The sequence below is a fragment of the Bacteroides sp. BFG-606 genome (genome assembly GCF_024788145.1).
Classification (GTDB): Bacteria; Bacteroidota; Bacteroidia; order Bacteroidales; family Bacteroidaceae; genus Bacteroides; species Bacteroides vicugnae.
The window spans coordinates 6,114,130-6,171,800 of the sequence record NZ_JANUIL010000001.1 but is presented as its reverse complement, the minus strand read 5'-3'; the positions used below and the strand labels follow the sequence as shown (position 1 = coordinate 6,171,800).

Below are 57,671 nucleotides of genomic sequence, written 5' to 3'. Positions count from 1 at the left end.
CACCCGTAATATTTCGGTCTCCGGTGTCGATGAAGTCAGTGTCAATATTCCGGTGAAATGTTGTGAAGCGGCCGGAAAAAGACCTTTTGCTGCCGGAAATTCCATTTACAGCAATAAAGTATATGAATTTGTTCCGGCTCCGGGACAATTTGTAAACGAAACGAATACAGCAGGTTTCAATGGGGAAAACACGCACGAAGCAGCCTGTGCTTACGCACAAAAACGTCTTGATAATGAACAATATGTTTCTCTCGGAGGTTGGGGAGGATATATTGTAGTAGGATTCGACCACAGTATCGAAAACAAAGGCGGTTATGATTTTTCCATCAAAGGAAATGCCTTTGATTCGTCAAATGAACCGGGCATTGTATGGGTAATGCAAGATGTCAATGGAGACGGCTTGCCCAACGATGAATGGTATGAACTGAAGGGTTCTGAATATGGAAAACCCGAAACCATTCAGGACTATGCCGTAACTTATTTCCGTCCCGGTCCCAACATGGACACCCAATGGCAAGACAACAAGGGAAATAAAGGGGCGATTGACCGTCTCGGCAACTATCACCCGCAAGAGTTTTATTATCCTTTGTGGATTGAAGAGGATTCCTATACGTTATACGGCACATGCCTGAAAGCACGTACCGAACAAAGCCCGTCGACAGGCATGTGGTCCAATAATCCGTTCGGGTGGGGATATGCCGATAATATTGGTGATGATATGCCCAATAAAGACAATCCTAACGCGGGAGCACTTGGAAACTATTTTAAGATTTCCGATGCGCTCAATATCGACGGCACGTCTGCAAACCTTTCCCATATCGACTTTATCAAGGTGCAGACCGGAGTCAATGTAAAAGCCGGATGGTTAGGGGAAAATTCCACGGAAGTTTTCAAGTTCTGTGATGAAAACAACAATAACGACAAATAAAATTCATTATGAACAAAATATATCATTTCATCCTATTCTGTTTCGCTACGCTCTGCCTTGCTGCATGTAGTGATGACGACCCTGAAGTAAGCGGAATAGACGGCAAGGATCACTTCATCTCCGAGTTTGCTCTAACTGTAGATGGCATTACCTATCAAGCCATGATAGTCGGGGACAAGATTACAGTTGAGATACCTTATAATACCAGTCTGAAAGGGGCTACCGTAGAGTATGCCCTTTGCGAGGGAGCCTCTATTAACCCGAATCCATCGACCATAGAGGATTGGGAGAATGAATGGAAATTCGTAGTTACCTCCAAAATGCAGGATAGCAAAGTATATTCCTATACTTATCAATATACAGACATCGAACAGAGCGGCAGCGTAGTACTTGCCACGCAAGCCGAGGTTGATAATTTTGCAAAGACAGGAATAAACAAAATCGAAGGCAGCCTGACCATCGGAACGGCAGACGGAGAAGAAATCACCAATCTGGACGGACTTGCCAACCTGAAACAAATCAGTAACTCCCTTGTCATCAATCCGTCTTACAAAGGAACGGATTTGACCGGGTTGGATAATCTGGAACAACTCGGAAGTTTCAAATTAGGTTCGACAACTTCTGCCAGTAAAAACATAATGCTCAAAACGGTTAATCTGCCCTCTTTGCTTGGAGTGACCGGTGATTTTGTCGTTAACAGTTCTGTCATTGAAAAAATATCTATACCCAAAGTCGAGTTCATTGGTGAGGATATGTATATAACTTCCGATGCTTTACTTGATTTGGATGCAAATGCCGTTGAATCTGTCGGAGCTTCCTTAATTGTCAAAGGTTCGGTAGCGCAAAAAGAATCAGCGACAACCGAAGCCATTGTTTTCTCAGCACTAAAACAGATCGGGAATGAACTTACAATCCAATATTTTCCCAAACTGCAAGGAATTTATCTACCGGCATTGGAAAGCGTGGTCGGTACTGCTTCATTCTCCGATATGTCCTCCATCGGAAGTCTTGCAATGACCGAATTACATTCGGTTGGAGGACTGACTATAAAAAATTGCAAAGAGATTTCCATTGTTGAACTTCCCGGTCTTATTTCCTGCGGAGAGACCAGTGTGGATGCGAATAAAGTCAATAAACTCAATATAGCTTCTTTGAAAGATGTACTCGGTGATATGACATTAAGTAATCTGCTCATAGAAGAGCTGGATTTGTCCCAGATAAATTTTAACGGAAATACACTTACCCTACAATGTGCCCGACTAAATAAAATAGTAGGACCGGAAACATTTAACGGTAGCCTTCTTCTACTTCCTAAATCCTGTCGATTGACAGAATTTACGTTGGAAGGAATCTCAAATATACAGGGTGACTTCCAATGCAAAGATTATTCTTATGTAAAAGAATTTGTCATGCCATTTATTCGTGTGGCAGGAGATATGACTATTGCATTGAATTCGGGAAGTGTTAATACGGCGGCGGAAATCGAATTTCCTAAATTGCAGGAAATTGGAGGGACCTTAACCTTAGAAAGTAATTCAAATGCCAATAATATTGCATTCCCGTCATTGAAAAAGATTCTCGGTTCATGTTCAGTTACGACTACTGATCTTAAGAATGATATTGAGTTTACCAATCTGGAAAGCATTGGAACGGATGGAGCTGATGAACAAATTAAGTTTGAGATTGAGGCTACTAATATTCTATGTCCCAAATTAAAAACGATAAATGGGAAGTTTGATATTGCAACATCTTCTTTTATGTTTGGTATGGAAGTAGATAAAGTATCTTATCCTAACGTAGAATCAATATCCGAAAATCTTTCAATAACATGCCCGTATTCTGATTTTGGTTCTAATGGTATTTTGTCCATTGATTTTTCAGGTCTCAAATCAGTAAAAGGGATTAGTATAAGCGGGCAAGGAGATGTTACTGATTTCAGTTCTTTCAAATACCTGTTTGAAAACAATGTTCTAACAGGAGAATCTCAATGGTCTGTCAAAGAATGTGGTTACAACCCCACTTTCCAAGAGATGAAAGACGGGAAGTACAAGCTTGCCGAATAGATAACGAAACAATAAATTTTCTGCCAATCCTCGGTATGCTTACCGTAAGGTAAGCTGCCGGGGATTAACTATAAAAATAACGGTATGACCTATCACCAATTGAAATATCTGCTATGGAGCGTAGTTGTCGGAGTGACACTATCCTTGACATCCTGCATGAAGTGGGACTACGGCGATGCCGTGGAAGATTTCAACGCCACGGGAGCCGGACTGTTCATCACCAACGAGGGCAACTTCCAGTACGGCAATGCTACCTTGTCCTATTACGACCCGGCAACCAAACAGGTGCAGAACGAAATCTTCTTCCGTGCCAACGGCATGAAACTCGGCGACGTGGCACAGTCGATGACCATCTACGACAACAAGGGCTGGGTCGTGGTGAACAACTCCCACGTGATTTTCGCCATCGACCTGAACACCTTCAAGGAGGTAGGACGCATCGAGAACCTGACCTCACCGCGCTACATTCATTTCCTAAGCGACGAAAAAGCATACGTCACCCAATTGTGGGACAACCGCATCTTCATCATCAACCCGAAGAAATACGAAATTACCGGCTATATTCAAGTGCCGGACATGACGATGGAAAGCGGCTCGACGGAGCAAATGGTGCAGTACGGCAAATACGTCTATTGCAACTGCTGGAGTTACCAGAACCGCATCATCAAAATCGACACCGAAACCGATCAAGTAGTCGATGAACTGAAGGTCGGCATACAACCGACATCGCTGGTCATGGACAAGTACAACAAAATGTGGACGGTGACCGACGGCGGTTATGAGGGCAGCCCCTACGGTTACGAAGCCCCGTCGCTCTACCGCATCGATGCCGAGACCTTCACCGTGGAGAAGCAGTTCAAGTTCAAGTTGGGCGACTGGCCCTCGGAGGTGCAGCTCAATGGCGACAGGGACAAACTCTACTGGATCAACAAGGCCATTTGGAGCATGGACGTGACAGCCAGCCATGTGCCGGTACGTCCGTTCCTCGAATACAGCGGCACGATTTATTACGGACTGACGGTAAACCCCGCCAACGGAGAAGTGTACATCGCCGATGCCATCGATTACCAGCAGCAGGGCATGATATACCGCTACTCGCCCGAAGGGAAATTGATAGATGAATTTTATGTCGGGATTATCCCCGGTGCATTTTGTTGGAAATGAAGAATAAATTGCGGCATATATACCATATTATTTTCATCACGAAAAGACAGGAGATGACGATTCCAATGACAACCAAAGGAATGATTCTCGATCAGATGGTACAAATTTTCACAAGGAAAGGCTGTCATGTCTATGCCTGCAATGCTTTTCTCAATCATGTTCATATACTTGTAGAGATACCATCTCCCACGGACTTCGCAAAGATTATCAATAAAGTAAAAAGTTCTACAGGCGTTGTCTATCGAAAATATCCGGAATATGCGGATTTTTCAGGATGGGCAGCCGGATTTGATTCGTTTAGCGTGTCATTCAATGATCTGAATCGGGTAAAACACCACATTGAGAAACAAGAGACGGTTCATCAGGAACTTTCATTCGAGGACGAATACGACCAACTGCTTGAAGAAAACGGATTCAATGCCTATCAAGATTTTATGCGGGCATCATTCTCTGCATATGCTGCGGTAAATAACCATATTAAAAACAAAAGGAAATGACATATACAAAATATTTACTTTTCTCAATATTGGTTGTCTGTCCATCCGTGCTGTCTGCGCAGGGAATCACCCGGCGTATTCACCAGATAGACGAGGTGACCGTATGGGGCAAACGGCCGATGAAGGAAATCGGCGTGCAGAAGACGAAGTTCGATTCACTCGCACTGAAAGAAAATATCGCCCTCTCGATGGCGGACATCCTGACGTTCAACTCGTCCGTGTTTGTCAAGAGCTACGGCCGCGCCACGCTCTCGACCGTCGCCTTCCGAGGCACGTCGCCCAGCCATACGCAGGTGACGTGGAACGGGATGCGCATCAACAACCCCATGCTCGGCATGACCGACTTCTCCACCATTCCGTCCTACTTCATCGACCAGGCATCGCTGCTGCACGGTACTTCATCGGTGAACGAAACGGGCGGTGGACTGGGCGGTCTGGTCAAACTCGGCACGGCTCCTGAAGTCGCTGAAGGGTTCAACGCCCAGTACGTGCAGGGCATCGGCTCGTTCAAGACCTTCGATGAGTTCGCCCGCTTCACCTACGGAAGTGAGCGGTGGCACGTCTCCACCCGTGCGGTCTATTCTTCCTCGCCTAACGATTACAAGTACACCAACCACGACAAAAAGATAAACATCTACGACGAGGATAAGAACATCGTCGGACAGTATCACCCGAAAGAGCGCAACCGCTCCGGGGCGTTCAAGGACCTGCATTTGCTTCAGGAAGTGTATTACAATACCGGGAAAGGCGACCGTTTCGGGCTGAACGCCTGGTATATCAACTCCAACCGGGAACTTCCGATGTTGACGACCGACTATGGAGATGCAACCGACTTCGAGAACCGCCAGCGAGAACAGACGTTCCGCAGCGTCTTGTCCTGGGATCACATGAAAAGCAACTGGAAACTCGGCGTGAAAGGCGGTTACATACACACATGGATGGCCTACGACTACAAGCGTGAGGTCGCACCTGACAACTGGGCGTCGATGACCCGCTCCCGCAGCAAGGTAAACACGTTTTACGGTCAGGCGGAGGGAGAGTATTCTTTGGATAAAAAATGGTTTTTCACCGCCAATGTATCGGCACACCAGCATTTGGTACGGAGCGAGGACAAGAACATCATCTTGCAGGACGGTGGCAAGGCCATCGTGGGCTATGACAAGGGGCGCGTGGAACTCTCCGGCTCCGTATCCGCCAAGTGGCAGCCGATAGACCGCTTGGGTATGTCGGTGGTACTGCGGGAAGAGATGTATGGTTCCGATTGGATTCCACTCATTCCGGCTTTCTTCATTGACGGTATCATTTCCCCGAAAGGAAATGTGATGCTGAAAGCATCCATATCGCGTAACTACCGTTTCCCAACTCTGAACGACCTATACTTTTTGCCGGGAGGTAATCCCAACCTGAAAAACGAACAAGGTTTCAGTTATGATGCCGGGGTGAGTTTCGATGTCGGCAAGAAAGGCATTTACAAGTTGAGCGGCGGTGCGAACTGGTTCGACTCCTACATCGACGACTGGATTATCTGGCTGCCCACCACCAAGGGCTTCTTCTCGCCCCGCAACGTAAAGAAGGTCCACGCCTACGGCGTCGAGGTCAAAGCGAACTTCGCCGTGCAGCCGGCGAAAGATTGGCTCATCGACTTGAACGGGTCCTATTCGTGGACACCCTCCATCAATGAAGGTGAGAAGATGTCGCCTGCTGACCAGTCAGTGGGCAAGCAGTTACCCTACGTGCCGAAGCACTCCGCATCGCTGACCGGACGGTTGTCGTGGCGGACTTGGGCGTTCCTTTACAAATGGGCGTTCTACTCGGAACGTTACACCATGTCGAGCAACGACTATACGCTGACAGGACACCTGCCCGAATATTTCATGAGCAATGTCTCGTTGGAGAAAAACCTGTTTTTCAAACCGGTGGACATCCAGTTAAAATTCGCCGTCAACAACCTCTTCAACGAGGACTACCTTTCGGTACTCTCGCGCCCCATGCCCGGCATCAACTTCGAGTTCTTCATCGGCATTACCCCGAAGTTCGGGAAAAACAAGAAAAAGTCCGAAAATACAAATATGTAACGATATGAAAGCATTAAAGAATTTAAGCCTGCTGTTGCTACTTGTATTGGCATTCACAGGCTGCCACAATAAAAGTTCAAAACTCGCCGATTTCAACCGAACGGTCTATACACCTGAATACGCTTCGGGGTTTGACATAAAAGGTGCAGACGGCAAAAAGAGCGTATTGGTTACCGTCACGAACCCTTGGCAGGGCGCCGACAGCATCACTACGAACCTGTTCATTGCCCGTGATGACGAAGAGGTTCCGGCGGATTTCACCGGTCAGATGCTCAAGGGGGATGCCGAGCGCATCGTCTGCATGTCCTCGACCCATATCGCCATGCTCGACGCAATCGGCGAAACGGGACGCGTAGTCGGCGTGTCAGGCATCGACTACATCTCCAATCCCGACATTCAGGCACGGCGGGACAGCGTTGGAGATGTGGGCTACGAAGGGAACATCAATTACGAACTGCTGCTCTCGCTTGACCCCGACCTCGTGTTGCTTTACGGCGTGAACGGGGCAAGCTCGATGGAGGGTAAGCTCAAAGAGTTGGATATCCCGTTCATGTATGTCGGCGATTACCTCGAAGAGTCTCCGCTGGGCAAAGCCGAATGGCTGGTGGCACTTTCGGAGGTTATCGGAAAACGGGCGGAGGGCGAAAAAGTATTCGCGGAAATCCCCGTCAGATACAATGTCCTGAAAAAGAAAGTAGCGGACAATATCCTCGACGCTCCGTCAGTCATGCTCAACACGCCTTACGGCGACAGCTGGTTCATGCCCTCGACCGAAAGCTATGTCGCCCGGTTAATCAAAGATGCCGGAGGCGATTACATCTACAAGAAGAACACAGGAAACGCTTCCGCGCCCATCGACCTCGAAGAGGCGTATCTGCTGGCCTCGCAAGCCGATATGTGGCTGCATGTGGGGATGGCGAACACGCTTGATGAACTGAAAGCCGCATGCCCGAAGTTCATCGACACCCGCTGTTTCCGTGGTGGACAGGTCTATAACAACAACGCCCGCACCAATGCTGCTGGCGGCAACGACTACTATGAGTCGGCGGTCGTAAATCCCGACCTCGTGCTGCGAGACCTCGTGAAGATATTCCACCCCGAACTGGTCGAGGAAGATTTCGTCTATTACAAGCAACTGAAATAGATGCGCTCCCGTTCCGCCATATTGTTTGCCATGCTGGCCGCCCTCACCCTTTTCCTGTTTCTGCTGGATTTGGCGGTGGGGGCAGTCGCCGTACCGCTCGGCGATGTATGGGCGGCTTTGACGGGCGGCGACTGCCCGCGGGCGACGGCGAAAATTATACTGAATATCCGACTGATTAAGGCGGTGGTCGCGTTGCTGGCCGGAGCAGCTCTGTCGGTCAGCGGTCTTCAGATGCAAACCCTCTTCCGCAATCCTCTTGCCGGCCCCTACGTGCTCGGCATCAGTTCGGGCGCGAGCCTCGGCGTGGCACTCGTCGTGCTTGCAGGCTTCGGTTCGTCGATAGGCATTGCCGGGGCGGCTTGGCTCGGAGCGGCGCTCGTGCTGGTCGTCATCGCCGCCGTCGGCCACCGCATCAAGGACATCATGGTGATTCTGATTCTCGGCATGATGTTCTCGTCGGGAGTCGGCGCGATTGTACAGATATTGCAATATCTCAGCAAGGAAGAATCCCTGAAAGCCTTTGTCATTTGGACGATGGGGTCGCTCGGCGACGTGACCTTCGACCAGCTTGCGGTACTCGTCCCGTCGATTATCGCCGGACTGTTGTTGGCGGTGGTGACGATCAAGCCGCTCAACTTACTGCTGTTCGGCGAGGAGTATGCCGTGACGATGGGGCTGAACATCCGACGCTCGCGCGGGCTGCTGTTCCTCTCCACGACGCTGCTTGCTGGTACGGTGACCGCCTTTTGCGGTCCGATAGGCTTCATCGGACTGGCCATGCCCCACGTCACGAGAATGCTGTTCCGCAACAGCGACCATCGGGTACTCGTACCGGGAACCGTTCTTTCGGGTGCGGCGGTGCTGCTTCTTTGCGACCTCGTTTCTAAAATGTTCACCCTGCCGATCAACGCCATCACCGCATTGCTGGGAATCCCCATCGTGGTGTGGGTGGTCTTGCGCAATAAATCCGTCACCGCATGATAAAGTTACACGATTTTTCCATAGGCTACGGCGAGCGCACCTTGCTCTGCGAGGTGGAAACCACCATAGAAAAGGGCAGGCTGACTGCCCTTATCGGGCGCAACGGCACGGGCAAATCGACACTGCTTCGAGCCATCGCCGGACTGAACCGCCGTTATACCGGCCGAATCCTGCTCGACGGGCATAACGCCGCCGATATGCGAGCAGCAGAAATGGCCAGAACGCTGGCATTCGTCACGACCGAGCGCACACGCATCGCCAATCTCAAATGCAAGGATGTCGTGGCTATCGGCCGCGCACCCTATACCAACTGGATTGGAAAGATGCAGGAGGTCGACAAGGAGATCGTCATGCGGTCGCTCGCCTCGGTGGGCATGGAGGCTTATGCGGAGCGCACGATGGACAAGATGTCGGACGGCGAGTGCCAGCGCATCATGATCGCACGGGCGTTGGCGCAGGATACGCCGATTATCCTGCTCGACGAACCCACCTCGTTTCTCGATATGCCCAACCGCTACGAATTGTGTACACTGCTGGCACGGCTGGCGCATGAAGAAAACAAGTGCATCCTTTTTTCCACGCACGAGCTGGATATCGCCCTCTCGCTTGCCGATGCGATAGCCCTTATCGACCCACCCCAGTTGTCGTATATGCCGACCGAAGAGATGCGCCGGAGCGGCTGCATCGAGCGGCTGTTCCGAAATAATTGTGTGACGTTCGATGCCACGACAGGATTCATAAAAGTGGGACAATGACTAAGGAATATATCATAGAGAATTTCACAGCAAATATCAGCGTGGACGAATATATTTCACGCTTCCGGGACGAAAAACGTTTTGTCGAATTTTGCAAACAATGCCCCAACTACGGTAATAGTTGGGGATGCCCGCCGTTCGATTTCGATACCGGAGAATTTCTGCGCCAATATGAATATGCCCACCTGATGGCCACGAAAATAATTCCGGTCGAGAAAAATATTCCGATAGACAGAACGCAGGAATTGATTAAACCGGAACGGCTCAGGATAGAAAGGGAATTGCTGGAAATGGAGCACAGATACGGAGGTCGGGCATTCGCCTATGTAGGAAAATGCCTATACTGTCCCGATTCCGAATGCGCCCGCAAATGCAACCGTCCTTGCCTGCATCCGGACAAAGTACGTCCCTCGCTTGAAGCATTCGGGTTCGATATGACACGAACACTCTCGGAACTTTTCGGGATAGAGCTGCTTTGGGGAAAGAATGATATTTTACCAGAATATCTTGTGCTCGTAAGCGGATTATTTCATAACTCGACAGAAAATATTATCAGTCATACGAAGCGTAATCCGGATTCAGGAAACCTATAATCTTATTACTCTCATTGATAACGTTATGATAGCCATTCACAAAAAAGTCCCTACAATCCGGATTATAGATTGAGGGACTTGATGAAAGTTAATGTAAAAACTAAAAGAATAACTCCACTTTCGTATGCCTGTTGGCTTCGACCGGCACATGGTCAGCTATGCCGCCCCTGCTTACCTTGACGATGCGTTCGATCGGTATGCCACGCTTTTCTAATTCTGCAACGATATGATCCGCTCTCAATGTGCTTAATGAACCATTAAGCACGGGAGTTCCAGTCGAACTGTCGGCCGCGCCGGTCACTTTCACGGATAATCCGTATTTCTTGGCCACGCGAGCCAGTTCATCAAGGTTAAGCATTTGGGAAGCATCCGTCAGGTGCGCCGTATTGAGGTTAAAAAAGAAATAGACAGGCGACCCGATGCAATTTCCGGCTTGTATGAGTTCCGTCTTTTCAGAAACGATTATGCCCGGTTGTTCGGAATCATCTCCGTTGTTGCCATATATAATACTTGCAGAATCAAGTGGCGAGATTCCATCCCAATGCCGGTTTTTCAATCTTGCCCGAAGTGAGTTCAATCCGCTGTAATTATTTCTGGGATAACCTTGACGGCGGTCGGTCTCATCGTCATTAACCAGATGACCGTACTTGTCAAGCAAGCCTTCTATTTCCAGAATTTTCAACAATTCTGCGAGCGTCCGTCGGTTGCGGTCGTACCAGTCTTTATAACGCTTGTTTTCTCCGGACAAGACATTGGCATAATCCACGAGCCACTCATTCTGACGAATGTAAGGTGTTGCATCAACCGCGCGTTTCCAACCGACCTTTCCGAGATGAAACGTGAAACCGGCGGTCAGCGATACCATGTGGTCGCCGAGGCGGTTCGGGCGTCCGTAACCATCGAAGTCCTGAAAGGTGGTCGTGCCGGAGAGTTCCAACATGGCACTTACTCGTTTGGAAATCCGATATTCTCCCTGTACGCCATACGAAACAGCAAAGGGATTATTCCCGTTAGAAGCATTGTGCAACAGGCCGACACCGGCAAAGGGAGCAAGATTCCAGCGTACCTGTTCTTGCCGGGCATATCTGCGGCCAAGGACATTCCACAGCAGATCCGCATGGATATGGTGGTATTCCTGATTGGACAATGTTCCATCTTTGAACTGCACACCGCTGTAATTGATACGTGCACCGACGGACGGAGTGAACCATTTTCCGACTGCGAAACTGTACGAGGGTTTCAAGCGTCCGAAGAGGTCTTCGCAGCCGAGAGGTGTGCCGAGAAAGGCGGACGTACCCCCGGCAATGCTGACAAACCAGTTGCCAGTCCGGGATGCCGGAAGTACCACTCCGTCAAGATAGACGGGCTGTATCGGTTGCAGTTCCTCCGAGACATTATAGTACGGTGTATGTTGTACAGTATCCACCTGTACGGGTTGTATACTTGCCTGCGCCTGCAACGTGCAAAGCACGGCCAATATAAAAAAGATTTGTTTCGTCATATTCCAATGATATTATTCGTTATACTTTTTGATTTGTAATAAGGCGTACGCCACTTACCGTTTGGGTTTCTTGCCAATGGCCGGGCGCATCATGCGGCTCGCCATCCTCATGCTGCGGAGTGCCCATGCACGGTTGTCCTCGTCCTCATCGCGCCCCCATTTCAGGTCGCTGCCGCCACCTCCGCCGCCACGAGTTTCGGCAAAAGTGGTGGCATCATCGACCATACCGAGAAACAGCATCGTCGCGCAGTGCATCACGTCTGTACCTTGTTCCGCTATGGACTGGACGAGCGAGCCGTCGAACAGTTGCCGTTCCGCCACGTCCATCTGTGCCGATACGTTCCTATACTCGCCGACCACATTTTCCAGCAGGACATCCTTGAGCAACGTGTCCACTTTGGAATGTATATCATGGGAGTATTTGTAGGCTTCCTCCTTGAGTTCCCCGGTACGTTCCTCAATGGCATCCATGTTCTCTTTCAGCTCGGCAAGCTGCCGGTCAGCCGTCTGTAACTTCTCCTGCTTATCTGCCAGTTGCCTGTTGATTCCGGCCAGTTCTTTTTCCAGACTTTTAACTTGTGCGGCTAATTGTTCAGCATCACCCTTGTTCGCTTTCAAATCCTGTTCGGCTGCCGATAGCAGGGCCTCTTTTTCGGCTTTCGACTTCTCAAGGTTATCGACCATTGTCGTAAGCCCCTTGACCCTGCGCTCTGCCAGACGGATGTCCGATTGGAGGTCAGCCAGAACTTTTTGATGACGGCTGATATTTTCCTCGATGGTCGTACATTCTTCCGATAGCATACGGCGGTATTCTTCGGTAGTCCTGTGCCGTGCGCCTGTTTCGGATATGCTTGTTCCTCTCGACATTCCCCACCTTGTATTGACTTCGGTGAAAAAGTCGGTATGAAGCTGTTTCATCCTTGCGCTGTATTCAAACTTGTCCTTACCGGCGAATATTTCCTTGTACGCAAAGCGGCCGTCTTTGATTGGCAACAAAGTACAATGCACATGAGGGTTCAATTCGTCAAGGTGTACGATGAATGCGGCGATGTTCTGCTCGCCATATTTGCCACTCACGAATGAATAGACGTCTTTCGCCCAGCGTTCAATATCGCTTTCTCTTTTGATATGGATATTGTCCGCATCTTTCTCGAAATCCACTTTCTGCGTGCCGAATGCGAGTTCGTGCATCCGCTTACGGGAACCGCCGAAAATGAAGTTCACCACCGTGCGGTACTTCGGTTCTGCCAGTCCTTCGTTGGGGTCTTTGATTCCACGCCTCTCCAATATGTCCGCCATCCGTTCGGGAATGTTGCGGCTCGTGTCGATGGGACGTACCTTGCCTCCGGGTGCAATCTCGAAGTTCAGGTGTTTGCGTGTGGGGTCGTAATTCCCCTTATTCATAGCGTACTTTTCCGCCCTTTCACTGCGATCACGCAAGTGTTCGTTACTTTGGGCTGTGGTGATGCCTTTCGACACCTTCACATCAAGTACCTGTTTTTGATCTGCCATACTCTTTTCGTGTTGTTTGGACAATCCGTCCTGTCCCAGCTTGCTGCTTGCCCGGACAGCCTACCGACGGTCGGAGACCTATCGGGGTATTAGGCTCCCCCTTCCCTTTGTTTCGTGGCAGACGGGCAAGCCCGTGTGCCTCCTATAACCGGCAGGATGACCGTTAAGGGATGGAGGCGGATTGTTCGCGTTATACAATCTGTTTTCGACTCCCGGTTCAATCCACCATCGCCTGTGCTTTCGCCAGAAGCGATAAAAAAGGTTTGCGAAGCGATTTGAGGCGTTCTTGGTCTTCGTCCATGTCGAAGTCCGTCACTGATGCCTCGGTGTCGAGAATCAGCCCGGCGAGGTCTTTGGCGGACTCGATGAAAGCTGCCCATTCTTCGCCGAGGTCAAGCCGGAAGAAATCCACAAGCGGCGAACTGTCATCGAATCTCGACTTGTGCAGGATTTTTTGCAGGGCGGCGTGGGCGATGCAGCACAGGGCTGTTTCACGATGTTCCGTGACCAAAGTGCCGGAATGTGCGGAGGTCGTGATGGAATGGGTGTCCGAACAGTGTCCGGCGTCACGGTCGGCAATTTCAGCCTTTGCCAGACTTACGAGTTGTCCACACATTACGCCAGTTTCGGCAGCGGTCGTTTTGCCGATTACCCAATCGGACAATACCTCACGGAGCTGTCCGGCAAAGTCCGGCTGCTCCTGTGCATCGCGGGGCTGTGCTGCCTGACCGGATTGTACGGTCATGGTAATGACCACGCTTTTGGGAAGCTGGATGCGGGTCAGCAAGCCGAATGCCTCCATTGCACTCAAAAAAGAACGGACGGTAGCCCTGTGCCAATGCCACTCCGATGCGAGGTCGGAAACGGTCAGGTAGCACTGGTTGGGTTGCAGCACGTAGTCCTTCTTTCTTAAAAACGGAGAAACGAAACCTGCCAGTGATTTGTCCAACAGGTCACAGTACGCTTCGGTGCGTGTCTTGCGTTCATCCCCTTTCTCCTTGAGATATTCGAATACCTCCCTGTCTGCCAATATGGAAACAGGTATCTTTTGGTTATTTTTCATTTTCATTCGGTTTTAATGATTCATATTGTGCGGATATGTCAGTGTTGCCGCTGTCCGCTTCATGCGGCAGATTTGCGTGATGATTGTCGTGATAGGATTCTGACAGCATTCCGGGATGCTTTGCCCATCCGGAAAGTGTCCCCGTGTCCTTGCATTCGGACATGACCCGAACGGAGGGATAGAACAGGGCTGCCAGAAGAAGATAGGTAATGGTTATCGCCAAGGTGTACAGATGCGGCACAAAGCCGATGACCAGTGCGACCGATGCGAGTGTGACAAATGCACCGGGGCGGTCAAGCAACCTGCGTAACCAGTTGTCCGTCCATCGGAACGAGAACATTGCGGCACAGACACCGGTAGAGAGTAGGATTCCAAACTCACCCATATGTCCACAGGCATATACATAATGGAAAAGAAGCAGGCATATCAGCCATACTTGCACATACAGTTTACGGGCGTTGCCGCTTCGTGCCATAGCCATGTAAAAGGGTGTCATGAACCGCTTGTTGTTCTTGTACAATGACATTGATACCCCGAAAGGTATCGCGCAGAAAATGAGTAGCAGGATATTCAGTAACATAAGTAATAGGGCTTTTCGGGTATGGGAGTGGGGCGCACAATGAGTTCCAACTGGACAATACCGTATGTCGCCAGTCGGATAAGGGTTTCGGCATCCTTGGGCGAAAAGTACATGGCCGCTTTCTTGATGCGCTGCTTGAATGTACTGTCTTGCTTTCGGTAGATGGCCAAAGCCTTGTCCAGTTCGTGTTCGGGAATAGTCCATGTCGTACCCTCGGCGTGTATGCCGTTCGTCTTGAAGGCACGCAGCACCAATGTACGGGAAACGAGGTAATCGGTGCGGTCGGTTCTTGAGATGATATGCTCCTTGTAGAGATTGTCATCGGCAACCTCTATCCACGTCCGGTAGGTGTTGATGCAATAGACCATCTGTCGGTATAAACTTTCTCTCATATGAAATTCATCAGCACGTCGGACTTGTCTTTCTTGTATTTCAGGAACCCGCTTTTGGAGTGAAGTTCCAAATCGAGGCATAGGTCCCCGTACATCTGCTCCAAAGAATCATAGATGGTAACAAGGATGCTGTTTACATTACCCTCCGTATCAGTCTTGGCGTTCATCTTGAACATCTGTCCGAAAGCGGGATTCGAGTATGCACAAGTGCTATGACCGAATTTTTCCGTCCGCATCGGGATATGGTGGTAAAGCGTGATCAACTCCATGTCGTCCTCGAACATATCCATTACTTCGTCCAGTTCGTAAGGGGTGCGCAACGGAAACGTAAGCAGCACATAGTCGCCGTAGAACTGCGGTTCTTCCATCGTCGTCACATCGAGCAACTGCGGAAGTTGCAGGGGGACGAATGCCATGAAGTCATTATAAAAATGTCGTAACATATTCATATATTTTTCTGTTGTCATATTTTACAGCGTGTGTATGAATGCTTCCATCAGCATTCCGGGCAGCTCGTCCAAGCGGTTGTCTCCTGGGTGCAGCATCCTGCCCAACTCTCTGAAAGCGTCGGGTGTCTGCGAGGCAAGCATATCGAGTTGCTCTCTTTCTTCGGCTGAAAGCAACGCCAAGCAGAAACCGTCCAACGACGAATAAGGCTGGAGAAGCATCCAGATGTAGGCTTGTGCCTGTGCCGGTGTCTTGACTTTTTGATTGCAGATGTCGTCGATACAGGTTCGGACATTCTGAATCAGCCTGCGGTTGGTGCGCATGGCCAAATAAATCATGGCATTGCGATAGGTGATGTCGTTCCGTTCGGCGGCAAGAAATACCTGTGCGCAGCATCGTTCCGTGTCATGCGTGATGTCGGAAAGATTCTCGCCGTCGAAATCAGGCAGACGTGAAAGGAATGCCCGGTACACAGCATCCTCCTTTTCGATAAAGGTCGTCAGGTCTGCCATACAATGAATACCGTAATCAATCGTTTCAGCAAGGGTAGCTCGATAAGTGGCAAGAATATGTTGTCGGTTTCTCTGACTGACGGGCTGGTTATCCAATGAGGCAAAGAACGGCCGGATTGTTTCAGCCACACGATGCAACTCTTTGTCTTCAAGATGCGGCGAGATTTGTTCTTTTACCCACAGTATATCCTTATAAGTGCGTGTTTGAGACAGCACCATCCGTGAAAATTCCATGCGGATGGAATCATGTATCTGTTCACACTCTTCTCTTACAGTGGAATGAAGCCGGCCAAGCGTATCACATTCGAGATACAGGAATACGGAATCCCTCAATGTTTGCCATTGCTTGAGGTGTCCGGTCAATTCTTTAATGGAGAGTCTTTTCTGCCTGCGTATGTCAGACAGGTATTCCCTGTATGTTCCGGCAGGGTCATTCTTGGCTTTCGCCAATCGTTTGCCATTGCCGTTGTCGCATGACGCGCATAGGAATACGGCAATCGAAACGGCAATTATTTTGGCAAAGATTATCGGCTGTTTTAAGTTCGATTTTGATGTTTTCATACTATATTATTTCGTACTATTTAGTGCAAAACTATATATTATTTTTGATACTTCGCATCCGAAAAACCGTATTTTGCGCATTTTTTAATATCGTACTTAATAGTATGATTACCAATGAAAACAAGTGAAGATAAAAACATGAAAAATGTACGATTTTCGTTTTTTAATATAGTATGATTCAGATACTCGAATAAAACTTGTATATTTGCACTTGTTATCATGAATATTGTATATTGATATGGCAAAAGTCGGTTATATATTCGAGGCGAATTCCTACGATGCGTTTGATGCGGATAAGGAATGGATGCGCCAGTACGGGTGTGTACAAGTGGTTGAAGAATCGGTCGGACACGAGACGCTCAGACCGAGATGGAAACAACTGATGTCGAATCTTGAAAGAGGCGACGAATTGGTGGTGTCAAAATTCAGCAATGCCGTGCGTGGTTTACGGGAACTATCGGCATTGATCGAGCTATGCCGCATCAAGGTCGTGCGTATTATCTCCATTCACGATAAAATTGACACCGACAACAAATTGTTTCCGGACACGACACCGGCGGAAGTATTGGCCATGTTCGGGGCATTACCGGAGGAAGTGGCTGTTTTGCGGAAGTCGTCAGATAAGATTATACGCCTGCAGCAGAGTATCAGTATTCCGATTACCAAAAAAAGTATGAGTAAAACTGAACGGGACAAAAAAATCGTGGATATGTATAACAATGGGTATTCAATCCGTGATATTTGGAAAGAGAGCGGTGTCCGGAGTAAAAGCACCGTGTACAGCATTCTCAATAAATACAAGGTTCAGCTTAACCGAACACCGGGACGCGTGCCGGGCATCCGGAAATAGAACTTATAAATCAAATATGGATATTGAAAATCAGTAGATTACTTGCGTAATTCATTATTTTTTCGTATCTTTAAGTTGGATATAACTATAAAAAATAAGACCTATGGGAGATATTATAATTTTATTGTTGGTATTTTTGGTAGTGGGCAGGCTCTTGAGGGGCGTCTTCGGCGGATTCAGTAAAAGCAGTTTTCGGGATGACAAATAAGTTTGGATTGTTATAACAGGCGGATATTTGTTAATTTTGCACCGTATTCATTAAAATCAAGAACAATATGACAAAAGCGGAAATTGTCGCTCAGATCTCACGGCAGAGCGGAATAGAGAAAACGGTTGTGATGACTGTGGTGGAATCATTCATGGAAAATGTAAAAGAGTCGATGGTTGCGGGAAACGAGGTGTTCTTGCGCGGCTTCGGCAGCTTTGTTATAAAACGGAGAGCTGAAAAGACGGCCCGGAACATTTCGAAGAATACGACAATTAAAATTCCCGCTCACAACATCCCTGCATTCAAACCTGCCAAAGCATTTCTGAATGCGGTAAAAGAGAACAAGTAGAGTATAAAAGTACAGATGGTGCAACAACACCGTAATGAGTAAAACAAAAGCGACCCAAAGGCCGCTTTTGTCGTGATAAGGCAAGGATTATTTCTTGCCTTTTTTCGCTGGTTTGGCCGGCTTTTCAGGAGTCTCCTCCTTCTCGACGGGCGGATAGAACTTGACGGCGACTATCACGATACGGTTGTGTTTCACACCGCTTTGGTCGCTCCATTCTTCGGGCTTGAAATACCCCTCGACGGTCAGCATCGTACCCTTGGTCAGTTGGTCGAACGACCCGGTGTTCTCGTTTTTACGCCACGCCTCAAAATTCATAAAGGCGGAAACGCGTTTGGATTCCTCGCCATTATTCTCCAGTCGGCTTACTGCCAGAGGGAAACGTGCTACACTTGCGTTGGTGAACTGACGGATTTCTGCATCCTTTCCTACGAAACCGGTTACTACGAAATTGTTTTCAATCTTTTTCATAATGAATTGTTTTTAGAAGTTATTAAATCAATTTTACGCTGCCTCAAAAAGTAGGTGCAGTTAAGGGAATGCACCAAGGCCGGACGCATCAATACTCTTTATTTTTGTCCGTAGGCAAAACCAGAAGGCTCGATAAAGGAAGATTGTACGGCTGTGCCATTGGTCAAGACTTCCAAAGTCGTTCCCGTCTGCATACTATCTTTGCATCGGAAAATGATGATGACTTCGGCGGAAAACTATTCTGAAAATGAGCGGAAAGCCGTAGTTGCAGGGGAAGTGAAAGAGCAATCCGTCCACCGGCACAATGGTGCGCGTTTCGGCTGTAAGTCCGCAGAATCGGCAGGGATTTTCGTGTAATTCGGTCGGACTGAATAGAGGTGGCTACAAACAGAACACTGAACTGACAACAGGTGGCGATACCGCAGAAGGGAATATCAACGAAGTGGCGACAAAAGGCGGAACGGGGTATCGGGGTGCTGCCATGTTCCCGTCCGGCAGAAAGAATAGGGGACAAAAGGGAAAAAGGAAAGAACCCTGCTTTTCGGAAAAGCGGACGGCAGCTTTTCACGAATGGCTGGTTTTTACAAAAGGATATGGCGCAGCCAAAAGAGAGAGATAGATGTAAAAAAGGGAATGCGGCGTGGCAGGAATGGAAGATTATCCCGTTCCTGCCTGTATCATCAAAATTCTGCCATGATTACCCGATGCTCGAAAATCTTTTTTTGATTACTGGGACGTCTTTGGCAGACCCATAGGTGATGCTTGCCATAGCCGAAGACGAAATAATCATCAAGACGTGTTTTTTCTTGTAGGCGTTCCATGCCGGTACGCAGTTCCGTTTCATCGGTTGAGAAAAGAATCGTGTTGATGATACGGAAGTAGAGTTCTGTTACCTCGTCACAATAAGGACAAAAGCTATGCTCAATCGTTGCTTTCATGTTTCTTTGATTTTAATTATACTTCTACTACGTCTTCTATTCGACCATACAAGACAGAGCGCAACGCAGTCTTGTCAATGGCGCAATACTCGGTGATATGTCCGTGCTGTTTCACGAAATATCGTTTGAGAACATCGGAGAAATCAAAGAAGTAGCCCATCAATGCGATACCTCTTTTGAAATGGATGCACTCTTTCACGTTTCGGGTAATCCAGTTCTTGTCTTCACGGCTCAACTTGTCTCCGTTATCAAGTTATTCCCGTAACTGGTAAACCCTGCAGCCTTTCAGCTTTTCTAATTCGGGTACGTCCCATTGGACGAATTTCATTGCTACCTGTTGCATCGCTCTTGGATTTAATCGTAAATAATCACTTCATCACGGTACTCGACCACCTCTTTGCCACTGCTAAGACGTATCACTATTTTATTGCCGAAGTCGCCGACAACTGTTCCCTCGGAGTAGCCTTTATAGGGGGTAAGCAGGGTGCAGTGCGCACCTATAATTTCGCTATCTTTTTCGTATTCGTACATAGTCTTGTCATTTTAGGGTTACAACTTGATATCCCATTTACCCTGTGAGAAGATTCTGAAGCTCACGTATTCGTCTGCAAATTCGTAGGACAGAATTTTGATATAAGTTTTGTCTTTGGCTTCCAACGAAGCTATCAGCCTGTCGATTTCTTCTTCCGGATAAACCCAACGAGAGGTAAACTCCGCATCCACGCTATCGCTGTGTCTATTGACAAAGCCGTCAAAAGTGTCATCCAAGAATGCCTCTATCTTGTCGAGGTCTGCTTTGTTTTCCGTCCTTGCGTAGAAAATGTTTGTTGCATAGTTTGCCATAATCCTAAGTTTTAAGTTTTTTATTTTCCCTCTTTTAGCATTTCAGCTACTTTCGGGCTTGATTGAAAATTATGTCGCCTCAAAAGGTGTTATGGCTCTTTATGCAGGGTTTCACGACCAAATACGACCTCTGCAAAGCGGAGCGTGGAGATTTTGTCGGGAACCGTCAGGCTGTGACCTTGAATACAAGAAAGACATGACAAGTACCTTTGCGACACAATTCTCATCAGGCAGACCGAAAGTTGGGATGCGAGGATAAAATGCCTATGGCAGAAGTTACGATAAAAGGAACTTCCGTAAAATTGGGATGCAGCGAAAAAAGAAAATATCGGTGCGATTATCTTCTCTTTTGACTGTGAATATAAAAGTAAGGGGGAGAACTTCGGTAAAGGTTTAGTTTAGTCTATTAGCTTATATATATGCTAAACTAAAGTAAACTAAATATAGGCAGATATATTGGACTGCCTGTATAGGTGTTTTGAGGGAAATGGTTACCTTTGCAAAAAACAATGTTCCTTGAAAGAAACAGAGATTTGTCCTTTTTTCTTTTGGCTGTGGTTATTCATCCATAGATGACTGCAACAATCACTCTTGGCGAGAGGATGAAAATCGTGTGAAATGACTTGGAAAAATACTCAAAGTACGAACAAGTGAAGAGAAAGAAAGGTAGTGCAAATAAAAAAACAAGAAAATATGATAATTCGTGTTTCTGTTCCTAATTTGTTCCTTGATAAAAACACATCACAATATAAATTGTTAATTTATAAGATATTAAGATGTGAAATTTTGAGATATAACTAAATTTACCAGATTTTACCAAGTCAAATAATTGTCTGCAAGTTATGCAATATGTCTATTTAGAAATAATATCTGTTCTTATACCTCCTTTTTTTAGTTAGTGTACAAAGTAAACAAAAAAGGTGTAAACAGACAAATATGCTTTAGACAAATCACAGACTGCTTATATAATTGTTTCTTAATTTGATTCCCATACCCATTCAGGTTTCATTAACAATTCGCCATAGTACAACCGTTCCGTGAAACTTTGCAAGAAATCATTGAAACGCTTGCCATCTGTTTGTTTACGTGTATTGTATCGGAATACAAACTCCTTGCAATACTTAGAAAGATGTTTCTTGCTCGCAAGGTGATATATCCCTTTGATACCACGCTTAATATGACTCCAAAATCCTTCTATTGAGTTTGTATGAAATCCGTTCAAAGCGTAAATATGTTGCTTGTGTGGAATAGTCTTATGCTCGTAATCTTTACCTAATGCGTTATATACATTTAGTTCATCTGTAATGATTGTAGAACCTTTACGCACACGTTCCTTTATAATCGGGTATAAAGTTGTTTTCTGAACATTAGGCACTACTTGTGCATAAACAAGACCGTCTGAAACCATGCCGAATATAGGTGTTTTTTCCTTGAGGCTACGACCTTGTGTTCCGTTACCATGACTTCTACTTTTACCACCCATATAGGTTTCGTCCATTTGAGTCATATCATCAAAAGTTGCATCATCATCCTTTATGTTATGACGGATGCGGTGCAGCATAAACCATGCTGTCTTTTGGGTAACATGAATATCACGTGCCAATTGGCAGCTACTAATGCCTTTCTTGTGCGAAAGGAACAGAAAGATAGCATAGAACCACTTCTTTAACGGAAGATTAGAATCTTCAAACATTGTACCAATCCGAACCGTAAACCGTTCCCGACAATCTTTACACTTGTATAAACCTTTGAACTCTCCTTTTTGAGTTAGTTTATAGTGGTACTTAGATATAGAGCCGCAATGCGGACAAACAGGCTCACCATGCCACCGTATATCTTCAAGATACTCTCTACAATCCTCTTCGGTATGCAGAGTATCTATCATTTGAAGTAGTGAGTGGAATGGTTTCATGTGTACAATTATTGATTAATAGAGAAATTGTACACGCAATGGGCTGGAAATTTCAGTTTTGAGGAAAAATCTTAAGAAAAAATGAAAAATAATTTGTGAAAGCCCATGAACAGGCGAATTGATACATATTATATCAATTAAAAAGCAAATAACTTATGAAAACTTTAAGCCAGACACTTGAAGAATCGCTGGGTGATACTTTGAAAGAGACATTAGAAGAGTTGTTGAATATAACGATAGAAGTTGCAAAAGAAGAAAATGATTCAGAAAACGACTGATGTGGATTTAACAAGTAAGTGTGTCAAAAGTCAAAAGTAACTAAACTCTCCTCCTTCGGGAAGGAGGAGTATCCGTAGGGGGAGGTGGTAGGTGAATACATAAGCTGTTGATATTCAACTGTGAAAAACACCTACCACCCCGGCTTTCAGCCACCCCTCCTTCCTGAAGGAGGGGAATTTAGTTACTTTTGACACATCTTCCATTAAAGTCCAACCAGTCATTATACACAATCATTGGTACAATAAAGTATATAGTTGAGAAATTATATTCCTCTTATTCTTTGTGTATACTTTCTATTGTTGCGCTCACTAGAAGAAGAATCGCAAAATATCATTGAAGTTAGCCCATATCAACAGACCGAAGAGTAGAATCATACCGGTCATCTGGGCGTATTCCATAAACTTGTCGCTTGGTTTGCGGCGGGCTATCATCTCGTAGAAGAGGAAGAGCACGTGTCCACCGTCTAATGCGGGGATAGGGAGGATGTTCATGAAAGCCAGAATGATGGAAAGGAAGGCTGTCATATACCAGAACTGATGCCAGTCCCAGGTAGCGGGGAAGATGCTGCCGATCGTTCCGAAGCCGCCCAGCTGTTTGGCTCCTTCTTTCGAGAAGAGGTATTTCATGTTTCCTACATAGCCTTTCAGGGTTTTCACACCGAGGGAGACACCTGCGGGGAAGGATTCAAAGAAAGCATATTCTTTTTTTACCATAGGGAGCAGACGGTCTGTGACGAGACAGGCGGTTACACCCATCAGGTAGGCGGAGTCTACACGCATACTTAGTGTGTCTGTTGCGCCGTTACGCACATAAGTCAGCGTGATTAGGCGCGGATCTATGCTGTCTTTGAGCAGGGTTGCTTCGTTTTTCTTACGTTCTGCCATCGCTTCTTTAAAGTCGGAGAAAGAGATGGGGGTTCCGTTCAGGGCGATGATGCTGTCACCTGCCTGGATTCCTGCTTGTGCGGCAGGAGAGTTCACCATTACGCTGTCTATAACGTACGGGAAACGGTAAGAGGCGAAACGGACGCTGTCTGCCAGAAGGCGTTGCATCAGGTCTTCCGGGATATAGACGGAGGCTTTTGCTCCGTTACGGATGACGCTTACTTCGCGTGCATCGGCAATCTGGCTCAACATGTCGCCGTCATAACGTTCGAAAGGAACACCGTCGGCAGAAAGGAGGATATCACCGTCCTGGAAACCTACCGCTTTGGCGGTCTCGTTGAATTCCATACCCAGAGGAGCTTCCTGTACCTTTATATACTGGTCGCCCCATGCAAAAAGAATCATGGAGTAGATGAACAGTGCCAACAGGAAGTTGAACAGTACGCCACCCACCATGATTAGCAGACGTTGCCACGCCGGCTTGGAGCGGAACTCCCACGGTTGTTCGGGTTGTTTCATCTGCTCGGTATCCATTGACTCATCAATCATACCGGCTATCTTGACGTAACCGCCCAATGGCAACCAACCTACTGCATACTCTGTGTCACTTTTCTTGGGTTTGAACTTAAAAAGGGTGAACCAAGGGTCAAAAAATAGGCAGAATTTTTCTACACGCACCTTAAACAAACGGGCAAAAAGAAAATGCCCGCCTTCATGAATGATAACGAGCAAGGATAAGCTCATAATCAATTGCAGGGCACGAATCAAAAATGTTTCCATATAGTCTATTTACAGTTTAAAGCCTTCAACGAATTCTCTACCGAAGAGAGGATATAAAGGCTATTTTCAATTTATATTAATACTAATCAATTTCTTTATTTTCTTTGTTCATCAATGGGATGAAGCGGATTATATCAGACTGGCTGCTATTTTCCTTGCTTCCGCATCCGTAGCTACATAATCATCGTATGTCGGATTGGCGATGAAGGTAGCCCGTTCCATTGTTTTCTCTATCACGTCGCTCATGCCGAGGAAGCTGATGCCGTCTTTCAGGAAAGAGGCTACCACTACTTCATTGGCAGCATTGACGATACAGGGCATATTCCCTCCGCGATACATCGCTTCGTAGGCGAGTGCCAGGTTGCGGAACCGTTTCGTATCGGGTTGCTCAAACGTCAGGTTCGTGCATTGGGAGAAATCGAGCCTGTCGAAAGAAGAACTGATACGGTCGGGATAAGAGAATGCGTACTGGATGGGCAGGCGCATATCTGGCATCCCAAGTTGTGCCTTGACAGCTCCGTCTTCAAACTGCACCATCGAGTGAATGACTGATTGCGGATGTACCACCACTTCGATCTGGCTGGGCTGCACACCGAACAACCATTTAGCTTCGATCACTTCAAAACCTTTATTCATCATGGAAGCGGAGTCGATTGTTATTTTTGCTCCCATTTCCCAGTTGGGGTGTTTCAAGGCTTGCGTCTTTGTGACGGATTTCAGCTGTTCCAAGGTGCAAGTGCGGAACGGACCTCCGGAGGCTGTCAATATCACTTTCTCAATCGGGTTGCCCACTTCTCCTGCTAAACACTGAAAAACAGCAGAGTGTTCAGAGTCTACCGGCAGAATCGGAGTGCGATATTGTTGTGCCAACTGATTAATCAGTTCACCCGCTACTACCAATGTTTCTTTATTGGCCAACGCAATCGCTTTCTTGGCGCGGATGGCGTTGATGGTTGGTTTTAGTCCGGCATAACCGACCATGGCTGTCAACACCATGTCGATGGGGCCTGCTTCTACAATCTGACAGATAGCGTCTGTGCCTGCGTACACTTTGATGGGCAGGTCGCTCAATGCTTCTTTCAGTTCGGAATACTTTTCTTCGTTGGCTATCACTACCACTTCCGGCTGGAACTTCCGTGCCTGGGCAATCAGTAGTTCCACGCGGTTGTTGGCTGTCAGCGCATAGGCTTCGTACAGGTCGGGATGTTCCTCGATGACTTGCAGAGCCTGTGTCCCGATGGAGCCTGTTGAACCTAGGATAGCTATTTGTTTTTTCTTTTTGTTAGTCTCTATATTCATTTTTCTATTATCACTTAAAATACGATGTATTTTTCGGGATTTACCGGATGACCTTTATACCAAAGTTCGAAATGGAGGTGCGGTCCTGTACTAAGTGTGCCGCTGTTTCCTACCAGAGCGATGGCTTCGCCTCCTTTTACGCGTTCACCTTCCTTTTTCAGGAGGGAGCCGCAGTGTTTATAGATTGAAATTAAATCCTGGTTATGTTGTACGCCAATCAGGTAACCCGTTTCGGCGGTGTATGTGCTTAGGATGACGGTTCCGTCCATGGTTGCCAGTACGCTTTCGTTGGGATTGGCGGCGATGTCGGTGCCGTAATGTTTCTTTTCGGCATTGAAGTGGTCGGACACCATGCCTCGTGTCGGACGGTATAAAATAAGTCCGGTCACGTCCGGTTGGGAAGTGATGGAGGTCAGGTTATATTTTTCATTCTCTTCATACTGACGGCGGAATTCTTCTTCACGTTTGGTACGTTCCATCAGTGTGTCTTCGCGGGCAGCGGTCAGCGAATCGAGAGTCTGCACGCTGTCGATGGGTACTTTTCCACTGAAGATATCCTGAATGTTCATAATGTAAAGATTCTGCTTGTTGAGCACTTGTTGCAAAGAGTCTACACGCAGGGCATTGTCCACGATTTGTGTACGGACTTCACTGTTCATGTATCCGGGGAGGTAGTTGCGCAGCGGGGTGAAGGTGATGATGCAGGAAGCAATCAGGAAAAGCACTGCCAGCACGCAAAGTAATACGGAAAGTCCATTGAGCTTGGATACACGAAGTCCGACAATTTCTTCAAGTGTATTTTCATTAACGATCGTTAGTTTATACTTGAACTTGAAATTTTTCCAGAAAGCTTTACTTCGTCTTCTCTTTGGCATCTCGGGTATTTACTGTTTTTACGATTTACTATTTACTATTTTCAGTGGATGAGCGGCTCATCGTTTGATTCGTTCTCACCGGTCATCTTCCAATTCCTCCAGATTGAGCAACCCTTCGGGAAGTTCCACCGTGATGAGTTTCTGTTTCTGGTCTATTCCTACGATAAATTCCTCCTGGGCGGGAACGAGCAGTTCCTCTTCTTCCGCTCCTTCAACCACGAAAAGGGTGTTTACCGTAGTGGTATCTACGTCTATTACTTCTCCCAGAAGTCCGTGATGGATGTCTTCCATCCGGAAACCGATGAAGAAGTTCCAGGACAGTTCGCCGTCTTCCGCTTCTTCTGCGTGTTTCACAGGGAAGTAGACTTCAATGTTGGTGAACATTCGGGCACGTTCGGCACTGTCGACTCCTTCCAGTTTTACCAAGGCGGTGGAGTCTGAACGGAAACGGTATTCTTCGATGAAGAAAGGCACGAAGATGCCATCGAGCAGGCATATCAGGTAATCACAGTCGACACGGTCGAAAATGTCGTCCGTGAAGGTAAACTGCAATTCGCCGTGAATGCCGTGCGGTTTATTGAACAATCCTATCTTGTATACTTCTTCTTTCTTTATCATATCCGGGTGATTCTGGCTCCGATAGCGTTCAGACGTCCTTCGATGTTCTGATAACCACGGTCTATCTGTTCGATGTTACTAATGGTACTGGTTCCTTCGGCGCTCATGGCAGCAATCAGAAGGGCGATACCGGCACGTATATCCGGTGAGGTCAGGCGGGTACCGCGCAGCTTGAAGCCGTGGTTGTGTCCGATGACTACGGCGCGGTGAGGGTCGCAGAGAATGATCTGTGCACCCATGTCGATCAGCTTGTCCACAAAGAACAGGCGGCTTTCGAACATTTTCTGATGAATCAGTACGCTGCCTTTGGCTTGTGTGGCTACAACGAGCATTACACTTAGCAAGTCGGGAGTCAGTCCCGGCCAGGTAGCGTCGGCTATCGTCATGATGGAGCCGTCGATAAATGATTCTATCTGGTATGTTTCCTGTGCGGGAACGTAAATATCGTCTCCTCTCTGTTCGAGCTTGATGCCCAGGCGGCGGAAGCTCTCGGGGATGATTCCAAGATTCTCGTAAGAAACATTCTTGATGGTAATTTCGCTTTTCGTCATTGCCGCCATGCCGATGAAGCTGCCGACTTCAATCATGTCAGGCAGTACGGTGTGTTGCGTGCCGTGCAGCTCTTCCACACCTTCGATGGTGAGCAGGTTGGATGCGATACCGCTGATTTTGGCTCCCATCCGGTTGAGTAACCGGCAGAGTTGTTGCACGTAAGGTTCGCAAGCGGCATTATAAATAGTGGTAGTACCTTTAGCAAGCACGGCAGCCATGACGATGTTGGCTGTTCCGGTGACAGATGCTTCGTCCAGTAACATATAGCTTCCCTGAAGTCTGTCGGCCGTTATTTCGTAGATACCCCGCCCTTCGTCGTAGCGGAAGTCCGCCCCTAAATTCTGAATACCTACAAAGTGAGTGTCCAAACGGCGGCGACCGATTTTATCTCCTCCCGGCTTGGAAATCAATGCCTTGCCGAAACGTGCCACCATGGGACCTATAAGCATCACAGAGCCTCGCAGACTGGAACATTTCTTCAGGAATTCATCGCTTTCCAGATAAGCCAGGTCTACATTTTCTGCTTTAAAACTATAAGAATCAATGCCTTTCTTTGCAACCGTTACTCCCATCTCCCGCAAGAGCTGAATCAGGTTGTTGACATCAAGAATGTCAGGTATATTGTTCACCGTTACTTCCTCTGCAGTCAGCAACGTGGCACAGATTATCTGCAAAACTTCGTTTTTAGCTCCTTGCGGATGAATTTCTCCGCAAAGCCGATGTCCTCCCTCAATCACAAATGAAGCCATTAATTTTAAGTATTAAGTATCAAGTATTAAACACCAATTATCAATTTTAAGTATCAAGTATTAAGTATCAAGTCTCAAACGCCAATAAGCAACCTCGATTAATACTTAATACCTAATACTTATTTTAATATCTTCTCTTATTGTTCTGACGATTGTTGGTATAGTTCGTCTTCGGACGGTAGTTCTGGTTCAGGCGTTCTGCCATCAGCCGGACGATATCGTCGGTCATTTGGAGTTCCCCGTTGGACAGCTCGTACAGGTCTTCGGCAATTTTTTTGTCGTCCACTGTATCTTTGTTCCATGCCAGGTAATCCTTCTTCATGTGGTTGCAGATAAGGGCGATCAGGTTTCTCTTTTCGTTTCCTTCGGGGAATTCGATCGCTTTCTTTATCAGTATTTCCAGCGTATGTCCGTAGTGACGGTAACGCATACGGGCAGTGGAGTAGGGGATATGGTCCGGGCGGGTCACCAGATTGTCCTTGCGGATGATTTCATACGGGTAGTCAATATCCAGCTCAAAACCGGACATGATAGCCAGGTGGTCCCAAAGCTTGTGCTTGAAATCGGGTACATCACGCAAATGGGGGAACATATTTCCCATAATGTTGATGATGGTGTTGGCACAACGCTGACGTTCTGCACGATCCTGAATGGTCAACGCATAATCTACCATGTTCTGGATGCTACGTCCGTATTCGGGAAGCGGCATTCTTTTCTGTTGAGTATTGTATTGCATTTATTAAATAAAAATTGAGAATTAAAAATTAAAAAATTAAAGAAGTTTTTTCGGCATGGAGGCAACGAATTCTTTCAGGTAGAAAGGTTCGAAGTAAGCCACGTCTTTATAGTCTTCATCGGCCACTGCTTTTTCTGCCAGTGGGAACATCATTTTAGCCAACGGATGGATATTGTCGATAAAATGTGCGTTCGGATGCGTAATCTGTCCGCGGCATTTGTCGGCTCCGTTTCCAAAGAAATAAACCGGTTGTTCGTTCAAGTACTCCAGATAAGAGTTCTCATCTACGATGTCGGCGGCAACTGCACGTTTCACTTGTAGACGACGGTCATAAACGGCTGCATATACTTCCATGCGGCGGGCGTCAATCATCGGACAAAGCAAAGCATTTTCGGGCAAGTCGTGATACAACAGCACCGGAACACTCAATACTTCCAGCGTCGGGATACCGATTAAGGGGATATTGCGCCCGTAACAAACTCCTTTCGCCATAGAAACCCCGATTCGGAGTCCGGTGTACGAACCCGGTCCGCAGCTCACTGCAACGGCATCCAAAGGGATGGCATGACTGTCTATGAACGACAATGCTTCATCTACAAAAACTCCTAAAGACACGGCGTGTGAAGGGCCTTTCAAGTCTTCTTTCACAAAAATCGTCTGTCCGTCTTGACTGGCCGCTACCGAGCAAACAGAGGTAGAGGTTTCAATATTCAGTATACACGACATAAAAATCAGCTTATTAAATTGTCGCAAATTTACATGATTATTTCCAATTCTTAAAATATTCGTGTACTTTTGCACAAAACTTTAAGGTTATGATACAGTCTATGACAGGATACGGTAAAGCTACGGCCGAACTTCCTGATAAAAAAATAAATGTAGAAATCAAGTCGCTCAACAGCAAGGCAATGGATTTGTCCACTCGCATCGCTCCGGCGTATCGTGAAAAAGAGATTGAAATCCGTAATGAGATTTCTAAAGTTCTGGAACGTGGAAAAGCTGACTTCAGCCTGTGGATAGAGAAGAAGGAGGGTGCGGATGCTGCTCCCATCAATAAGGAGCTGCTGAAAAGTTATTATAGCCAGTTGGATTCGATAAGCCGCGAACTGGGGATTCCTTGTCCCGCACCGGAAGACTGGCTCCAACTATTACTCCGCATGCCGGACGTGATGACGAAAACGGAAATTCAGGAACTGACGGATGAGGAATGGAGCGTGGTGCACGCTACCATACTTGAAGCCATCAGTCATTTGGTTGATTTCCGCAAACAGGAGGGGGCTGCATTGGAGAAGAAGTTCCGTGAGAAGATTGCCAACATCAACAGCTTGCTCGAACAGATTGCTCCTTATGAGAAAGAACGTGTAGAGAAAGTGAAGGAACGCATCACTGATGCTCTCGAAAAGACGTTAAGCGTAGACTATGACAAGAATCGTCTGGAACAGGAGTTGATTTACTACATCGAAAAGCTGGATGTCAACGAAGAAAAACAACGCCTTAGCAACCATCTGAAATATTTCATCAGTACGATGGAAGGGGGTAGCGGACAAGGTAAAAAGCTTGGTTTTATCGCCCAGGAAATGGGTCGGGAGATCAATACGTTAGGCAGCAAGTCCAATCATGCTGAAATGCAGAAGATCGTAGTTCAGATGAAGGATGAACTGGAACAGATTAAGGAACAGGTGCTGAACGTGATGTAAAACAGTATCTATCATTTTTAATTCTTAATTCTTCATTAAACTTATGACCGGTAAGCTAATTATTTTCTCTGCTCCGTCGGGTTCGGGCAAATCTACTATTATCAATTATCTGCTGACGCAGAACTTGAATTTAGCGTTTTCAATTTCTGCTACCAGCCGTCCTCCGCGTGGAACGGAGCAGCATGGGGTTGAATATTTCTTCCTTACACCGGAAGAATTTCGCCAACGCATTGAGAACAACGAATTTCTGGAGTATGAGGAGGTGTATAAGGACCGTTATTACGGAACGCTGAAAGCGCAGGTAGAAAGGCAATTGGAAGCGGGTCAGAATGTGGTGTTTGACGTAGATGTGGTTGGCGGATGCAATATCAAGAAGTTTTATGGTGATCGTGCGTTGTCGGTGTTTATCCAGCCGCCTTCGGTGGAAGAATTACGCTGTCGGTTGGAAGGACGCGGAACGGATGCGCCGGAAGTGATTGAAAGTCGCATCGCTAAAGCGGAATATGAATTGGGTTTTGCTCCGCAATTCGATTGTGTGATTGTCAATGACGATTTGGAGGCTGCTAAAGCGGAAGCTTTGAAAGTAATCAAAGAGTTTCTGAATTTGTAGGAGAACTACTAGGGCGGGATGATACAAATGAAAAAACAGAAAACCGGAATCTTCAGCGGATCATTCAATCCGATTCACATCGGGCATCTTGCTTTAGCCAATTATCTTTGCGAGTGTGAAGGGTTGGATGAGATCTGGTTTATGGTGAGTCCGCAGAACCCTTTGAAAGCACAGGAGAAGTTATGGAATGATGAATTACGTCTCGAACTGGTAAAGTTGAGCATCAGTGGCTATCCTCGTTTTCAGGCTTCAGATTTTGAGTTTCATTTGCCTCGTCCCTCATATAGCGTATATACGTTGGAGAAACTGCGCGAGGCATTTCCCGACCGCGAGTTTTATTTCATTATCGGTTCCGATAATTGGGAACGTTTTGGATATTGGTATCAATCCGAACGTATCATAAAAGAGAATCAGATTCTTATTTACCCCCGTCCCGGCTTTCCCGTCAAAGAGGAGGAATTGCCGGAAACGGTGCGTCTCGTTCATTCCCCTGTATTTGAAATCAGTTCTACTTTTATTCGAGAAGCACTGGATGCAGGGAAAGATGTTCGATACTTTGTGCATCCAAAGGTCTGGGAGACTATCAGTTTACTCTGTCAATCGATGAAGAGTAATGACGATGATTTCTGCCGGAGCGCCGACGCGAATCGGTAATTTGGAGGTTCCTATTCCGTTTGTTATAATCAAAGGTATTTTTGCAGAATTATATGCCAGTCCCGTGATGAAACGATTGCCATAGTGTGAGTTAAGTGCCGGGGCAACTCCGAATACACGGACTTGTCCGCCGTGGGTGTGTCCTGCCAGGGCAAGGTCGGTGTTAGCTACTGAAACATCTTCGATATAATCCGGGGTGTGAACCAGTAAGATGACAAAATCTTTGGGAGAGAGTGCCAGAGTAGGTGATACTCCGTTGCGCCCCAGATCAAAAGGATTGCGCACTCCGGCGATAATGATTTGCTGCCCGTCTTTACGAAGCGTATCTACTTCATGTTCTAACGGACGCATTCCGTAGTGTTTCATTGTATTCACAATATCATCGTGGCAACGTTCGTAGTCGTTATTGCCCATTACTCCATAAGTTCCCATCGGTGTTTTTACGCGTGCCAGCGCAGAAAACAAAGGTTCCACATATTCACAACCTTCCTGATAGTCACCACCCATCAGAAGCACATCAGCCTTTTGAGCAATCAACAGGCGGACAAGGTCGTTCAGCCCTTTCTCTTTCAGCAGACTTTTGTAGTGTAAGTCGGAAATGAAAGCGATACGGAAACCTTCAAAGGCTTCGGGAACATCGCGGTGGGTAAAGTCATATTTTACTACACGATCCACTCCTGTATAGACAGAAGATACATTTACGTTGGAAGAAGTGATTTTTGTTCCCCGCAGTACCAGGTCTGACGATTCGCGTGTATCGGTAGAAGTCTTTTTCTTTGTATTCTGCTTTTTGTTTTTAGAAATATTCAGCTCTTTGAGTTGTGAGTGGTCGGGGGAGAATACCCCGGCTATGGCATTAGCCGTATCCGGATAAATAGAATCTGAATTTAAAACAGGGCGTGGCAAGGTAGCCACCATATTCTTTTTCGACTTACAGGAAACCAACAAAAGTAATGTCAACAGGATAACAGGGTAGATTGTTTTTATTTTCTTCATCTTCTCTTAGTTTGAAGTTTTTCGGGGTGCAAAGATACGAAAAATCATGTATCTTTGTCCGTCAAAACTATTTATAATATATTAAAGTATGGAAGAAGTAAAGCGTAACTCGCTACAAGCATGGATATTAGCTGCACGTCCCAAAACGCTGACAGGGGCCATAACCCCGGTTATGATCGGTACTGCTCTTGCTGCAATGGACGGACGTTTTCACTGGTTGCCTGCACTGATCTGCTGTCTGTTTGCAAGTCTGATGCAAATTGCCGCTAATTTCATCAATGACCTTTTCGACTTCCTCAAAGGAACAGACCGGGAAGACCGGTTAGGTCCCGAACGTGCTTGTGCGCAAGGATGGATTTCTCCGCAAGCGATGAAAACCGGGATTATTATTACGGTTGCTCTTGCCTGCCTTATCGGCTGTACGTTACTCTTTTTTGCCGGGTGGGAATTGATGATCGTAGGAGTGCTTTGTGTGTTATTTGCCTTTCTTTATACCACCGGTCCTTATCCTCTTTCTTACAACGGTTGGGGCGATGTATTGGTGATTGTCTTCTTCGGCTTTGTACCCGTAGGCGGAACATATTACGTACAGGCGCTAACTTGGACACCGGATGTCACTATCGCCTCTTTAATCTGCGGACTGCTTATCGATACATTGTTGGTAGTCAATAATTATCGTGACCGCGAAGCGGATGCACGCAGTGGAAAAAGGACGGTGATCGTTCGTTTCGGCGAGAAATTCGGTCGCTATTTTTATTTGATGTTGGGGATTACTGCTTCTCTTCTCTGTCTGTGTTTCCTCCGTGAAGGTCATTTCTACGCCGCTTTTCTTCCACAACTTTATCTGATCCCTCATTTCCTTACCTGGAAACGGATGGTGAAAATATACAGCGGTAAAAAATTAAACAGCATATTAGGCGAGACTTCGCGTAATATGCTGCTTATGGGTATTCTTATTGCAATAGGAATGTTGATAAATTGAGAATTGAGAATTAAAAATTGAGAAATGGCTGCGCTTATAATGCTGTGCAATAGTATTATTTTTCAATTCTCAATTTTTAATTCTTAATTCTTAATTTTTCCCGTACATCTTTTCGTAGTAACCTTGATAATCTCCACTGGTAACTTCTTCCACCCAAGCTTGGTTGGCTAAATACCATTCGATTGTCTTTACGATGCCGACTTCGAATTTAGTTTCGGGATACCATCCTAAGGCATTTGTTATCTTGGTAGGGTCGATAGCATAACGTTGGTCGTGTCCCAGACGGTCTTTGACGAAAGTAATCAGATCTTCGTTGATCCAGTCGATTGAAATATCGCCGTTTTCGTCTTTCACTTTCTTTTTGAGAACCTGACGATATTCGGGATTTTCTGCCATCAGACGGTGGATAGTCGAAATTGTCAGTTTCACGATTTCGAGGTTTGTCTTCTCGTTGTGTCCACCAACGTTGTACACTTCTCCGTCTTGACCTTCACGCACAACGAGGTCGATTGCTTTGCAGTGGTCTTCCACATAAAGCCAGTCGCGCACATTGCTACCGTCACCGTAAACGGGAAGATGCTTTCCTTCGAGGATATTCTTGATAATCAACGGAATCAATTTTTCCGGGAAGTGGTACGGACCATAGTTGTTGGAGCAACGGGTAATCGTCACCGGCATTTTATAAGTGTCGTGGTAAGCCATTACCACCATGTCTGCACTTGTCTTAGAAGCACTGTACGGGCTGTGAGGGCAAAGCGGAGTTGTTTCTGTGAAATATCCTTCGGCTCCCAATGAACCATACACCTCATCGGTAGATACTTGATGATAGCGTACACCTTTTCTCCAAGTCGGATATCCTTGTTCGTCTTTCCCCATTACCCATGCACGGCGTGCACAATCCAGTAAGTTCTGTGTTCCGAGAATGTTGGTAATCAGAAACAGCTGCGGATTTTCAATGCTGCGGTCCACGTGGCTCTCGGCAGCGAAATTCACTACATAATCAAAACGATACTCAGCAAAAAGACCGTCTACCACATCGCGGTTGCAAATGTCTCCTTTGATAAAGACACAGCGTTCGTTGTCGATGTCTTTGGCAATCGTTCCTAAGTTACCTGCATACGTCAAAGCGTCCAATATCACGACTTTGATGTCGTTATGTTTGGCTAAGATGTACTTGATGTAATTTGCCCCGATAAATCCTGCGGCACCGGTCACTAGATAAGTTTTCATATTTTATTCTTTATGTTGATTTTAGGATTGTTTAGCCAATTCGATAAGGTACTTCCCATACTCGGTTTTTTCGAGTTTTTGACCTAGTAGAAGCAACTGTTCCGTCGGAATCCATCCCTGACGCCAGGCGATTTCTTCAATGCAGCTGACGTAGAAACCTTGCCGGTTCTGAATAGTGGCCACGAAGTTGGAAGCTTCCAGCAGACTGTCACAGTTACCCGTGTCGAGCCATGCAAATCCGCGTCCGAAAAGTTCCACTTTCAATGTACCTTCTTCCAGATACAGACGGTTCAGGTCTGTTATCTCATATTCTCCACGTGCTGAAGGACGAAGAGCCGCTGCTTTTTCTGTCACACTGGCATCGTAGAAATAAAGTCCCGGAACGGCATAATTGCTTTTCGGCACTTCCGGCTTTTCTTCCAGTGAAATCACTTTTCCCTGTTCGTCAAATTCCACTACACCATAAGCGCGTGGGTCTTTCACGTAGTAACCGAAGATACAGGCGCCCTTTTCTATATTGGCAGCCCGGCGGAGCATGGCGGAGAAGCCCTGTCCGTAAAACATATTATCCCCAAGAATCAGACAGCCCGGTTCGCCGTTCAGGAAATCGGCTCCCAATACGAAAGCCTGTGCCAGTCCGTTAGGTTGTTCCTGAATTTTATAGGAGAAAGACATACCCAGTTCCTCACCCGTTCCCAACAAGTCGCGGAACATCGGCAAATCGCGTGGAGTCGAAATAATCAACACTTCGCGTATTCCTGCCAACATAAGTGTTGACAACGGATAATAAATCATCGGCTTGTCATACACAGGCATGATTTGTTTGGAAATCGCTTTGGAGAGCGGATAAAGTCGGGTGGCACTACCACCGGCTAGAATAATTCCTTTCATGTTCGTCTGAGTTATTCATTAACAGTGTGCAAAGGTCGGAAAGAAATCTGAAAGGACAAAAATAATTTGCTAATATTTCAATATGGTAATGTGTCAATTAAGTGATAACTCAGCCAATTGGCACATTATCACATTATCATATTGGCACAGTATTACAACTTGTCCGCCAACTCGATGACTTCCAAGTCCTGAAAGGCCCCCTGATTGATAACAAAACGTACCAAAGTTCGCACCTTGTGGAAACCGGACATGCCGGCAGCTCCGGGATTAATATGTAGCATATCCAGCGTTTTATCATATTTCACCTTTAATATATGAGAATGTCCGCTGATAAAAAGTTTGGGCGGACGTGTCATCAGACTGCCGATGATGGAAGGGTCGTATTTCCCCGGATAACCGCCGATATGTTTAATCAGTACTTCTGCACCATCCACCGTGAAACGGTTTATTTGCGGATACAGCTTTCTGATTTCCTGCCCGTCAATGTTTCCATATACCGCCCGGAATGGACGGAAGGCGGCTAGCCTTTCCGCTACCTCCAGCGAACCGATGTCTCCGGCATGCCAAATTTCGTCACATGGTTCAAAATATTCCAGATATTTCTCGTCCCAGTAAGCGTGAGTATCAGATAATAATCCAATTCTTGTCATAAATTTCTTTGTTTAATCCCACAAAGATACTATATTTGGAAAAATCTTAAAGCACATGGAAAGCAAATATAATTATTTCAAGCGAGATATCAGTTGGCTCTCATTCAATTATCGCGTATTGTTGGAGGCTCTGGACGAGCGTCTGCCGCTCTACGAACGTATCAACTTCATCTCTATCTACTCTTCCAACCTCGAAGAATTCTACAAAATCCGGGTAGCCGATCATAAAGCAGTTGCCTCCGGTGCTACGGAAAGCGATGAAGAAACCGTACAATCCGCCCGTGAACTGGTAGAAGAAATCAATAAAGAAGTCACTCGCCAGTTGGATGACCGTGTACGCATTTATGAAGAGAAACTATTACCTGCCCTGCGCAAAAACCACATTATTTTTTATCAGGACAGCCATGTCGAACCGTTCCACCAGCAGTTTATTAAAGACTTTTTCCGGGAAGAAATCTTTCCCTACCTGCAACCTGTGCCTGTATCCAAAGATAAAATAGTCTCCTTCCTACGAGATAACCGACTTTATCTGGCGATACGAGTCTATCCGAAGAAAGAAGCAAAAGACGAAAGGAAAGAAGATAAAGAAAAAACAGAAGAATCTATTAACAAAGAAAAATATACAGAAGAACGCATAACTCGAAGAAAAAGTGATGGAGCAGATACAAATGTAACAGAATATCGGCAACCTCTTTACTTCGTGATGAAGCAACCCTACGCCAAAGTGCCCCGCTTCATCGAACTTCCATCCCGCGAGAAAAACCATTACCTGATGTTTACCGAAGATATAATCAAGGCAAACCTCAACCTGATTTTCCCCGGCTACGATGTCGATTCCAGCTACTGCATCAAAATCTCCCGTGACGCTGACATATTGATTGACGACACCGCCAGCAGTGCCGACCTCGTTGCCCAACTCAAGAAGAAAGTGAAGAAACGCAAGATCGGTGACGTCTGCCGTTTCGTCTACGACCGTGGTATGCCTCATGACTTTCTGGACTTTCTGGTAGACGCCTTCCATATTCAGCGCGATGAACTTGTCCCCGGCGACAAGCACCTGAATCTTGAAGACCTGCGTCATCTTCCCAACCCGAACAAATCTCTTCACAGCCTCGAAAAACCGAAGCCAATGAAGCTGACTATCCTTGACGAAAAAGAATCCATCTTCAACCACGTCGCCAAGAAGGACCTGTTATTATATTACCCTTATCACTCTTTCGAGCACTTCATCCATTTCTTATATGAAGCCGTGCACAACCCGGAAACCCGTGAAATCATGGTAACCCAATACCGCGTAGCCGAAAACTCCGCCGTCATCAACACCCTGATAGCCGCCGCCCAAAACGGCAAGAAAGTCACTGTATTTGTGGAACTGAAAGCCCGTTTCGACGAAGAAAACAACCTTGCCACGGCCGAAATGATGCAAGCCGCCGGCATTAAAATAATATACAGCATACCCGGTCTGAAAGTACACGCCAAAGTAGCTCTTATCCGCCGCCGCGGACCGAATGGTGAAAAAATACCCAGCTACGCCTATATCAGCACCGGTAACTTTAATGAAAAGACCGCCACTCTCTACGCCGACTGTGGCCTTTTCACCTGCCGTCCGAAGATAGTGGCCGACCTCTATAACCTCTTCCGCACCCTGCAAGGCAAAGAAGACCCGAAGTTCACCACCCTTCTCGTCGCCCGCTTCAACCTCATCCCGGAGCTGAACCGCCTCATCGACCGTGAAATAGCCCTCGCCGATCAAGGCAAGCAAGGACGCATCATCCTCAAAATGAACGCCCTTCAAGACCCCACCATGATCGACCGCCTCTACGAAGCATCCGAACACGGCGTGCAAATCGACCTCATCGTTCGTGGAATCTGTTGCCTCATCCCCGGACAGTCATACAGTCGTAACATCCGTGTCACCCGTATTGTAGACAGTTTCCTCGAACACGCCCGTATCTGGTACTTCGGTAACGACGGCAAACCCAAAGTATTCATGGGCTCCCCCGACTGGATGCGTCGTAACCTCTACCGTCGCATCGAAGCCGTCACCCCCATTCTTTCCCCCGACCTGCGTGACGGCCTCATCGAAATGCTCAACATCCAGCTCTCCGACAACCAAAAAGCCTGCTGGGTAGACAACAACCTGCGAAACATCTTCAAAAAAAGAACGCCCGGCACTCCCGCTGTACGAGCCCAATACACCTTCTATGACTGGCTAAACAAAACAAATAACTAACACCCCAACCAACTAACTGACTAACTAACTAACATAAGAATCCCATACCCGTGCCCCAAGCCCGGCAACCTGCAGCCCCCCCGCACGCCTCTCCGGCCTACTTTTTTCTTTGCTTCTTTCTTTTGTTTCAAGACAAAAGAAAGACGATTGTAATATAAATGTAACATATATGACACCTCCCTGCAACGTCAAATCCCGTCCTTTGCAGCCGGAAACAACATACACATATATTTATTATGGAGACTATTTATTTATGCATTATCATCTTCCTCTTTGTACTAGCTGTTTTCGATCTGATAGTCGGAGTCAGTAACGATGCAGTCAACTTTTTGAACTCGGCGGTAGGCGCCAAGGCCGCTTCGTTCAAAACCATCCTGTTCATAGCCGGCATCGGCATTTTCATCGGCGCCTCCCTGTCCAACGGAATGATGGACATCGCTCGTCACGGCATCTACCAACCAGAGCACTTCTACTTTGCCGAAATCATGTGCATTCTGCTAGCCGTCATGCTGACCGATGTAGTACTGTTGGACGTCTTTAACTCTATGGGGATGCCCACCTCCACCACCGTATCATTAGTCTTTGAGCTACTCGGAGGAACGTTCGCCCTTTCCCTCATCAAAGTACACAATAGCGACACCCTTGCTTTGGGAGACCTCATCAACACCGACAAAGCCCTCTCCGTCATTATGGCGATCTTCGTCTCCGTCGCTATCGCCTTCTTCTTCGGAATGCTTGTACAGTGGCTTGCCCGTGTGATCTTCACCTTCAACTATACGAAAAAGATGAAATACAGCATCGCCCTCTTTGGAGGAGTAGCCACTACTGCCATCATCTACTTCATGCTCATCAAAGGACTGAAAGACAGCTCCTTCATGACTCCCGAAAACAAACACTGGATACAAGACAACACCCTGATGCTAATCACCGTTTTCTTTGTATTCTCCACCGTACTGATGCAAATCCTTCACTGGATGAAAATCAATGTTTTCAAAGTCGTCGTACTGATGGGAACCTTCGCCCTTGCCCTTGCTTTTGCCGGTAACGACCTTGTCAACTTTATCGGTGTTCCCCTCGCAGGTTTCTCCTCTTTTATGGACTATACCGCCAATGGAGCAGGAAATCCGAACGGCTTCCTGATGACCTCTTTGCTGGGCCCCGCTAAAACCCCGTGGTATTTTCTTATCGGAGCCGGAGCCGTCATGGTCTACGCCCTTTGCACCTCTAAAAAAGCACACGCCGTAATAAAAACATCTGTCGACCTTTCCCGTCAAGATGAAGGAGAAGAAGCATTCGGAAGCACCCCGATCGCCCGCACAGTAGTCCGCATCAGTATGACACTTGCCAACGGAATCTCCCGAATAATGCCGGACGGCAGCAAAAAATGGTTTGACTCCCGCTTCCGCAAAGACGAAGCAATCATAGCCGACGGAGCCGCTTTCGACCTTGTCCGCGCTTCTGTCAACCTGGTATTGGCCGGCCTGCTCATCGCCTTGGGAACCTCCCTGAAACTTCCCCTTTCCACCACTTACGTAACCTTTATGGTAGCTATGGGTACTTCCCTGGCCGACCGCGCCTGGGGGCGTGATTCAGCCGTTTACCGTATCACCGGCGTATTAAGCGTCATCGGAGGCTGGTTCATCACTGCCGGAGCCGCCTTCACCATCTGTTTCTTCGTAGCTCTCGTACTCCATTATGGAGGCAACATCTCAATCATCGCCCTCATCGGTATAGCTGTATTCATCTTGATCCGTAGTCAGGTGATGTACAAGAAACGCAAAGCGAAAGAACAAGGTAACGAAACGCTGAAACAACTGATGCAAGCCACAGACAGTACAGAAGCCCTGCAACTGATGCGTAAGCACACCCGCGAAGAACTTTCCAAAGTATTGGAATACGCAGAAACAAATTTCGAACTGACTGTCACTTCATTCCTTCATGAAAATCTGCGAGGATTACGTCGCGCCATGGGGTCCACTAAATTTGAGAAACAGCTCATCAAACAGATGAAACGTTCGGGCACCGTCGCTATGTGCCGTCTCGATAATAACACCGTACTCGAAAAAGGACTTTATTACTATCAAGGCAACGACTTCGCCAGCGAATTGGTCTACAGTATTTCCCGCCTCTGTGAACCTTGCCTCGAACATACCGACAACAATTTCAACCCATTGGATGCCATTCAGAAAGGCGAATTCAGCGATGTGACCGAAGATATCACCTATCTGATTCAGCAGTGTCGTAAGAAAATGGAAAACAACGAGTACAATGACCTCGAAGAAGAAATCCGTCGTGCCAACGACCTCAACGGACAACTTTCAGTATTGAAACGTAAGGAACTGCAACGTATTCAAAGCCAATCAGGAAGCATCCGGGTGAGCATGGTGTATCTCACGATGGTTCAGGAAGCACAGAACGTAGTCACTTACACCATCAATTTGATGAAAGTAAGCCGTAAATTCCAGATGGAAACAGAAATGCCGTAAGGACAAAAAAAACAAGGATTGTCCACTGAAAAATGGACGAATCATAATCTGTAAGGAAAGGACTGTTTGATAAACCCTGTTTACATAAGTAAGGGGTGTCAAACAGTCCTTTCTTTTTCAGAAATAGGTTTAAAAAAAGCTCTACTCTTTAGTATTTGATCTGGTAAAATTGTATATTTATAGTCGATAAGATAATTGAGACGATTTTAGATGCAATGATATAAAAACGAAATGAATGAAATATCAGTTAGAAATAACCACTTTACTGGTTCCTGTCAATGTGCATCAACTGTTTGAGAAATGTGAATGGCCTGAACTAAACTGTTTTGACAGAGAAATGGTTGAAGGCTATTTCTCTGATTTGGTGAATGGTATTCAAACCGATGAGGCTTTGGATGATTGGACGCTGACCGTTGTCCTTTATATCGGCACTTATTTGGGAGCCAGCCATATCAGTATCTGGAAACATGGAATCACCGATACGGCAACTAAAGAAAAAGTGTTAACGATAGGTATACCTCTTCCTTGTAGTAAAACCGTCCGTTGGGGGGTGAAGAAGAAAGAACGTTTTACCGGTAAAACACCGGATGAAAGTTATAGGAGGAATAACAGGCTGCTTCCCGTCTACTTTGCAAAATATGATAATATGGAAACCTATATAGAAGATAATATTCGGATAGCCCTTTTGAACCTGTTTGAAGTCGGTTTTACCCTGAAAGGATATAAAGTAAAGAAGCGGTAATAGTAGCCAAATCGTAAAATAGAATCAATTTTAGTGGCATAGACAAGGGACTAACATAGCTATGTGCTACCGTAAAGAGTCGTCGATTATTGAATTTAGACTCTTTGCGGCAGCTCTGTTTTTCTACTTTTCTATGAAAGTGTTCAAAGAATGAGGTTGCAAGGTTACATTCAAATAGCGAGTACCTAATTTCACAGTAAGCTCTTTGGCTTCTTCGTTGAAATTACCGGCTATCACCACCTGTTTCTTTTGTGGAGTCATGACGATCATTACCGGCATCTTATCTCCTCTATCTTTATATGCCAGCACTTTCGAGCCGGGTGTTACATAATGGCTGTAATGTTTTACCGCATAATATTCGGGAGTGTAGGTCGCAGTCCCTGTCTTTGAATCCACATGAATCAAAGCATTCTGTTTCCATCCCCATCCGCTGAAACCTCCGTCGTACAAAATAGCATTCCAGAAAGTATATTCTTCACAACCATTACCCAGATAATGATTCACTAGTCCGAAAGTGTGTTCGGCTGCTTTCCAGTCGAAAGAGCCCCAACCACATTCGCTTTCCGTTTGCACGTACTTGTATTGCGGATATTTGGCGCGGAGTTTGGGTAAAATCTGTCCGCCTTCCCATTGGAAGCCGACCCCTTCTATTGTTTCCGGCATTCGTGGGTCGGAAAGCACCTGATCGATCACCTCATAACGGTTGGTGTTGATTGTTCCTAAATATAACTTTACTTCCGGATGCTGCTTTTTCAGAGTAGGAGCGAGGTACTCTGTATTGAAGCGGATAATACCTTCTGCCGTCCAGGCACAACCCGGATAGTTGGTGTAGCTCCATGACTCATTTTGGAACATAATCATGGAGATGGGGATGCCTTGTTCCTTGTAAGCATCGATGAATTTACAGAAATAGTTTGCATAGGTTTGCAGATAACGTGGATCCTGAATAAAGTAATCATTTACAGCCAACTGCTGTGGAAATACCTGTGTGTTCTTTTCTTTACTATCCTCATAAAGTGCTACATCAGACAGAGGCGACATCTGATTTTGATTACGGTCACTGCGAACTGAATAGTAGTGATTGATTTTCATCCAGGAAGGAGGCGACCATGGCGACATCCAGAAAGTCATATCCGGATTATACTGTTGTGCAGCTTTGATAAAAGGTATCAACGTTGTTTTATCCCGATTGATATTGAAATGCTTCAATTGGAAGTCACCGGATACTTCATCGCAACTGTACCAGTCGCGGGCGTAGTCGTTGGCATTCATGGAGAAGCGTCCCATGGTAAACTTCAGATCTCCTCCGGGAGCAAACAACTGTTGAAGAACAATCTCCTGTTGCTTCCGTGGAAGCATGTTGAGTGCATCCCATCCGAGTTCATTAAAGCATGTTCCCCAAGCTTTGAAGACAGTTCCATTCTCCGAACCGTTGACCTCGAGTAGGGGAGTGCGCCCGGTATTTGTCTGCAACTTGACTTTAGACTGTTGCCATGTGTTATTTTCCGTACTGCTAATCCATTCATAGGATTGCGCACTCATAGTCCCCATTGACAGCACAATGGATAAACTACTTAATAAGGTGGTTTTCTTAATCATGTTTCTCCTGTTCTTATATTTTTATATTACTGTTTAAACAATCTCATGCAGTACATTCAACTGTGTATCCTTAATCAAGATTGATTTATTAATAAGTCTCTAAGACAATAGCCGCTTCCGGTAATCCTTCTGCTGAAACAGTAAGAGTGATCGTCCCTTTTTCTGCATTTGGCTGAACGATAGCAATTGCTTTTCCCCGAAACGTTTTCGGCTTTAAGGAACGAAAGCTTTTCATATCATCCGCACTTCCATTACCTGCGGCAATGACGGACCCTTTTCCGGTAGATTTAATTTCCAAAGGAATGGAACAGTCAGGTATTAACTTTCCATCTTTATCCAATATTTCAACCTTTATATATGAAAGGTCATTTTTATCTGCCTTTATTTTCATACGATCGGCTGTCAAATGTATCATTGCCGGAATTCCGGTTGTGTAAAGTTCAGTCGATGTCGTTTCTTTCTTTCCCTTCAAGTTGACAGCCTTCAGTTGTCCCGGTTCATAGGGAACCTCGAAAGAAGCCGTATAGGTATCGGGATTGACTTCTTTTTCTCCCAATAACCTGTCATTCAAATAAAGTCTTACTTTAGGGGAACGACTATACACATGTACTGCCATCGTTTTGCCTTCGTATCCTTTCCAGTTCCAACTAAGGAATTCGTTTTTCCATCCCCAGTAGTTGATATCTTCTCTTTTCCCTTTGGCTACGGGAGGTTGTACTGCTAATGAAATATCACGTCTTTTCCAAAGAATGTCGCGATAATAAGATTGCGGTTTCTTGTCTCCGCAGAAGTCAATGTCACCACACCATGCATTATACCACGGCCATCCCATAAACTGCGGACTGTGTTCTCCCGGAGCAAGTTCGAGAGTATGTGCCAGACCGGCTTCACCCAGATAGTCGAGGGCAGTCCAGACAAAATCTCCAATCAGATAGGAATTCTTGTCGATCAGTTTCCAGTTCTGTGCTGCTTCTTTGGGCACCGATTCACTGCCGTACATAATCCGTTGCGGGAATCGTGCGTGATCTTTTTCATATTCCTTCCATTGATAATTGTAACCGGAGATATCCAGGTTCCGGAAAGCCCTTTCCGAATCCTTCTCCCAACTGAAATCTCTTCTGTCCCAAAACGAGTTAACAGCAGCGGTAGTGGCGCGGCTTGTATCATATCGGTGAATGGTTGCAATTAGTTTCCGGGCTATGATCTCTCCAGTGGGTTCGTCGGCGCGTTCAGCTATTTCATTGCCAATACTCCACATGATAATAGAAGGATGGTTTCTGTCTCTGCGCACCATGGTAGCTATATCGTGTTCACTCCATTCATCGAAGAATTGGTGATAATCTTGCGGGCGTTTTGCTTGTTGCCATTGATCGAATACTTCATCAATCACTAGCAATCCCAGTCGGTCACATGCCTGTAGAAAATATTCTGACGGTAAGTTGTGCGAGCATCTGACTGCATTGAAACCATTTGCTTTCATTAGCTCTACTTTGCGTTCTTCTGCCCTGTTGATAGCTACGGCACCTAATAAACCATTGTCATGATGCAAACAACCACCTTTTAATTTCAGCGGTTTCCCATTTAATAGAAATCCTTTTTCTGCGGAGAATTCGACGGTTCGTATTCCGAAAGGAACGGTTATTTCATCAGATAGCTTCTTAGATTTCAAGGATAGATGTGCGGTATATAAACTAGGAGTATCTACCGACCATAATTCCGGCTTTTTTATATCAAAAGTGAGGGAAATGGGGATATTGGTTTCACCGGATATATTGACTGGTTGAGTAGTGGAATAAACCTCTTCCCCTTGTGGAGAAAATATCTGAATCTTCAGATGGGCGGTCACTTTTTCTTTGCCGGAGTTATGTAGAATGGAGTGAAGATCAACCGTCGCTTTTTTACTTTCTACTTTGGAAGCATCTATAAAAGTGTCCCATTCGTCCAAATGTACTTTGTCCGTTTTCATTAGCCATACGTGCCGGTAAATGCCGGAACCGGCATACCACCGACTGTTCAGACCTTCATTCACCACTTTGACGGCTATTATATTCCGAATGCCGGGAGCGTTGCAGTATGGATGGATGTCGATTTTGAAAGGGATATATCCATAAGGATTAAAACAGGCTTTCTGCCCGTTTATCCAGACTTCTGTTTGGTTATAAGCTCCTTCAAAATAAAGGGAAATAATCTTATCGGCATCTTCCGGCTGTATGGTGAATTCTTTTCTATACCATCCTTCACCTCCTACGGTTTGTCCGGTATCTGCCCCGCCTACGCTCATGCGTGAAAAAGGACCGATTGTTATACCTTCTCTTTGTACGGGCACAGGATCCATGCTCCAGTCATGAGGTAAATCGAGTATCCTCCATTGAGTGTCCTTGAAAGATGTCTGTTCGGCATTGGCAATGCAACCCCGGTAAAACTTCCAGTTCTCATTTATGCTGACTTTACGTTCCGATGCGGAACTTTCAGCAATAAAGCAGGGTATTAACACTAAAAGAGCGAGTAGCCTTACAGAAGATTCGAAGTAGTTATTCATCATTTCCTATTCTTTGTTTAATAATGGGCAAAGATAGGAGCGTGACAGGTGATGTGAGGAATAGAAATGTAACAAGATGCTGCAACAAATGTATCAAACTTCCTTTTCATAGGGATTAAACTTGCTTGTTCCGGCAGGAAAACGTATCTTTGTTAGTAAGAAAACTATAACCGCAAGTTCTGATTATAAAACCGGAACTTTTGATTATGTAATCAGAAGTTTCAGTTATAAAACCGGAACTTGCGGTTTTAGTTTGCCCTAAGGGAAAAATAACTTTTCCTTTAGGGGAGAACAAGTTTTCTACCTATAGCGAGTAAGTTTTCTATTAGTAATCAATATTTCAAATAAACTTTAGTATTATGGCAATGTATATAATGGAAGAAATGCCCGATATTCATGGAACGGGCGAACAGGTACTTTATCCGCGGTTTGCAATGATGGAACAGGTATCTACCGAGGATTTGATACGTCAGATAGCATCCAGCAGTGGTTTTAACGTCGGAGATGTGGAAGGCGTAATTACACAGATAGGTATTGAGATGGCACATCAGATGGCAGAAGGCAAGTCTGTGAAGCTGGATGGCATCGGAACATTCTCTCCTTCGTTGGCGTTATGCAAAGATAAAGAACGCGAAAAGGCCGGAGAGGGTGAAACCCATCGTAACGCACGAAGCATTGTGGTGGGAAACGTGAACTTTCGTGTAGACAGGAAGATGATGAGGCGTATCAATGGAAGATGTCTGCTGGAAAGGGCTCCGTGGAAGTCGCAACGTTCTTCACAGAAGTATACACCGGAGCAACGACTTGCATTGGCTGTTAGATATCTGGAGGAACATCCTTTTCTGACGGTCTACGAATACCGGAAACTGACAGGTTTGCTGCGTACAGCGGCTACCAATGAATTACGCCAGTGGGCGTATACACCCGGTTCCGGCATCGGGATTGATGGCAGAGGAACACATCGGGTGTATATAAAGAAAACATAATTCATTATATTTGTATGATGATATGTTGAGATTTGGAATAAAGAGCATTGGGGGGAATTGCGGTGAGGGCGCTTTTCTTCAGGGACATGCTTGAGTGATAACTAAAATTAATAAAAATGGGGAATTTGATTTCATTTATGAAGGAAGTAGCTGAAGGGCTTCGAAAAAGTGGGAACTATGGAACTGCTCATGTTTACAGGAGTAGCATGAATGCTATCATTGCATTTAACGGGAGCAGGAATCTGCCATTCAAGAAAGTGAATCAGGAGTTTCTTAAAAGTTTTGAAACGTATTTGCGGGAAAAGGAGTGTAGCTGGAACACGGTTTCAACCTATATGCGTACGTTGAGAGCGGTATACAACCGTGCGGTCGACCGTCGGATGGCGTCTTATATACCGCATCATTTCCGGTATGTCTATACAGGGACGCGTGCCGATAGGAAGCGTGCACTGGAAAAGGAGGATATGGAACGGCTGATGAAAGAGCTTCCCAAACAAATTCATCAGGGAAGAGGAGAATTGCAACGTACGCGCGCGTACTTTTTCTTAATGTTCATGCTTCGTGGTATGCCGTTCGTAGATCTTGCGTATCTTAAAAAGCAGGATATAGTGGGGAATGTACTCACTTATCGTCGTAGAAAAACCGGAAGGCTTCTGACCGTGACGCTTCTGCCGGAAACTATGAAACTGATGAAAAAGTATATGAACACCGATTCTGCTTCTCCTTATCTTTTTCCCATACTGACTGGCAGAGAGAGTACGGAAGCTACCTACAGGGAATATCAGATAGCTTTGCGTAATTTTAACTATCAACTTCTGTTGCTGAAACAAGTACTTGCATTGACTTCTGATTTAAGCTCGTATACGGCTCGGCATACCTGGGCTACAATGGCATATTATTGCGAGATACATCCAGGCATTATTTCAGAGGCGATGGGGCATTCATCCATTATTGTCACAGAGACTTATCTAAAACCTTTTAAGAATAAGAAAATAGATGAAGCGAATGTGACGATTCTGTCTTCGCTGAAAAGGATCTATGCTTGTGGCAAGTAGCTGATTTTTAGTGCTGTTACTTTGTAGGTAACGGGAAGAAAAGACGCTGCAAATATGAGCATATTTCTTAAAACATCCAAACAAAATCGTACATTTTTTCTAATAAACTACTCAAAATAGGAATAAACACAGAAGAACACGTGGATTCTTTGTCTTAGAACTTTGTTAACGTCTAAATTTTGCAATAGATTTCCCGCCCCTCTACTTTTTCTCATAAGCAGGGGTAAGAAGATTCGTCATATATCGTATTATTTTCTAGTATAGACTACTCCAAAAGAGCAGGCACAAGGGTTTTCCCGTTACCTACAAAGTAACGGGAAGAGGGGGAGTGAAGCGAAATAAATCATGAATTAGTACAAACAAATTTTTTATTTATTAATTGTATAACATTTAATTTACTTTTATGAGAAAATGGACGTATTTAGTCGCAACCTTGCTCATGGCAGGTACGACGGCGACATTCACGGGATGTATTGATACCGATGAACCGGAAGGCATTGCAGAACTTAGGGGAGCAAAGTCTGAATTTATCAAAGCTCAAGCTGCAGTTGAGCTTGTAGAGGCTGAATTGAGAAAAGCACAGGTTGCAGAGCAAGAATTAGTTAATGCAGGTTTGGCACTTCAGAATAAGTCTGCAGAAATTGATTTGCAGTTGCATGAACTGGACATTCAAGTAAAGAAACTTTTGATTGAAAAGGAAGAAGCTGCTACTGCACAAGCAAAAGCTGGAAGCGGAAGCTGCCATTGCAAAAGCTGAAGCTGACAAAACTAAGTGGGAAAATGAAAAGGCATTGATTGTTGAGCAGTATAAGGAAAAAATGCTTCTTGCCGAAACAGCCACTGCTAAAGCACAGGAAGCTTACAAACAAGCTATGGAACAGATTGAAGCTTCCAAGTTATTGCTGACAGATGAAGAACAAGCTCGTTTGAATGGTGTACAAGCGCAAGTTGCCTATGCAAAACAGGCAATGGACAAGGCAATGTATGGATATTCAACAACTGTTATCACTAGAATTCTATCATCGGTAGTTGCGAATTCCACTACTACTACAAATCCGGATGAAAGCACGGAGACTAATTCTTCTAAGACTAAGTATTATGTTTATCTTATTACTGAAGATCCTACCCAGTCTGTGGGTGGCTATAAAGCCGGTAGCTTGAAAAAACTTCAGGAACAATTAGCTAACTATTCTGATATAGTAGCTGATAATAATTTAGAAGCGGTCTTGGATAATGCACTGAAAAATGCAGAATTTGCTTTAGAGATGACGCAGGAGTATGCTGATAACTTGAAAGCTATCTTGGATAATGAGTATACTACTGTTGCAGATTGGGAAGCTGAAGTCAAGAAGCTGGAAGAAGAAATTGCTGCTGCAAAAGTTAAGGAACAACAGTATAATATTGAAAAAGGCAAGCTAGAAGTTGCTAATCCTAAACTGATATCTGACTTGGAAGCTACTAGCGATAAGTTGGAAACTGCTAAAAATAAACAGAACTCTGACAAGAACAAAGCTAAAACAGCTGCAGCTTATTCTAAGAAAGTAGAGGCTGAAGTAAAGAAGGGATTGAATGATGTAATACCTAGTGGAACAACTGTTGCTGGTTATAATTCTAGTACTGGTACTTTTGCCTATAATAAAGGTATACAAATTACTGAAGCACAAAGTCAGATTGATGGTTGGATTAAGCTGATTGATAAGGCTACTAAAGGTGTTGATTTGGAAAATATAGAATGGGCCAAACCACAATTGGCTACAGCTCTTGCAGCACAAAAAGAGGCAGAAGAGAACTATGCTACAGATTATAAAGCATGGGAAGATGCAATGGCAGCTTATGATGAAAGTCTGAAAATAGATTTGGAGAAATCAGAGGCAGCCGCTAATGCTGCAATAAAGAAATATAATGGACTTAAACCAGAAGATAGAAAAAAAAGAAGCTAATATTGATGCTGTAGCTACGGCTTTAGTTGCATATTATAAGGATGCATTGGCTAAAGAAGCACAAGTAACTAAGGTAAGTGTAACAAAAGGAAATGACACGAAAAAAATCTCTGATTGGCTGATAGCAGACGCTGATAACTTTAAGAAAGTTGTTGGAGTAGATTTAGGCTTTATCACTTGGGATGCTGGTGACATTACTACTGCAAATGAAATTAGTAAAGAAAATATTGGAAAATTAATAGATGTAGAGCAAGATTCCAGTGTAAAGACTCCATTGGAAAAGTGGAAATCTGCTTCTTCTGCTGTATTTAGCGATAATTTCAATTCAGGTAATAATCCAAGAAGATTGCCTGTATCTAAGGACGAAGTAATAGCTGCCGCTGGTGGTAATCATGTAGATGCCTTGGAGAATGGTAATTATGGTTCTCTTGGTAAGATGATTTGGGCAACAGCAGAAACGGCTAGTCTACAAGCTATAATTGATCAGGTAGAAACTTATAAAGCTTTGAAAGAAGCATTTACTGCTCAAAAAGCTGTAGAACAGACTGTTCAAGATAAAGCAAATGCTGCTTTGGCGGATGCTGTAGATAAAGCTAAGAAAGCTAACGACGAAGCCCAGGCTGCTTATGATAAAGTCTTTAAAGAAGTAAATGATAATATTGTAACAGTACAAAAAGAATACGGCAATAATGAAATTATCAAAGGTAAGATTGAAACGGAAATCACTGTTTATTTGAATAATAACTTTACTAATGGTGATTTAGGTTCTTTGGAAGCTATCAAAAACTTGGTTAAGGAAGAACATATGATTGCTCTGGCAGATGTTACTGCCGCTAAGGCCGATGTTGCTAAAGCTAAGAGAAATATAGAGAAATTAGCAGCAGGTACTTATACTGATACAGATTATATTACTGAATCATTTGCAAATATTCAGGAAAATATCAAAGTAAAACAGGCTGAATATGATGCTGCCAAGGCAGATTATGATACTGCAAGCGCTCAGTTGAAAGCACTTCTTGCTATCTTCTTGAAATAATTTCCTAACTACGTAAAAGTAACAAGATGATAAAAAAACTATGCACATTACTTTTGCTGACCTGTATGACAGCTGCGCCTTCAATGGCGCAGCGTTACAGCAGCAGTGATGATGCGTCGTTTGCCCCGAAGAAAGGACAGTGGCAGGTTTCAGTCCTGCTTGGTAGCGGAAAGTTCTTTAACGAGAACACTTCTTATCTGCTTCCCAAGTTCTCCAATGACGGAGGAGTAGTCGGACTTCCCAATGGAGGAACGGATAACTCCGGCGATCTGAACCGCTATCTGAACATCGGGAGTCTGAATAATAATAGTCTGGTCAATATAGCTGGAATTGAAGGTAAGTATTTCGTGTCTGACAATTGGGATGTAAATTTCCAGTTCAGCATGAACGTCAGCCTCACTCCAAAGAAAGACTATGTAGAAGGAGACAACAGTGTACCCGACATGATTATCCCTGCGCAAAGTTATATCAATGCGCAGATGACCAACAACTGGTATGTATCTGTCGGTTCCAACTACTATTTCAAGACTCGCAACGAACGTATTCATCCGTATCTCGGAGGCGCACTCGGCTTCCAGATGGCACGCATTGAAACGACCGAACCATACACTGGAGACACCTATAAGGATAGTGACGACTCGGAAGAACTTCCGTCACAGGTCTATGTTTCCGGAAGTAAAGCCGGTCAGATGTACGGTTTCAAAGTAGCTGCCGTAGCAGGTATCGAGTATAGCATTGCTAAAGGTTTCGTTTTCGGTTTCGAAATGCACCCTCTGGCTTACCGCTATGACCTGATACAGATTTGTCCGAAAGGATTTGATAAATATAATGTCAGTCACCACAACATCAAGATATTTGAAATGCCTATGGTGAAACTGGGATTCAGATTCTAAGGATGAATGATTATACAAATGTATGAATGAAAAGAGAAAGCCGTTCAGCTGATAGTGCGGGCGGCTTTTCTTTTTTAAAGAAGAATGAAGAGCTTAATGAACAGATATGTGAAACTTTTATCTTTTATTTCGGGAGTATGCTTGATAGCGGCTTGCACCGGGCATCAGATAAAAGGTTACGAGATTAACGGCAGTGCACCTTTGCCCGAATTCGAAGGAAAAATGGTTTATATGAAAGATGCTTCGAGCGGGCAGCCGGTAGATAGTGCAGAAATAATCCACGGAAAGTTTGCTTTTGCCGATACGGTGACTATTGTGTCGCCCGTAGTAAAAGTGCTTTCTATTCGTGCCAGCAAATCGGGACTGGAATACCGCCTCCCTGTCGTCATAGAAAATGGCAGTATCCAAGCCGATATTTCCGATGTGGTTTGTACGGGAGGAACAATGCTAAATGAACGGATGCAGGATTTTCTCATGGCTGTTGATGAATATTCCACAGCCTGCGAGAACAAACAAACGGAACAGATAAAATCCGGTTTTGCGGATTTATTGAAAAAATACATAGAAATCAATGATGACAATGCGGTAGGAGAATATATCCGGACTGCCTATCGTTCATCACTTTGATGCAATCAGATTGCTTTTAAGACTATAAACTAAATTTCCCACATAATAATATCCTCTCCAGATATTTCCTCCATATTTTTATAGAAGGGAGTGTTGCATAAGAGAGACAGAAATGTGCCCTTGTGAAAGTCCGTATTTCTGTATTGTTATGTTTTGAGGACGTTCCCGTATTTCCCATTCCCTTTTCCCCCGGGGACGTCCTTTTTTCCTTTAATCCTGCGAGTGATATTGGGTAGGCAATACTCCGAACATCTCTTTAAAACATTTACTGAAATAACTCGGTGTAGCGAATCCCACTTTTTCCGATATTTCAATAACGGTCAGTTCCGTATGAGTCAGTAATCCGGCAGCTTTCTTCAAACGGATGCTTCGGATAAATTCTGTGGGTTTCTGTCCGGTGATAATTTGCAGTTTACGGTAAAGATTCATTCGGCTCATACACATGTCGTCACTGAAAGCTTCCACGCTATAATCACTGTTATCCAGATTCTTTTCGACCAGTTCGATTGCTTTTTCCAGAAATCGTTCGTCTACTTTGGAGGAAGTGAGATCTTCCGCATTAACCTCAATGCCTGACAAGAATATCTGTTTCCGTTTTTGCTGCAATGCCAGCAGATGCTGGATCCGGTTCTTTAAAATATCCATGTTGAAGGGTTTTGTCAGGTAGCAGTCTGCTCCCGACTGATATCCTGCCAGTTCGTTTTCGTCACCTGTGCGGGCAGTAAGCAGGATAATGAAGATGTGTGAAGTCTTCATATTCTCTTTCAGCCGGAGACATAATTCAAACCCGTCCATTCCCGGCATCATGACATCACTCACAATGATATCCACTTCTTTCTCATTGGCGATGGCTTCCGCTTCTTCTCCGTTGGAGGCTTCCCATACCTGATATTCTTGTGATAACTGCTGATACATGAATTGGCGGAATTCTTCATTGTCTTCTACAATCAAAATGGTCTTCCGGGCATCTGATGAGTTCGTTTCAGTTGCTCCGGATTCATCCGGTATATTCTCCTCTCTCGGTAGCAAACGTTTATCAACCAGATTGGTCGGAAGATAGACACAAAATTCAGTTCCTTCTTCTTTATTGCTTTCCACTTCTATAAAACCTTGATGCATGGCGACATATTCTTTCACAATATGCAGTCCGATGCCGCTTCCTGCTGTTGCCTGTCTGTGGGTGTTTGCCCCGATCTGATAATAGCGGTCGAATATATGGGGAAGTTCATCTGCTGCTATTTCCTGTCCGGTGTTCTGCACGATGATGCAGACGTATTGTATCCCTCCTCTGTTCTCCATTTTGAAAAACACATCGATTCTTCCTTCCGGAGGTGTAAATTTGAAAGCATTATTGAGTAAGTTGTAGAGAATCCTGTGTACTTTATCCCGGTCAAGATACATATAAAGCGTTTGTTTCAGTGGTATGACTGAAAAGCGAATCTGCTTGTTGTTCGCATACGACTTGAATGCTTCGCAAGTAGTTGTGACAAATTCACTGATATCTGCATTCGTCAGATTCAGTTTTTCTTCGCTCACTTCCAGTTTGCGGAAATCCAGTAATTGATTGACTAATTGCAGCAACTCTTCAGCATTGCGATAGATGGAAGATAACTGTTGCTTTAACTTGCCGTCCTGCATCTCCGAAAGCAGACTGCTCAGAGGAGTGATAATCAGCGTCAGTGGAGTGCGTAAGTCGTGGCTGACATTCGTAAAGAAACGGAATTTCATCTGTGTCAGTTGTTCTTCCAACTGTTCCTGTTGCTTCCGGTGCAGACGGTTGAAGTAGAACTTTATGACTCCTGCCGCTATCAGAATAAAAGAAAGCATATAAAGGGCGTATGCCCACCATGTCTCGTACCATGCCGGTAGACGATTGATTTGCAGGCAGGATATGGGCTGTGCCCAACAACCGTGAATGTCCGTCGCTTTAATTTCCAATGTGTAGTTGCCTTTGGGAAGTTTGGTGAAATACGCAGTGTTTACTCCCGGAGGAAGTGACTTCCAGCTTGCATCCCATCCTTTCAGACGGTAGGCATAACTGATTTGTCCGGCGTGTAAGTGTTCTAGCGTAGAAAAGGATATTTCTACATTGATATTATCAGGATTCAATTCTATTTGCCGGGTATTTATACCTGTTATTTGTGTTTTTCCGTCTATTTTGATGGAGGATATAACGGGCTTTATATCGTTGGGAGATTGATCCAGCTCTGCAGATGGGGTAATCAGACAAAAAGCACCGATCCCTCCGAGGCAAATCGTTCCGTCTTTCATTTTGCGGATGGAAAGGAAATAATCCACTTGAATGAAGCGGTCGGAATTATACAGTATTCTAAATGAATGATTCGTAGGGTTGTACTCTTTTACGTATGGGTCTGCCAATATCCACAAATGTCCCAAGTTGTCTATCTCCATTCCTTTGATAGCATCTCCGTTTGTGTTGCAGGCATTCTCTTCCCGGGAGATAACTTTAGTTTGCGGATGATAGCTGTACACATTTCCTTCCAAAGTAGCTACCCACACTTTACCATCAGGAGCGATGAGGACAGATGAATAGTTTTCTCCTTTCCGAATCGTATGTCCTTCTCCTTCCGGGGAAAAATATTGGAACTCCAATGCTTCTGTAATGCAGAATATCGTTCCGTCCGGGGCAACTGCCAGGTCGTTTATCATATCCGCACTCCCCTGAAACTTTTTGAGTTCCCCTTTGGAAAGAGAATATTGATAGATGGCATTTTCTGTGCCTATCCATAAGTTTCCCTGATTGTCCTCGCTTAATACACGAATCTGTCGGGCATCCGGCAGTTGGATCTCTTTTGTCAGTTTCATCTTCATGCCTTCATGTTGCAGATACAATAGACACGCATTATCGGATGCAGCCCAGATTCCGGGTTGAGTATGACATTTCTCGATACATTTTATGATATTATACTTTCCTGTTTCTTCGGAAAAATCCGATGCAAAAGAAATCTGTTCGGAAGCAGGATGGTAGATGGATAATCCGGTTCTTCCCTGCCATATCCAATAATAGTCCCCTTCTTGAATCGTTCTGTCTGCCATCACCGGATAACCGGTAATAGCGGACATGGCAGAAGTAGGGTAACGTTTGATTTTGTTGGCGTCGAACGAGAGGATAAACGTATGGGGAGAATATCCTGGAACCCATACATTGCCGGCACGGTCTTCAATGATTCTATCCAATATCTTTTTGCCTTTAGGAAGAAAACTTTCCGTATCGACGGGGTGAAGTGCATTATCTACAATTCGGTAAGCATATAAATCGTCCATCGCTGAAACCCACAACACTTCCTGCCGGCTGTCTTTAAGTAATCCCAGTATTTGAGTTTTATGCGGTGTCTGTTCGTACCCTTCTAAGGTGACGGGTTGTAACTTACAGATTACTTCCTCCGATTGTGGATTGGAAGAAGGGATTAATTGTACAACTCCTTTTCCCCAAGTAGCCACCCAATAGCAATCATTTTGTACATCTTCAATCATTTGTATGGGCGATGCATCACATGTCCATTGATAAGGCGAGAAGCTGTCTGTTGACGGATGATATTGTAAAAGACCTCCCGATCCTTGCAGTACCCAAAGTTGATGTTTTCCATCTTCGTAAAAGTCAGTAACGTTTCGTCTTGTACCCTTCCATTCTGAAGGATAACTTCCAAGACATTTGCCTTCACTGGAAAAGTGGTAAATCATACCTTCGGCCGAAGTCCAGATAGTGCCGTCATGAATAGCCCGGACAGCATCGACTCTTTGCTTCTTGAGTTCCCCGTCTGTTATTTCGTTGATTTGATAATTAGCTTTATCTAATCTGTATAAACCACGTTTGGTGCCGAACCAGATATGATGTCCGTTGTCTTCTGTTATACAGGTAATGTCGTTGCTGGATAGCAGGTGAGGCGTATTTAAGTCCGAACGAAAGACATTAATCTGATAACCGTTGTCACGGCACAGGCCTCCGCCTTCTGTTGCATACCACATATAACCTTCGCTATCCTGAAGAATCCGGTGGATATGTGCTACCGGTAACAATCTTTGAGTAGGAAGCTCCGTGACAACGACTTGTTGAGACGAAATGGAAAGAGTAGTCATTAGACTGAGAATGAGACTATAATAGTGTTTTAAAGTCATGCTTTTTATTTGAATACAGATAGCTGTGTTTTTTCCATACAAAGATAGTCTTTTTTTTACAAATACTTTATATCTTTGCAAAACAATGGCATATGCCGCGATTTAACCATACCACTGAAAATATGAAAACAAAAACTTTATTAGGCTTCTTTCTTCTTTCTCTCATGGCTTTTTGTATATCAGCCTGTCAAGATGATGCAGAGATTATTTTATTTAGCGGTTCCGAATTAATCGACGAAACGGGAACCTGTACGAACACGATTTCTTCTACAGTCCTGTATCTTAATGGATGGGAAGCGGAGAATATCGGGATAGCTAATGGAAAAGGTGGTTACTCGGCACAAAGCTCCGATGAGACGATTGTGACGGCAACGGTCAACGATAACAGGTTATGGCTTAGCTCACACGGCAAAAAGGGGAAAGTGACGGTTACCGTTAGTGATAAAGACGGCAATTATGTCACGCTGCCTGTTACTGTTTCTTATGGTGTACTGACTTTTACATGTCTCGACCAACCTGAATTCCAAGTCTCCAGACCCAATGAAGGTATGTTGTTATTTGACGCAGAAGACGATTTGCA

Annotated in this window: 55 protein-coding genes and 1 pseudogene (2 of these 56 only partly in view); 29 read left to right on the top strand and 27 right to left on the bottom strand. The window is 45.3% G+C overall.

The window, feature by feature from the left end; all coding sequences use genetic code 11:
• The 9 genes from NXV01_RS23835 to NXV01_RS23795 form a co-directional block, all read left to right on the top strand.
• A protein-coding gene (locus NXV01_RS23835) for a PKD-like domain-containing protein (RefSeq protein ID WP_007482764.1) crosses the window boundary here: on the top strand, positions 1 to 928 show its end. The gene continues 974 nt to the left of window position 1, outside the view; the window shows 928 of its 1,902 coding nt (coding positions 975-1,902); the start codon falls outside the window, past its left edge; it ends in the stop codon at positions 926 to 928.
• 8 nt (positions 929 to 936) lie between these two features.
• Positions 937 to 2,991, top strand: coding sequence for a DUF4971 domain-containing protein (locus tag NXV01_RS23830; RefSeq protein ID WP_007482766.1), 2,055 nt, complete (start codon positions 937 to 939; stop codon positions 2,989 to 2,991).
• A gap of 84 nt (positions 2,992 to 3,075) precedes the next feature.
• A complete protein-coding gene (locus NXV01_RS23825) occupies positions 3,076 to 4,155 on the top strand; it encodes a glutaminyl-peptide cyclotransferase (protein WP_004320571.1) in 1,080 nt (359 codons plus the stop codon).
• Entirely contained in the window at positions 4,152 to 4,652 is a 501-nt protein-coding gene (locus tag NXV01_RS23820) for a transposase (RefSeq protein ID WP_004320573.1), read from the top strand. Before NXV01_RS23825 ends, NXV01_RS23820 begins: the two co-directional genes overlap by 4 nt.
• Entirely contained in the window at positions 4,649 to 6,727 is a 2,079-nt protein-coding gene (locus NXV01_RS23815) for a TonB-dependent receptor (protein WP_004320575.1), read from the top strand. Before NXV01_RS23820 ends, NXV01_RS23815 begins: the two co-directional genes overlap by 4 nt.
• A gap of 4 nt (positions 6,728 to 6,731) precedes the next feature.
• Complete coding sequence (locus NXV01_RS23810; protein WP_004320576.1) at positions 6,732 to 7,871, top strand: ABC transporter substrate-binding protein; 1,140 nt, start codon at positions 6,732 to 6,734, stop codon at positions 7,869 to 7,871.
• Positions 7,872 to 8,852 carry an iron ABC transporter permease gene (locus tag NXV01_RS23805; protein ID WP_004320577.1) on the top strand — a complete coding sequence of 327 codons (981 nt, stop codon included), beginning with the start codon at positions 7,872 to 7,874 and terminating at the stop codon, positions 8,850 to 8,852.
• Positions 8,849 to 9,607 carry an ABC transporter ATP-binding protein gene (locus NXV01_RS23800; protein ID WP_004320578.1) on the top strand — a complete coding sequence of 253 codons (759 nt, stop codon included), beginning with the start codon at positions 8,849 to 8,851 and terminating at the stop codon, positions 9,605 to 9,607. The genes NXV01_RS23805 and NXV01_RS23800 overlap by 4 nt, the downstream gene beginning before the upstream one ends.
• Positions 9,604 to 10,200, top strand: coding sequence for a DUF2284 domain-containing protein (locus tag NXV01_RS23795; RefSeq protein WP_259023319.1), 597 nt, complete (start codon positions 9,604 to 9,606; stop codon positions 10,198 to 10,200). Before NXV01_RS23800 ends, NXV01_RS23795 begins: the two co-directional genes overlap by 4 nt.
• Before the next feature lie 100 nt (positions 10,201 to 10,300).
• Here NXV01_RS23795 and NXV01_RS23790 read toward each other — a convergent pair whose 3' ends face one another.
• The 7 genes from NXV01_RS23790 to NXV01_RS23760 form a co-directional block, all read right to left on the bottom strand.
• Entirely contained in the window at positions 10,301 to 11,701 is a 1,401-nt protein-coding gene (locus NXV01_RS23790) for an OmpA family protein (protein ID WP_259023317.1), read from the bottom strand.
• A gap of 54 nt (positions 11,702 to 11,755) precedes the next feature.
• Complete coding sequence (mobV, locus tag NXV01_RS23785) at positions 11,756 to 13,213, bottom strand: MobV family relaxase (RefSeq protein WP_259023316.1); 1,458 nt, start codon at positions 13,211 to 13,213, stop codon at positions 11,756 to 11,758.
• A 217-nt stretch (positions 13,214 to 13,430) separates the two neighbouring features.
• A complete protein-coding gene (locus NXV01_RS23780; RefSeq protein ID WP_004320581.1) occupies positions 13,431 to 14,276 on the bottom strand; it encodes a hypothetical protein in 846 nt (281 codons plus the stop codon).
• Positions 14,266 to 14,856, bottom strand: coding sequence for a hypothetical protein (locus NXV01_RS23775; RefSeq protein ID WP_004301229.1), 591 nt, complete (start codon positions 14,854 to 14,856; stop codon positions 14,266 to 14,268). Before NXV01_RS23775 ends, NXV01_RS23780 begins: the two co-directional genes overlap by 11 nt.
• Positions 14,847 to 15,248 (bottom strand): hypothetical protein, encoded by a 402-nt coding sequence (locus tag NXV01_RS23770; RefSeq protein ID WP_004301227.1) that lies wholly within the window; start codon positions 15,246 to 15,248, stop codon positions 14,847 to 14,849. Before NXV01_RS23770 ends, NXV01_RS23775 begins: the two co-directional genes overlap by 10 nt.
• Positions 15,245 to 15,691 carry a hypothetical protein gene (locus NXV01_RS23765; RefSeq protein WP_005680025.1) on the bottom strand — a complete coding sequence of 149 codons (447 nt, stop codon included), beginning with the start codon at positions 15,689 to 15,691 and terminating at the stop codon, positions 15,245 to 15,247. Before NXV01_RS23765 ends, NXV01_RS23770 begins: the two co-directional genes overlap by 4 nt.
• 27 nt (positions 15,692 to 15,718) lie before the next feature.
• Entirely contained in the window at positions 15,719 to 16,768 is a 1,050-nt protein-coding gene (locus NXV01_RS23760; protein WP_004301222.1) for a hypothetical protein, read from the bottom strand.
• A 238-nt stretch (positions 16,769 to 17,006) separates the two neighbouring features.
• On the opposite strand from NXV01_RS23760, the gene NXV01_RS23755 reads away from it, so the two are divergent.
• The gene (locus NXV01_RS23755) at positions 17,007 to 17,618 is read left to right on the top strand and encodes a recombinase family protein (RefSeq protein WP_004301218.1); all 612 of its coding nucleotides are present in this window, start codon (positions 17,007 to 17,009) and stop codon (positions 17,616 to 17,618) included.
• A 263-nt stretch (positions 17,619 to 17,881) separates the two neighbouring features.
• Positions 17,882 to 18,175 carry an HU family DNA-binding protein gene (locus NXV01_RS23750; protein WP_256596129.1) on the top strand — a complete coding sequence of 98 codons (294 nt, stop codon included), beginning with the start codon at positions 17,882 to 17,884 and terminating at the stop codon, positions 18,173 to 18,175.
• Between the two features lie 87 nt (positions 18,176 to 18,262).
• Here NXV01_RS23750 and NXV01_RS23745 read toward each other — a convergent pair whose 3' ends face one another.
• Complete coding sequence (locus tag NXV01_RS23745) at positions 18,263 to 18,643, bottom strand: single-stranded DNA-binding protein (protein ID WP_004301211.1); 381 nt, start codon at positions 18,641 to 18,643, stop codon at positions 18,263 to 18,265.
• 304 nt (positions 18,644 to 18,947) lie between these two features.
• On the opposite strand from NXV01_RS23745, the gene NXV01_RS23740 reads away from it, so the two are divergent.
• The gene (locus tag NXV01_RS23740) at positions 18,948 to 19,262 is read left to right on the top strand and encodes a hypothetical protein (protein ID WP_004301209.1); all 315 of its coding nucleotides are present in this window, start codon (positions 18,948 to 18,950) and stop codon (positions 19,260 to 19,262) included.
• A 61-nt stretch (positions 19,263 to 19,323) separates the two neighbouring features.
• Here NXV01_RS23740 and NXV01_RS23735 read toward each other — a convergent pair whose 3' ends face one another.
• The 4 genes and pseudogenes from NXV01_RS23735 to NXV01_RS23720 all read right to left on the bottom strand — a co-directional run bounded on the left by NXV01_RS23735 (position 19,324) and on the right by NXV01_RS23720 (position 20,424).
• Complete coding sequence (locus NXV01_RS23735) at positions 19,324 to 19,581, bottom strand: hypothetical protein (RefSeq protein ID WP_004301208.1); 258 nt, start codon at positions 19,579 to 19,581, stop codon at positions 19,324 to 19,326.
• 16 nt (positions 19,582 to 19,597) lie between these two features.
• Positions 19,598 to 19,924 (bottom strand): annotated as a pseudogene (locus NXV01_RS23730) (molybdenum ABC transporter ATP-binding protein).
• An 11-nt stretch (positions 19,925 to 19,935) separates the two neighbouring features.
• Positions 19,936 to 20,112, bottom strand: coding sequence for a hypothetical protein (locus NXV01_RS23725; RefSeq protein WP_055218953.1), 177 nt, complete (start codon positions 20,110 to 20,112; stop codon positions 19,936 to 19,938).
• A gap of 18 nt (positions 20,113 to 20,130) precedes the next feature.
• Positions 20,131 to 20,424: a hypothetical protein gene (locus NXV01_RS23720; protein WP_004301205.1), complete on the bottom strand. Its 294-nt coding sequence runs from the start codon at positions 20,422 to 20,424 to the stop codon at positions 20,131 to 20,133.
• Between the two features lie 71 nt (positions 20,425 to 20,495).
• On the opposite strand from NXV01_RS23720, the gene NXV01_RS23715 reads away from it, so the two are divergent.
• Positions 20,496 to 20,624, top strand: a complete 129-nt coding sequence (locus NXV01_RS23715) for a hypothetical protein (RefSeq protein WP_004301204.1) — start codon at positions 20,496 to 20,498, stop codon at positions 20,622 to 20,624.
• Positions 20,625 to 21,400: 776 nt separating this feature from the next.
• Here NXV01_RS23715 and NXV01_RS23710 read toward each other — a convergent pair.
• Complete coding sequence (locus tag NXV01_RS23710; RefSeq protein WP_259023315.1) at positions 21,401 to 22,336, bottom strand: IS1595 family transposase; 936 nt, start codon at positions 22,334 to 22,336, stop codon at positions 21,401 to 21,403.
• Positions 22,337 to 22,491: 155 nt separating this feature from the next.
• Between NXV01_RS23710 and NXV01_RS23705 the strand changes: the two genes are divergently transcribed.
• Positions 22,492 to 22,614: a hypothetical protein gene (locus tag NXV01_RS23705; protein WP_259023314.1), complete on the top strand. Its 123-nt coding sequence runs from the start codon at positions 22,492 to 22,494 to the stop codon at positions 22,612 to 22,614.
• Between the two features lie 309 nt (positions 22,615 to 22,923).
• Here NXV01_RS23705 and rseP read toward each other — a convergent pair whose 3' ends face one another.
• From rseP to tsaB, 7 genes are all read right to left on the bottom strand, one after another.
• On the bottom strand, positions 22,924 to 24,279 hold the full coding sequence (rseP, locus tag NXV01_RS23700) for an RIP metalloprotease RseP (RefSeq protein WP_148365057.1): 1,356 nt from the start codon (positions 24,277 to 24,279) through the stop codon (positions 22,924 to 22,926).
• A 129-nt stretch (positions 24,280 to 24,408) separates the two neighbouring features.
• Entirely contained in the window at positions 24,409 to 25,578 is a 1,170-nt protein-coding gene (locus NXV01_RS23695; RefSeq protein WP_148365056.1) for a 1-deoxy-D-xylulose-5-phosphate reductoisomerase, read from the bottom strand.
• A gap of 14 nt (positions 25,579 to 25,592) precedes the next feature.
• Positions 25,593 to 26,453, bottom strand: coding sequence for a M23 family metallopeptidase (locus NXV01_RS23690; RefSeq protein ID WP_004317001.1), 861 nt, complete (start codon positions 26,451 to 26,453; stop codon positions 25,593 to 25,595).
• 75 nt (positions 26,454 to 26,528) lie between these two features.
• Positions 26,529 to 27,071 carry a ribosome maturation factor RimM gene (rimM, locus tag NXV01_RS23685; protein ID WP_122136998.1) on the bottom strand — a complete coding sequence of 181 codons (543 nt, stop codon included), beginning with the start codon at positions 27,069 to 27,071 and terminating at the stop codon, positions 26,529 to 26,531.
• The gene (murA, locus tag NXV01_RS23680; RefSeq protein WP_004306881.1) at positions 27,068 to 28,372 is read right to left on the bottom strand and encodes a UDP-N-acetylglucosamine 1-carboxyvinyltransferase; all 1,305 of its coding nucleotides are present in this window, start codon (positions 28,370 to 28,372) and stop codon (positions 27,068 to 27,070) included. The genes rimM and murA overlap by 4 nt, the downstream gene beginning before the upstream one ends.
• 124 nt (positions 28,373 to 28,496) lie before the next feature.
• The gene (locus NXV01_RS23675; protein WP_148365055.1) at positions 28,497 to 29,108 is read right to left on the bottom strand and encodes a DUF4290 domain-containing protein; all 612 of its coding nucleotides are present in this window, start codon (positions 29,106 to 29,108) and stop codon (positions 28,497 to 28,499) included.
• A gap of 36 nt (positions 29,109 to 29,144) precedes the next feature.
• Entirely contained in the window at positions 29,145 to 29,834 is a 690-nt protein-coding gene (gene tsaB / locus NXV01_RS23670; protein WP_148365054.1) for a tRNA (adenosine(37)-N6)-threonylcarbamoyltransferase complex dimerization subunit type 1 TsaB, read from the bottom strand.
• Positions 29,835 to 29,923: 89 nt separating this feature from the next.
• Between tsaB and NXV01_RS23665 the strand changes: the two genes are divergently transcribed.
• The 3 genes from NXV01_RS23665 to nadD are packed head-to-tail and all read left to right on the top strand — an operon-like array spanning position 29,924 to position 32,069.
• Positions 29,924 to 30,805, top strand: a complete 882-nt coding sequence (locus tag NXV01_RS23665) for a YicC/YloC family endoribonuclease (RefSeq protein WP_148365053.1) — start codon at positions 29,924 to 29,926, stop codon at positions 30,803 to 30,805.
• Positions 30,806 to 30,848: 43 nt separating this feature from the next.
• Entirely contained in the window at positions 30,849 to 31,415 is a 567-nt protein-coding gene (gmk, locus tag NXV01_RS23660) for a guanylate kinase (RefSeq protein WP_148365052.1), read from the top strand.
• 18 nt (positions 31,416 to 31,433) lie between these two features.
• Positions 31,434 to 32,069, top strand: coding sequence for a nicotinate (nicotinamide) nucleotide adenylyltransferase (gene nadD, locus NXV01_RS23655; RefSeq protein WP_217721646.1), 636 nt, complete (start codon positions 31,434 to 31,436; stop codon positions 32,067 to 32,069).
• On the opposite strand, the gene NXV01_RS23650 is transcribed toward nadD, so the two are convergent.
• Complete coding sequence (locus NXV01_RS23650; RefSeq protein ID WP_259023313.1) at positions 32,004 to 33,065, bottom strand: metallophosphoesterase; 1,062 nt, start codon at positions 33,063 to 33,065, stop codon at positions 32,004 to 32,006. The two genes, nadD and NXV01_RS23650, sit on opposite strands and share 66 nt — an antisense overlap.
• A gap of 88 nt (positions 33,066 to 33,153) precedes the next feature.
• Here NXV01_RS23650 and NXV01_RS23645 point away from each other — a divergent pair, with 88 nt between their 5' ends.
• On the top strand, positions 33,154 to 34,047 hold the full coding sequence (locus NXV01_RS23645; protein ID WP_099146380.1) for a 1,4-dihydroxy-2-naphthoate polyprenyltransferase: 894 nt from the start codon (positions 33,154 to 33,156) through the stop codon (positions 34,045 to 34,047).
• Between the two features lie 90 nt (positions 34,048 to 34,137).
• Here NXV01_RS23645 and rfbB read toward each other — a convergent pair whose 3' ends face one another.
• The 3 genes from rfbB to NXV01_RS23630 all read right to left on the bottom strand — a co-directional run bounded on the left by rfbB (position 34,138) and on the right by NXV01_RS23630 (position 36,818).
• Positions 34,138 to 35,277: a dTDP-glucose 4,6-dehydratase gene (rfbB, locus tag NXV01_RS23640; RefSeq protein ID WP_148365049.1), complete on the bottom strand. Its 1,140-nt coding sequence runs from the start codon at positions 35,275 to 35,277 to the stop codon at positions 34,138 to 34,140.
• 21 nt (positions 35,278 to 35,298) lie between these two features.
• Positions 35,299 to 36,168, bottom strand: a complete 870-nt coding sequence (rfbA, locus tag NXV01_RS23635; protein ID WP_074559082.1) for a glucose-1-phosphate thymidylyltransferase RfbA — start codon at positions 36,166 to 36,168, stop codon at positions 35,299 to 35,301.
• Positions 36,169 to 36,320: 152 nt separating this feature from the next.
• Complete coding sequence (locus NXV01_RS23630) at positions 36,321 to 36,818, bottom strand: metallophosphoesterase (RefSeq protein ID WP_259023312.1); 498 nt, start codon at positions 36,816 to 36,818, stop codon at positions 36,321 to 36,323.
• 55 nt (positions 36,819 to 36,873) lie between these two features.
• Between NXV01_RS23630 and ppk1 the strand changes: the two genes are divergently transcribed.
• The 3 genes from ppk1 to imm9 all read left to right on the top strand — a co-directional run bounded on the left by ppk1 (position 36,874) and on the right by imm9 (position 42,279).
• A complete protein-coding gene (gene ppk1, locus NXV01_RS23625; protein ID WP_195650048.1) occupies positions 36,874 to 39,051 on the top strand; it encodes a polyphosphate kinase 1 in 2,178 nt (725 codons plus the stop codon).
• A gap of 236 nt (positions 39,052 to 39,287) precedes the next feature.
• Positions 39,288 to 41,537: an inorganic phosphate transporter gene (locus NXV01_RS23620; RefSeq protein ID WP_148365046.1), complete on the top strand. Its 2,250-nt coding sequence runs from the start codon at positions 39,288 to 39,290 to the stop codon at positions 41,535 to 41,537.
• A 235-nt stretch (positions 41,538 to 41,772) separates the two neighbouring features.
• Complete coding sequence (imm9, locus tag NXV01_RS23615; RefSeq protein WP_148365045.1) at positions 41,773 to 42,279, top strand: Imm9 family immunity protein; 507 nt, start codon at positions 41,773 to 41,775, stop codon at positions 42,277 to 42,279.
• Between the two features lie 123 nt (positions 42,280 to 42,402).
• Here the strand turns inward: imm9 and NXV01_RS23610 are convergent, their stop codons facing one another.
• Both NXV01_RS23610 and NXV01_RS23605 read right to left on the bottom strand, forming a co-directional pair.
• The gene (locus NXV01_RS23610; RefSeq protein WP_195650049.1) at positions 42,403 to 43,878 is read right to left on the bottom strand and encodes a beta-glycosidase; all 1,476 of its coding nucleotides are present in this window, start codon (positions 43,876 to 43,878) and stop codon (positions 42,403 to 42,405) included.
• An 88-nt stretch (positions 43,879 to 43,966) separates the two neighbouring features.
• Complete coding sequence (locus tag NXV01_RS23605; RefSeq protein ID WP_259023311.1) at positions 43,967 to 46,420, bottom strand: glycoside hydrolase family 2 TIM barrel-domain containing protein; 2,454 nt, start codon at positions 46,418 to 46,420, stop codon at positions 43,967 to 43,969.
• Between the two features lie 356 nt (positions 46,421 to 46,776).
• On the opposite strand from NXV01_RS23605, the gene NXV01_RS23600 reads away from it, so the two are divergent.
• The 7 genes from NXV01_RS23600 (at position 46,777) to NXV01_RS23570 (ending at position 52,954) form a co-directional block, all read left to right on the top strand.
• Positions 46,777 to 47,403 carry an HU family DNA-binding protein gene (locus tag NXV01_RS23600; protein WP_148365042.1) on the top strand — a complete coding sequence of 209 codons (627 nt, stop codon included), beginning with the start codon at positions 46,777 to 46,779 and terminating at the stop codon, positions 47,401 to 47,403.
• A 116-nt stretch (positions 47,404 to 47,519) separates the two neighbouring features.
• A complete protein-coding gene (locus NXV01_RS23595) occupies positions 47,520 to 48,458 on the top strand; it encodes a site-specific integrase (RefSeq protein ID WP_148365041.1) in 939 nt (312 codons plus the stop codon).
• A gap of 403 nt (positions 48,459 to 48,861) precedes the next feature.
• Positions 48,862 to 49,215 carry a hypothetical protein gene (locus tag NXV01_RS23590; protein WP_259023310.1) on the top strand — a complete coding sequence of 118 codons (354 nt, stop codon included), beginning with the start codon at positions 48,862 to 48,864 and terminating at the stop codon, positions 49,213 to 49,215.
• Positions 49,148 to 50,398, top strand: coding sequence for a hypothetical protein (locus NXV01_RS23585; RefSeq protein WP_259023309.1), 1,251 nt, complete (start codon positions 49,148 to 49,150; stop codon positions 50,396 to 50,398). The genes NXV01_RS23590 and NXV01_RS23585 overlap by 68 nt, the downstream gene beginning before the upstream one ends.
• On the top strand, positions 50,361 to 51,434 hold the full coding sequence (locus NXV01_RS23580; RefSeq protein WP_259023308.1) for a hypothetical protein: 1,074 nt from the start codon (positions 50,361 to 50,363) through the stop codon (positions 51,432 to 51,434). The genes NXV01_RS23585 and NXV01_RS23580 overlap by 38 nt, the downstream gene beginning before the upstream one ends.
• Positions 51,435 to 51,460: 26 nt before the next feature.
• On the top strand, positions 51,461 to 52,327 hold the full coding sequence (locus NXV01_RS23575) for a BT1926 family outer membrane beta-barrel protein (RefSeq protein ID WP_148365039.1): 867 nt from the start codon (positions 51,461 to 51,463) through the stop codon (positions 52,325 to 52,327).
• 84 nt (positions 52,328 to 52,411) lie between these two features.
• Positions 52,412 to 52,954 carry a DUF4369 domain-containing protein gene (locus NXV01_RS23570; protein ID WP_259023307.1) on the top strand — a complete coding sequence of 181 codons (543 nt, stop codon included), beginning with the start codon at positions 52,412 to 52,414 and terminating at the stop codon, positions 52,952 to 52,954.
• Positions 52,955 to 53,164: 210 nt separating this feature from the next.
• On the opposite strand, the gene NXV01_RS23565 is transcribed toward NXV01_RS23570, so the two are convergent.
• Positions 53,165 to 57,091: a response regulator gene (locus NXV01_RS23565; RefSeq protein ID WP_234133032.1), complete on the bottom strand. Its 3,927-nt coding sequence runs from the start codon at positions 57,089 to 57,091 to the stop codon at positions 53,165 to 53,167.
• Positions 57,092 to 57,183: 92 nt separating this feature from the next.
• Here NXV01_RS23565 and NXV01_RS23560 point away from each other — a divergent pair, with 92 nt between their 5' ends.
• Positions 57,184 to 57,671: the 5' portion of a hypothetical protein gene (locus NXV01_RS23560; protein ID WP_195650053.1), read on the top strand. The gene runs 433 nt beyond the window's last position; the window shows 488 of its 921 coding nt (coding positions 1-488); the start codon lies at positions 57,184 to 57,186; the stop codon falls past the right edge of the window.

Excerpts from the sequence above, each read along its gene's own strand:
- NXV01_RS23775 (WP_004301229.1), bottom strand. The coding sequence starts at position 14,856 with ATGTTACTGAATATCCTGCTACTCATTTTCTGCGCGATACCTTTCGGG.
- NXV01_RS23720 (WP_004301205.1), bottom strand. The coding sequence starts at position 20,424 with ATGGCAAACTATGCAACAAACATTTTCTACGCAAGGACGGAAAACAAA.
- tsaB (WP_148365054.1), bottom strand. The coding sequence starts at position 29,834 with ATGTCGTGTATACTGAATATTGAAACCTCTACCTCTGTTTGCTCGGTA.
- NXV01_RS23735 (WP_004301208.1), bottom strand. The coding sequence starts at position 19,581 with ATGAAAGCAACGATTGAGCATAGCTTTTGTCCTTATTGTGACGAGGTA.
- NXV01_RS23610 (WP_195650049.1), bottom strand. The coding sequence starts at position 43,878 with ATGATTAAGAAAACCACCTTATTAAGTAGTTTATCCATTGTGCTGTCA.
- NXV01_RS23760 (WP_004301222.1), bottom strand. The coding sequence starts at position 16,768 with ATGAAAACATCAAAATCGAACTTAAAACAGCCGATAATCTTTGCCAAA.
- NXV01_RS23795 (WP_259023319.1), top strand. The coding sequence starts at position 9,604 with ATGACTAAGGAATATATCATAGAGAATTTCACAGCAAATATCAGCGTG.
- NXV01_RS23790 (WP_259023317.1), bottom strand. The coding sequence starts at position 11,701 with ATGACGAAACAAATCTTTTTTATATTGGCCGTGCTTTGCACGTTGCAG.
- NXV01_RS23830 (WP_007482766.1), top strand. The coding sequence starts at position 937 with ATGAACAAAATATATCATTTCATCCTATTCTGTTTCGCTACGCTCTGC.
- NXV01_RS23765 (WP_005680025.1), bottom strand. The coding sequence starts at position 15,691 with ATGTTACGACATTTTTATAATGACTTCATGGCATTCGTCCCCCTGCAA.
- NXV01_RS23825 (WP_004320571.1), top strand. The coding sequence starts at position 3,076 with ATGACCTATCACCAATTGAAATATCTGCTATGGAGCGTAGTTGTCGGA.
- NXV01_RS23815 (WP_004320575.1), top strand. The coding sequence starts at position 4,649 with ATGACATATACAAAATATTTACTTTTCTCAATATTGGTTGTCTGTCCA.
- gmk (WP_148365052.1), top strand. The coding sequence starts at position 30,849 with ATGACCGGTAAGCTAATTATTTTCTCTGCTCCGTCGGGTTCGGGCAAA.
- NXV01_RS23755 (WP_004301218.1), top strand. The coding sequence starts at position 17,007 with ATGGCAAAAGTCGGTTATATATTCGAGGCGAATTCCTACGATGCGTTT.
- NXV01_RS23715 (WP_004301204.1), top strand. The coding sequence starts at position 20,496 with ATGTCGCCTCAAAAGGTGTTATGGCTCTTTATGCAGGGTTTCACGACC.
- NXV01_RS23725 (WP_055218953.1), bottom strand. The coding sequence starts at position 20,112 with ATGTACGAATACGAAAAAGATAGCGAAATTATAGGTGCGCACTGCACC.
- rfbA (WP_074559082.1), bottom strand. The coding sequence starts at position 36,168 with ATGAAAGGAATTATTCTAGCCGGTGGTAGTGCCACCCGACTTTATCCG.
- NXV01_RS23805 (WP_004320577.1), top strand. The coding sequence starts at position 7,872 with ATGCGCTCCCGTTCCGCCATATTGTTTGCCATGCTGGCCGCCCTCACC.
- imm9 (WP_148365045.1), top strand. The coding sequence starts at position 41,773 with ATGAAATATCAGTTAGAAATAACCACTTTACTGGTTCCTGTCAATGTG.
- NXV01_RS23605 (WP_259023311.1), bottom strand. The coding sequence starts at position 46,420 with ATGATGAATAACTACTTCGAATCTTCTGTAAGGCTACTCGCTCTTTTA.
- NXV01_RS23710 (WP_259023315.1), bottom strand. The coding sequence starts at position 22,336 with ATGAAACCATTCCACTCACTACTTCAAATGATAGATACTCTGCATACC.
- NXV01_RS23740 (WP_004301209.1), top strand. The coding sequence starts at position 18,948 with ATGGTGCGCGTTTCGGCTGTAAGTCCGCAGAATCGGCAGGGATTTTCG.
- NXV01_RS23665 (WP_148365053.1), top strand. The coding sequence starts at position 29,924 with ATGATACAGTCTATGACAGGATACGGTAAAGCTACGGCCGAACTTCCT.
- ppk1 (WP_195650048.1), top strand. The coding sequence starts at position 36,874 with ATGGAAAGCAAATATAATTATTTCAAGCGAGATATCAGTTGGCTCTCA.
- NXV01_RS23705 (WP_259023314.1), top strand. The coding sequence starts at position 22,492 with ATGAAAACTTTAAGCCAGACACTTGAAGAATCGCTGGGTGATACTTTG.
- NXV01_RS23645 (WP_099146380.1), top strand. The coding sequence starts at position 33,154 with ATGGAAGAAGTAAAGCGTAACTCGCTACAAGCATGGATATTAGCTGCA.
- NXV01_RS23620 (WP_148365046.1), top strand. The coding sequence starts at position 39,288 with ATGGAGACTATTTATTTATGCATTATCATCTTCCTCTTTGTACTAGCT.
- mobV (WP_259023316.1), bottom strand. The coding sequence starts at position 13,213 with ATGGCAGATCAAAAACAGGTACTTGATGTGAAGGTGTCGAAAGGCATC.
- murA (WP_004306881.1), bottom strand. The coding sequence starts at position 28,372 with ATGGCTTCATTTGTGATTGAGGGAGGACATCGGCTTTGCGGAGAAATT.
- NXV01_RS23575 (WP_148365039.1), top strand. The coding sequence starts at position 51,461 with ATGATAAAAAAACTATGCACATTACTTTTGCTGACCTGTATGACAGCT.
- NXV01_RS23820 (WP_004320573.1), top strand. The coding sequence starts at position 4,152 with ATGAAGAATAAATTGCGGCATATATACCATATTATTTTCATCACGAAA.
- NXV01_RS23745 (WP_004301211.1), bottom strand. The coding sequence starts at position 18,643 with ATGAAAAAGATTGAAAACAATTTCGTAGTAACCGGTTTCGTAGGAAAG.
- NXV01_RS23770 (WP_004301227.1), bottom strand. The coding sequence starts at position 15,248 with ATGAGAGAAAGTTTATACCGACAGATGGTCTATTGCATCAACACCTAC.
- nadD (WP_217721646.1), top strand. The coding sequence starts at position 31,434 with ATGATACAAATGAAAAAACAGAAAACCGGAATCTTCAGCGGATCATTC.
- rseP (WP_148365057.1), bottom strand. The coding sequence starts at position 24,279 with ATGGAAACATTTTTGATTCGTGCCCTGCAATTGATTATGAGCTTATCC.
- NXV01_RS23570 (WP_259023307.1), top strand. The coding sequence starts at position 52,412 with ATGAAGAGCTTAATGAACAGATATGTGAAACTTTTATCTTTTATTTCG.
- NXV01_RS23690 (WP_004317001.1), bottom strand. The coding sequence starts at position 26,453 with ATGCCAAAGAGAAGACGAAGTAAAGCTTTCTGGAAAAATTTCAAGTTC.
- NXV01_RS23590 (WP_259023310.1), top strand. The coding sequence starts at position 48,862 with ATGAGAAAATGGACGTATTTAGTCGCAACCTTGCTCATGGCAGGTACG.
- NXV01_RS23780 (WP_004320581.1), bottom strand. The coding sequence starts at position 14,276 with ATGAAAAATAACCAAAAGATACCTGTTTCCATATTGGCAGACAGGGAG.
- NXV01_RS23650 (WP_259023313.1), bottom strand. The coding sequence starts at position 33,065 with ATGAAGAAAATAAAAACAATCTACCCTGTTATCCTGTTGACATTACTT.
- NXV01_RS23565 (WP_234133032.1), bottom strand. The coding sequence starts at position 57,091 with ATGACTTTAAAACACTATTATAGTCTCATTCTCAGTCTAATGACTACT.
- NXV01_RS23800 (WP_004320578.1), top strand. The coding sequence starts at position 8,849 with ATGATAAAGTTACACGATTTTTCCATAGGCTACGGCGAGCGCACCTTG.
- rfbB (WP_148365049.1), bottom strand. The coding sequence starts at position 35,277 with ATGAAAACTTATCTAGTGACCGGTGCCGCAGGATTTATCGGGGCAAAT.
- NXV01_RS23600 (WP_148365042.1), top strand. The coding sequence starts at position 46,777 with ATGGCAATGTATATAATGGAAGAAATGCCCGATATTCATGGAACGGGC.
- NXV01_RS23695 (WP_148365056.1), bottom strand. The coding sequence starts at position 25,578 with ATGAATATAGAGACTAACAAAAAGAAAAAACAAATAGCTATCCTAGGT.
- NXV01_RS23810 (WP_004320576.1), top strand. The coding sequence starts at position 6,732 with ATGAAAGCATTAAAGAATTTAAGCCTGCTGTTGCTACTTGTATTGGCA.
- NXV01_RS23675 (WP_148365055.1), bottom strand. The coding sequence starts at position 29,108 with ATGCAATACAATACTCAACAGAAAAGAATGCCGCTTCCCGAATACGGA.
- rimM (WP_122136998.1), bottom strand. The coding sequence starts at position 27,071 with ATGATAAAGAAAGAAGAAGTATACAAGATAGGATTGTTCAATAAACCG.
- NXV01_RS23630 (WP_259023312.1), bottom strand. The coding sequence starts at position 36,818 with ATGACAAGAATTGGATTATTATCTGATACTCACGCTTACTGGGACGAG.
- NXV01_RS23595 (WP_148365041.1), top strand. The coding sequence starts at position 47,520 with ATGGGGAATTTGATTTCATTTATGAAGGAAGTAGCTGAAGGGCTTCGA.
- NXV01_RS23580 (WP_259023308.1), top strand. The coding sequence starts at position 50,361 with ATGGACTTAAACCAGAAGATAGAAAAAAAAGAAGCTAATATTGATGCT.